This is a genomic window from Tenacibaculum gallaicum (assembly GCF_003387615.1).
In the GTDB taxonomy this organism is placed as follows: domain Bacteria; phylum Bacteroidota; class Bacteroidia; order Flavobacteriales; family Flavobacteriaceae; genus Polaribacter; species Polaribacter gallaicus.
In genome coordinates, this window is the sequence record NZ_QUNS01000001.1 from 173,014 (window position 1) to 230,684 (window position 57,671).

53 protein-coding genes and 2 tRNA genes (2 of these 55 only partly in view) are annotated in these 57,671 nt (G+C 32.0%); 30 read left to right on the forward strand and 25 right to left on the reverse strand.

Annotated features, from left to right (window positions below; all coding sequences use genetic code 11):
• The 6 genes in view from C7448_RS00850 to C7448_RS00875 are tightly spaced (at most 55 nt apart) and all read right to left on the reverse strand, a layout consistent with a single transcriptional unit that may run on beyond the window.
• On the reverse strand, window positions 1-786 hold the 5' portion of the coding sequence (locus C7448_RS00850; RefSeq protein ID WP_115899476.1) for a polyamine aminopropyltransferase. The gene continues 753 nt to the left of window position 1, outside the view; the window shows 786 of its 1,539 coding nt (coding positions 1-786); its start codon is at window positions 784-786; its stop codon lies beyond the left edge, outside the window.
• A gap of 5 nt (window positions 787-791) precedes the next feature.
• Window positions 792-1,550, reverse strand: coding sequence for a hypothetical protein (locus tag C7448_RS00855; protein WP_115899477.1), 759 nt, complete (start codon window positions 1,548-1,550; stop codon window positions 792-794).
• A 2-nt stretch (window positions 1,551-1,552) separates the two neighbouring features.
• Complete coding sequence (locus C7448_RS00860; RefSeq protein ID WP_115899478.1) at window positions 1,553-2,038, reverse strand: DUF4178 domain-containing protein; 486 nt, start codon at window positions 2,036-2,038, stop codon at window positions 1,553-1,555.
• Window position 2,039: 1 nt separating this feature from the next.
• A complete protein-coding gene (locus tag C7448_RS00865) occupies window positions 2,040-2,840 on the reverse strand; it encodes an ion transporter (RefSeq protein WP_245939404.1) in 801 nt (266 codons plus the stop codon).
• Window positions 2,840-3,202 (reverse strand): adenosylmethionine decarboxylase, encoded by a 363-nt coding sequence (gene speD / locus C7448_RS00870; protein WP_115899479.1) that lies wholly within the window; start codon window positions 3,200-3,202, stop codon window positions 2,840-2,842. The genes C7448_RS00865 and speD overlap by 1 nt, the downstream gene beginning before the upstream one ends.
• A gap of 55 nt (window positions 3,203-3,257) precedes the next feature.
• Window positions 3,258-4,469, reverse strand: coding sequence for an aminotransferase class V-fold PLP-dependent enzyme (locus C7448_RS00875; protein WP_115899480.1), 1,212 nt, complete (start codon window positions 4,467-4,469; stop codon window positions 3,258-3,260).
• 92 nt (window positions 4,470-4,561) lie between these two features.
• On the opposite strand from C7448_RS00875, the gene C7448_RS00880 reads away from it, so the two are divergent.
• The 3 genes from C7448_RS00880 (at window position 4,562) to C7448_RS00895 (ending at window position 10,160) form a co-directional block, all read left to right on the forward strand.
• Entirely contained in the window at window positions 4,562-5,887 is a 1,326-nt protein-coding gene (locus tag C7448_RS00880) for a serine hydrolase domain-containing protein (RefSeq protein WP_115899481.1), read from the forward strand.
• 3 nt (window positions 5,888-5,890) lie between these two features.
• Window positions 5,891-6,232, forward strand: a complete 342-nt coding sequence (locus C7448_RS00885) for an SdpI family protein (RefSeq protein WP_115899482.1) — start codon at window positions 5,891-5,893, stop codon at window positions 6,230-6,232.
• A 379-nt stretch (window positions 6,233-6,611) separates the two neighbouring features.
• Window positions 6,612-10,160: an amino acid adenylation domain-containing protein gene (locus C7448_RS00895; protein ID WP_115899484.1), complete on the forward strand. Its 3,549-nt coding sequence runs from the start codon at window positions 6,612-6,614 to the stop codon at window positions 10,158-10,160.
• Window positions 10,161-10,235: 75 nt separating this feature from the next.
• Here the strand turns inward: C7448_RS00895 and C7448_RS00900 are convergent, their stop codons facing one another.
• Window positions 10,236-10,913 (reverse strand): SCO family protein, encoded by a 678-nt coding sequence (locus C7448_RS00900; RefSeq protein WP_115899485.1) that lies wholly within the window; start codon window positions 10,911-10,913, stop codon window positions 10,236-10,238.
• Window positions 10,914-11,072: 159 nt separating this feature from the next.
• Between C7448_RS00900 and rseP the strand changes: the two genes are divergently transcribed.
• On the forward strand, window positions 11,073-12,419 hold the full coding sequence (rseP, locus tag C7448_RS00905; RefSeq protein WP_115899486.1) for an RIP metalloprotease RseP: 1,347 nt from the start codon (window positions 11,073-11,075) through the stop codon (window positions 12,417-12,419).
• A gap of 79 nt (window positions 12,420-12,498) precedes the next feature.
• On the opposite strand, the gene C7448_RS00910 is transcribed toward rseP, so the two are convergent.
• Genes C7448_RS00910 through C7448_RS00920 form a run of 3 tightly spaced genes read right to left on the reverse strand, consistent with a single transcriptional unit; the run spans window position 12,499 to window position 16,081 of the window.
• Complete coding sequence (locus C7448_RS00910; protein ID WP_115899487.1) at window positions 12,499-14,307, reverse strand: GNAT family N-acyltransferase; 1,809 nt, start codon at window positions 14,305-14,307, stop codon at window positions 12,499-12,501.
• Window positions 14,308-14,358: 51 nt separating this feature from the next.
• The gene (locus tag C7448_RS00915; RefSeq protein ID WP_115900104.1) at window positions 14,359-15,612 is read right to left on the reverse strand and encodes an aspartate kinase; all 1,254 of its coding nucleotides are present in this window, start codon (window positions 15,610-15,612) and stop codon (window positions 14,359-14,361) included.
• Window positions 15,599-16,081: a GNAT family N-acetyltransferase gene (locus C7448_RS00920; protein WP_115899488.1), complete on the reverse strand. Its 483-nt coding sequence runs from the start codon at window positions 16,079-16,081 to the stop codon at window positions 15,599-15,601. The genes C7448_RS00915 and C7448_RS00920 overlap by 14 nt, the downstream gene beginning before the upstream one ends.
• Before the next feature lie 145 nt (window positions 16,082-16,226).
• Between C7448_RS00920 and fbp the strand changes: the two genes are divergently transcribed.
• Both fbp and C7448_RS00930 read left to right on the forward strand, forming a co-directional pair.
• Window positions 16,227-17,261: a class 1 fructose-bisphosphatase gene (gene fbp / locus C7448_RS00925; RefSeq protein ID WP_115899489.1), complete on the forward strand. Its 1,035-nt coding sequence runs from the start codon at window positions 16,227-16,229 to the stop codon at window positions 17,259-17,261.
• Between the two features lie 124 nt (window positions 17,262-17,385).
• The gene (locus tag C7448_RS00930; RefSeq protein ID WP_115899490.1) at window positions 17,386-17,994 is read left to right on the forward strand and encodes a superoxide dismutase; all 609 of its coding nucleotides are present in this window, start codon (window positions 17,386-17,388) and stop codon (window positions 17,992-17,994) included.
• Window positions 17,995-18,047: 53 nt separating this feature from the next.
• Here C7448_RS00930 and C7448_RS00935 read toward each other — a convergent pair whose 3' ends face one another.
• Together C7448_RS00935 and C7448_RS00940 are read right to left on the reverse strand one after the other, a co-directional pair.
• Window positions 18,048-18,533: an acyl-CoA thioesterase gene (locus C7448_RS00935; protein WP_115899491.1), complete on the reverse strand. Its 486-nt coding sequence runs from the start codon at window positions 18,531-18,533 to the stop codon at window positions 18,048-18,050.
• 51 nt (window positions 18,534-18,584) lie between these two features.
• Window positions 18,585-19,178: a TetR/AcrR family transcriptional regulator gene (locus C7448_RS00940; RefSeq protein ID WP_115899492.1), complete on the reverse strand. Its 594-nt coding sequence runs from the start codon at window positions 19,176-19,178 to the stop codon at window positions 18,585-18,587.
• 570 nt (window positions 19,179-19,748) lie between these two features.
• On the opposite strand from C7448_RS00940, the gene C7448_RS00945 reads away from it, so the two are divergent.
• From C7448_RS00945 to C7448_RS00970, 6 genes are all read left to right on the forward strand, one after another.
• Entirely contained in the window at window positions 19,749-21,176 is a 1,428-nt protein-coding gene (locus C7448_RS00945; RefSeq protein ID WP_115899493.1) for a T9SS type A sorting domain-containing protein, read from the forward strand.
• Between the two features lie 19 nt (window positions 21,177-21,195).
• Window positions 21,196-23,625, forward strand: a complete 2,430-nt coding sequence (locus tag C7448_RS00950) for an AHH domain-containing protein (RefSeq protein ID WP_115899494.1) — start codon at window positions 21,196-21,198, stop codon at window positions 23,623-23,625.
• Between the two features lie 2 nt (window positions 23,626-23,627).
• Window positions 23,628-24,290, forward strand: a complete 663-nt coding sequence (locus C7448_RS00955; protein WP_115899495.1) for a hypothetical protein — start codon at window positions 23,628-23,630, stop codon at window positions 24,288-24,290.
• A 178-nt stretch (window positions 24,291-24,468) separates the two neighbouring features.
• Window positions 24,469-25,173, forward strand: coding sequence for a hypothetical protein (locus C7448_RS00960; protein WP_147300484.1), 705 nt, complete (start codon window positions 24,469-24,471; stop codon window positions 25,171-25,173).
• Between the two features lie 110 nt (window positions 25,174-25,283).
• Window positions 25,284-25,667, forward strand: coding sequence for a DMP19 family protein (locus C7448_RS00965; RefSeq protein ID WP_170136981.1), 384 nt, complete (start codon window positions 25,284-25,286; stop codon window positions 25,665-25,667).
• Window positions 25,664-26,422, forward strand: a complete 759-nt coding sequence (locus tag C7448_RS00970; protein WP_115899498.1) for a hypothetical protein — start codon at window positions 25,664-25,666, stop codon at window positions 26,420-26,422. The genes C7448_RS00965 and C7448_RS00970 overlap by 4 nt, the downstream gene beginning before the upstream one ends.
• A gap of 178 nt (window positions 26,423-26,600) precedes the next feature.
• Here C7448_RS00970 and C7448_RS00975 read toward each other — a convergent pair whose 3' ends face one another.
• On the reverse strand, window positions 26,601-27,749 hold the full coding sequence (locus tag C7448_RS00975) for a cystathionine gamma-synthase (RefSeq protein WP_115899499.1): 1,149 nt from the start codon (window positions 27,747-27,749) through the stop codon (window positions 26,601-26,603).
• A 50-nt stretch (window positions 27,750-27,799) separates the two neighbouring features.
• Window positions 27,800-28,255 carry a DinB family protein gene (locus C7448_RS00980; RefSeq protein ID WP_115899500.1) on the reverse strand — a complete coding sequence of 152 codons (456 nt, stop codon included), beginning with the start codon at window positions 28,253-28,255 and terminating at the stop codon, window positions 27,800-27,802.
• Window positions 28,256-28,392: 137 nt separating this feature from the next.
• Between C7448_RS00980 and C7448_RS00985 the strand changes: the two genes are divergently transcribed.
• Window positions 28,393-28,740 (forward strand): arsenate reductase family protein, encoded by a 348-nt coding sequence (locus C7448_RS00985; protein WP_115899501.1) that lies wholly within the window; start codon window positions 28,393-28,395, stop codon window positions 28,738-28,740.
• A gap of 90 nt (window positions 28,741-28,830) precedes the next feature.
• Here the strand turns inward: C7448_RS00985 and C7448_RS00990 are convergent, their stop codons facing one another.
• The 3 genes from C7448_RS00990 to C7448_RS01000 all read right to left on the reverse strand — a co-directional run bounded on the left by C7448_RS00990 (window position 28,831) and on the right by C7448_RS01000 (window position 29,633).
• Window positions 28,831-29,313, reverse strand: coding sequence for a DUF4252 domain-containing protein (locus C7448_RS00990; RefSeq protein WP_115899502.1), 483 nt, complete (start codon window positions 29,311-29,313; stop codon window positions 28,831-28,833).
• 83 nt (window positions 29,314-29,396) lie between these two features.
• A tRNA-Gln gene (locus C7448_RS00995) sits at window positions 29,397-29,467 on the reverse strand.
• A gap of 95 nt (window positions 29,468-29,562) precedes the next feature.
• Window positions 29,563-29,633: transfer RNA gene (locus C7448_RS01000), tRNA-Gln, on the reverse strand.
• Window positions 29,634-29,848: 215 nt separating this feature from the next.
• Between C7448_RS01000 and C7448_RS01005 the strand changes: the two genes are divergently transcribed.
• Together C7448_RS01005 and C7448_RS01010 are read left to right on the forward strand one after the other, a co-directional pair.
• Entirely contained in the window at window positions 29,849-32,962 is a 3,114-nt protein-coding gene (locus tag C7448_RS01005; protein ID WP_115899503.1) for a DUF2723 domain-containing protein, read from the forward strand.
• A 4-nt stretch (window positions 32,963-32,966) separates the two neighbouring features.
• Window positions 32,967-33,596, forward strand: a complete 630-nt coding sequence (locus C7448_RS01010) for a polysaccharide deacetylase family protein (RefSeq protein ID WP_115899504.1) — start codon at window positions 32,967-32,969, stop codon at window positions 33,594-33,596.
• On the opposite strand, the gene C7448_RS01015 is transcribed toward C7448_RS01010, so the two are convergent.
• The gene (locus tag C7448_RS01015) at window positions 33,593-33,886 is read right to left on the reverse strand and encodes a thioredoxin family protein (RefSeq protein WP_115899505.1); all 294 of its coding nucleotides are present in this window, start codon (window positions 33,884-33,886) and stop codon (window positions 33,593-33,595) included. The two genes, C7448_RS01010 and C7448_RS01015, sit on opposite strands and share 4 nt — an antisense overlap.
• A gap of 87 nt (window positions 33,887-33,973) precedes the next feature.
• The gene (locus C7448_RS01020) at window positions 33,974-35,197 is read right to left on the reverse strand and encodes a metallophosphoesterase (protein WP_115899506.1); all 1,224 of its coding nucleotides are present in this window, start codon (window positions 35,195-35,197) and stop codon (window positions 33,974-33,976) included.
• Between the two features lie 172 nt (window positions 35,198-35,369).
• On the opposite strand from C7448_RS01020, the gene polA reads away from it, so the two are divergent.
• Window positions 35,370-38,192, forward strand: a complete 2,823-nt coding sequence (polA, locus tag C7448_RS01025; RefSeq protein ID WP_115899507.1) for a DNA polymerase I — start codon at window positions 35,370-35,372, stop codon at window positions 38,190-38,192.
• Here polA and C7448_RS01030 read toward each other — a convergent pair.
• Window positions 38,189-39,145 carry a helix-turn-helix transcriptional regulator gene (locus tag C7448_RS01030; RefSeq protein ID WP_115899508.1) on the reverse strand — a complete coding sequence of 319 codons (957 nt, stop codon included), beginning with the start codon at window positions 39,143-39,145 and terminating at the stop codon, window positions 38,189-38,191. The genes polA and C7448_RS01030 overlap by 4 nt on opposite strands.
• A gap of 218 nt (window positions 39,146-39,363) precedes the next feature.
• On the opposite strand from C7448_RS01030, the gene C7448_RS01035 reads away from it, so the two are divergent.
• The gene (locus tag C7448_RS01035; protein WP_115899509.1) at window positions 39,364-39,855 is read left to right on the forward strand and encodes a DinB family protein; all 492 of its coding nucleotides are present in this window, start codon (window positions 39,364-39,366) and stop codon (window positions 39,853-39,855) included.
• Between the two features lie 16 nt (window positions 39,856-39,871).
• The gene (locus tag C7448_RS01040) at window positions 39,872-40,090 is read left to right on the forward strand and encodes a hypothetical protein (protein WP_115900105.1); all 219 of its coding nucleotides are present in this window, start codon (window positions 39,872-39,874) and stop codon (window positions 40,088-40,090) included.
• A gap of 110 nt (window positions 40,091-40,200) precedes the next feature.
• On the opposite strand, the gene C7448_RS01045 is transcribed toward C7448_RS01040, so the two are convergent.
• Window positions 40,201-41,796, reverse strand: coding sequence for an Ig-like domain-containing protein (locus C7448_RS01045; RefSeq protein WP_115899510.1), 1,596 nt, complete (start codon window positions 41,794-41,796; stop codon window positions 40,201-40,203).
• 54 nt (window positions 41,797-41,850) lie between these two features.
• The gene (locus C7448_RS01050; protein ID WP_245939405.1) at window positions 41,851-42,390 is read right to left on the reverse strand and encodes a ComF family protein; all 540 of its coding nucleotides are present in this window, start codon (window positions 42,388-42,390) and stop codon (window positions 41,851-41,853) included.
• Window positions 42,391-42,595: 205 nt separating this feature from the next.
• Here C7448_RS01050 and C7448_RS01055 point away from each other — a divergent pair, with 205 nt between their 5' ends.
• The 5 genes from C7448_RS01055 to C7448_RS01075 all read left to right on the forward strand — a co-directional run bounded on the left by C7448_RS01055 (window position 42,596) and on the right by C7448_RS01075 (window position 47,054).
• Window positions 42,596-43,156: a class I SAM-dependent methyltransferase gene (locus C7448_RS01055; protein ID WP_115899512.1), complete on the forward strand. Its 561-nt coding sequence runs from the start codon at window positions 42,596-42,598 to the stop codon at window positions 43,154-43,156.
• Window positions 43,157-43,201: 45 nt separating this feature from the next.
• Complete coding sequence (locus C7448_RS01060) at window positions 43,202-44,104, forward strand: hypothetical protein (protein ID WP_115899513.1); 903 nt, start codon at window positions 43,202-43,204, stop codon at window positions 44,102-44,104.
• 50 nt (window positions 44,105-44,154) lie between these two features.
• The gene (locus C7448_RS01065; RefSeq protein WP_115899514.1) at window positions 44,155-45,033 is read left to right on the forward strand and encodes a hypothetical protein; all 879 of its coding nucleotides are present in this window, start codon (window positions 44,155-44,157) and stop codon (window positions 45,031-45,033) included.
• 109 nt (window positions 45,034-45,142) lie between these two features.
• Window positions 45,143-46,690 carry a glycine--tRNA ligase gene (locus C7448_RS01070; RefSeq protein WP_115899515.1) on the forward strand — a complete coding sequence of 516 codons (1,548 nt, stop codon included), beginning with the start codon at window positions 45,143-45,145 and terminating at the stop codon, window positions 46,688-46,690.
• A 136-nt stretch (window positions 46,691-46,826) separates the two neighbouring features.
• Window positions 46,827-47,054, forward strand: a complete 228-nt coding sequence (locus tag C7448_RS01075) for a hypothetical protein (RefSeq protein WP_115899516.1) — start codon at window positions 46,827-46,829, stop codon at window positions 47,052-47,054.
• 32 nt (window positions 47,055-47,086) lie between these two features.
• Here the strand turns inward: C7448_RS01075 and C7448_RS01080 are convergent, their stop codons facing one another.
• Window positions 47,087-48,745, reverse strand: coding sequence for an SGNH/GDSL hydrolase family protein (locus C7448_RS01080; protein ID WP_115899517.1), 1,659 nt, complete (start codon window positions 48,743-48,745; stop codon window positions 47,087-47,089).
• 10 nt (window positions 48,746-48,755) lie between these two features.
• Window positions 48,756-51,446, reverse strand: coding sequence for a TonB-dependent receptor (locus C7448_RS01085; RefSeq protein ID WP_115899518.1), 2,691 nt, complete (start codon window positions 51,444-51,446; stop codon window positions 48,756-48,758).
• Between the two features lie 193 nt (window positions 51,447-51,639).
• On the opposite strand from C7448_RS01085, the gene C7448_RS01090 reads away from it, so the two are divergent.
• The 3 genes from C7448_RS01090 (at window position 51,640) to serS (ending at window position 54,303) form a co-directional block, all read left to right on the forward strand.
• Window positions 51,640-52,578: a bifunctional riboflavin kinase/FAD synthetase gene (locus C7448_RS01090; RefSeq protein WP_115899519.1), complete on the forward strand. Its 939-nt coding sequence runs from the start codon at window positions 51,640-51,642 to the stop codon at window positions 52,576-52,578.
• Between the two features lie 156 nt (window positions 52,579-52,734).
• The gene (locus C7448_RS01095) at window positions 52,735-52,962 is read left to right on the forward strand and encodes a helix-turn-helix domain-containing protein (RefSeq protein WP_170136982.1); all 228 of its coding nucleotides are present in this window, start codon (window positions 52,735-52,737) and stop codon (window positions 52,960-52,962) included.
• A 66-nt stretch (window positions 52,963-53,028) separates the two neighbouring features.
• Window positions 53,029-54,303, forward strand: a complete 1,275-nt coding sequence (gene serS, locus C7448_RS01100) for a serine--tRNA ligase (RefSeq protein ID WP_115899521.1) — start codon at window positions 53,029-53,031, stop codon at window positions 54,301-54,303.
• A 92-nt stretch (window positions 54,304-54,395) separates the two neighbouring features.
• On the opposite strand, the gene C7448_RS15745 is transcribed toward serS, so the two are convergent.
• Complete coding sequence (locus C7448_RS15745) at window positions 54,396-54,539, reverse strand: hypothetical protein (protein WP_164506679.1); 144 nt, start codon at window positions 54,537-54,539, stop codon at window positions 54,396-54,398.
• Window positions 54,540-54,717: 178 nt separating this feature from the next.
• Between C7448_RS15745 and C7448_RS01105 the strand changes: the two genes are divergently transcribed.
• The 4 genes in view from C7448_RS01105 to rsmA are tightly spaced (at most 58 nt apart) and all read left to right on the forward strand, a layout consistent with a single transcriptional unit that may run on beyond the window.
• The gene (locus C7448_RS01105; RefSeq protein ID WP_115899522.1) at window positions 54,718-56,493 is read left to right on the forward strand and encodes a tetratricopeptide repeat protein; all 1,776 of its coding nucleotides are present in this window, start codon (window positions 54,718-54,720) and stop codon (window positions 56,491-56,493) included.
• Between the two features lie 58 nt (window positions 56,494-56,551).
• On the forward strand, window positions 56,552-56,881 hold the full coding sequence (locus C7448_RS01110) for a DUF4286 family protein (protein ID WP_115899523.1): 330 nt from the start codon (window positions 56,552-56,554) through the stop codon (window positions 56,879-56,881).
• Between the two features lie 2 nt (window positions 56,882-56,883).
• Window positions 56,884-57,609 (forward strand): subclass B1 metallo-beta-lactamase, encoded by a 726-nt coding sequence (gene bla / locus C7448_RS01115; protein ID WP_115899524.1) that lies wholly within the window; start codon window positions 56,884-56,886, stop codon window positions 57,607-57,609.
• A gap of 5 nt (window positions 57,610-57,614) precedes the next feature.
• Window positions 57,615-57,671, forward strand: partial view of a 16S rRNA (adenine(1518)-N(6)/adenine(1519)-N(6))-dimethyltransferase RsmA gene (rsmA, locus tag C7448_RS01120; protein WP_115899525.1) — the 5' end (the start) only. The gene runs 747 nt beyond the window's last position; 57 of the gene's 804 nt are visible here — the first part of the coding sequence; it begins with the start codon at window positions 57,615-57,617; the stop codon falls past the right edge of the window.

The following is a 57,671-nucleotide window of genomic DNA, read 5'->3' on the forward strand; positions in this document are numbered from 1 at the left end:
TTGATTTCCGTTTATGTATAACGAATACCATTGTTTCCATTTGGTGACAACTATTTTTTGGTATTTTGTTTGTTTAGAGTATACTATTTTGTCTTTATATTTTACTTGTTCACCGTATTGAACTATTGGTTTTGAAAAATACAATCCTAAGAGAATAAGAACAGTTACCAAAACATACGTTATTTCAAGTCTTTTCCTTGCTTTCAAAGACACATGCTCTTTTAATACTCTAAATAAATAATAAGAAACTCCTAGATTTAAGAAGCCTAATAAAAAAGGAGTGTACGTTAGTCCTAAATAAGGTAATCCTACAAAAGCAAAAAACAAACCTCCTATTAAACTTCCGAAATAATCTTTTTCTAAAATATTCGAAATGTTTAGACGTAATTCTTCAAACTCATCATTAATTCTTGTAGCAAAAGGAATTTCTAAACCTATTAATAAACCTATTAAAATAGACAAGAAGTAAATTACCAACCATGAAACGTCAGTTACACCATAAACAACATAGGATACCAAGGCTGAAAATGATACTAGAATTGACAAAATCAATTCTGTTAAAATGAAATAAACAATTACTTGCTTAGTAAAAAACTTACTAAATCTACTACCTAAGCCCATAGCAAACAACATTATTGATACTATTAAAGTAAATTGTAAAATAGCATTTCCAATAAAGTAAGAAGCTAGGGTAGATAAAATATATTCCGCTACAATACCACTAATGCCAGTGGCAAATAGTGCTATTTTAAGCGCTAGGGATTTTTGTTTTTTTGTATATGCCAAATCTATTATTTTCCGTAGCCACCAGAACGAGACCTAGTTGAAGAACCATTTGAATACCTTGAAGAACTTCTTGATGATCTTCTATTTAAGCTACTCCATTTCTTTACATTTTGTGCTTTTCTTGAGAAAAATGAACTTCTATTGGTTCTTTCATAAGTACTTCTCGTTCCGTAAGTATAATTCCCTCTTGAGGATTGGTTACCATAATACGGGTTTCCATTATTATTATAAGTTCTATACCCATTATAATCACTTCTGTAAGTATTTCTTCTGGTTCCTAACCAATACCAAAAAAAAGGACTGGTACCATGTGTTCTCCATCTTCTTTGACTGTTATTTGTTTTTGTAGAATCTTTAGAGGTTCCTTCCCATTTCCCATGCTTTTTATCTCCAATTGCCCAACCAAACCCTACAGGTTGTGCAACTCGTGATAACCTTCCATTATGACTAGATACTATTTCCATACCTAAATCATTTTCATGCTTTTTAAAGTATTTCTTACTTACAGTTTGCCATGGAGTTTTTTTGGTATGTAACGAATCTTTTACTAATGTTAATATGTTATATTTCTGCTGATACACCATATAGTCGGGTTCTTCCTCTATTTTCATATCATCTAAAACCACAGAAAAATCTTTGTCTTTATTTTTTTTGATAATCGCTTCTGTAGGTTCTATTAAAACCGTTTTTGCTTGCTTGTAACTTTTAGAGCACCCTATTAGGAAAAAACTCCCTATTAGGAAATAATATAGTAATTTATTCATGCTTAGTTTTCTTTTATATTTTTAATTCTTTTAGCTTTTAATTCATTTCCTAAGAACACCTCATAGCTTCCATCTTCCCATTTTTCAATTGTTAACTGCTCTTCATCTTCTGCATAAAAAAGGGAACATTCAAGGTTTTCTCTAGAAGAATACGTTGTTAAATTCTTATAGTCACCTGTATACACTTCATCGAGTACATACATTTTATTTTGAAAAATTATTTCTTTAGTATGAATTGCATCAATTAAATAAGCCTCTTCTAAAGAAATAGCTTCACTATAAGTTAGTTCATAGTCTCCTTTATAGAGTTCAACCTCTAAAAAAGCTTCTTTATTTGAAGAAACAATAGTATACTCAATACTAGAGTTATCCATACGCCAATCGTACTGAGCTACTTCAGTTATTTTCCAGTTTGTTCCGTGGAGAGTAAAAGTATATCCTACTTTTAACTTATCTAAAAGGTATTTTTTCGAAGGTTTCCAAAACATATTATTCTATTTCTTTTCCACAATGTGGGCAATTACATTGTTCAGTTTTAACTCTTAATTTTCTCACTTCTTCAATATAAGCTGAACTTATGATTCCTGTAGGTAAGGCTACTATTCCTATACCTAAAAGAGCAATGAAAGCACTTAAAATTTTCCCTATTCCTGTTATAGGATAAATATCACCATACCCTACTGTCGTTAATGTAGCAACTGCCCACCACATAGCTTGACCTATATTTTGAAAAGCTTCTGGTTGTGCTGTTTTTTCGATATTATACATTAGTGTAGATGCTAAAACTAATAGTATAAAAACTAAAAATATAGTAACTAATATTTCATTTTTAGTCTTTACTAATACACTCTTAATAATACTCAAGGATTTAAAGTACCTTTTTAATTTTAATAAGCGTAGTAGCCTAAACAAACGAAGAGTTCTAAGAATTCTTAAATCAATTTTTACAATGTATGGTAAGAAAAATGGAAGGATAGAAATCAAGTCTACCAGCCCCATAAACGACGTAATGTATTTGAGTCTTGCTTTTGCAGGTTTTAAATTGGGGTGAATTATATCTGCAATCCAAACTCTTATAAAGTATTCTAGTGTAAAAATTATAATTGAAAAGACCTCAAGAATGTTGAAGTAATATGCATAAGCTGTATTAATTTCAGGATATGACTCTAACACAATGGCAACCATATTTATAATGATTAACCATGAAATAAAATACTCTACAAGTTTATCTCCTTTTAAATTACCTTTTTCATCGTCAAATAATAATGTTACTTTTTGTTTAATCATCATTATCTTATTTTATCTAAAAAACCTCTTTGACTAGAGTTTTTATCTATTTTCTTAGCTCTAAACTGTTTTTGAATCCAAAGAATCCCTTCATTAAGATCAAACGACTTGTTACAGGTAAAAAAGTCTAATGCAACATAATTATGCTCTGGCCAAGTGTGAATTGCAATATGACTTTCCTTTATTACAATTACCCCGCTTATACCAATAGGCGAAAACTCATGGATTGTAGTATTGACTACTGACAAGTCCATAATCGTTGCTGCTTTTTCTAAAATATGTTTTATGGAGGTTACTGAGTCTATAATTGTAGCATCACAATCATAAAAATCTACAGTAGTTTGATACCCTAAGCTCTTTTTCATTCCTCAAATATACATTTTGTATACTTATGTAAAAAACAAATTTAAAAATCCGCTTTTATGATAACATCATTTGTGCTTTCTTAACTGCGCTTACCAGTACATTAGTTTCTTCTTTGGTATTGTAAAAAGAGAAGGAAGCTCTCACTGTTCCTGGGATACGATAAAAATCCATAATAGGTTGCGCACAATGGTGTCCTGTACGAACAGCAACACCTAACTTATCTAAAATTGCTCCAACATCATACGGATGGATTCCTTCTAAATTAAAAGATATTACTGATGTTTTATTTGTTGTTCCGTAGATTTTTAATCCTTCTATTTTTTCTAACTCTTGCGTTGCGTACGATAACAATTCATTTTCTTGTTTTTCTATATTAGAAAAACCAACTGAATTCATATAATCAATAGCAACTCCGAAAGCAATACCTCCACAAATATTTGGTGTTCCTGCCTCAAACTTATGGGGCAACCCAGCATAGGTGGTCTTTTCAAAAGTTACGGTTTCAATCATCTCCCCTCCTCCTTGATATGGTGGTAATAACTGCAATAGTTCTTCTTTACCATACAACATTCCAACACCTGTTGGTCCGCACATTTTATGAGCTGAAGCAACATAAAAATCAGCATCTAACGCTTGTACATCAGGTTTTACATGTGGTACTGCTTGTGCTCCATCAATCAATACATAAGCGTCAAACTTATGCGCAGCATGAATAATTTCTTTTATAGGATTAATTGTTCCTAACGCATTAGACACATGGTTACAAAAAACTAACTTAGTTTTTGGGTTTAGTAATTCATGATACATATCCATTCGTAACGAACCATCTTCATCCATCGGAATTACCTTTAAAATAGCTCCTGTTTTTTCGCATAACATTTGCCAAGGCACAATGTTAGAATGGTGTTCTAAGGCAGATACAATTATCTCATCACCCTCTTGTAAGATAGATGCAAAACCAGATGCCACAATATTAACTCCATGTGTTGTACCTGAAGTTAAAATGATTTCATACGAATGTTTCGCGTTGAAATGTTTTTGAATCTTAATTCTTGCTTCTTCATACTTATCAGTCGCTTCCTGACTTAAAGTATGCACGCCTCTATGAATATTTGCATTGTAATTAGAGTAGTAATCTACAATTGCATCAATTACTACTTGTGGTGTTTGCGAAGTTGCTCCGTTATCTAAATACACTAATTTTTTCCCATGTACTTCTCTATTTAAAATAGGAAAATCAGCTCGAATTTTATCTATACTAAACATGTAAAATATCAAATTTAGCACAAAGGTAGGGCTTGCGTTTCAAATACAAACATCAAACAATTAAATTCTTACATTTGCTATAAACCTGTCACATGAAAATTTTAAAAAGAATCCTTCTTCTCGTTTTAATTGCCTTCGCAATTGCTATTTTTTACAACTATCCGAAGTTAAATATTTTGGCTGGATACTCTGCTAAAAACACCGCTTCATCTGTCTTTCTTGCGGAAAGAAGTTTAGCTTTTACTGATGCAAATGACAACAATTTTTCTCCTATAAATATTACTTCTGATAAAATTAACACGGAAGAAAAATCAGCTATAGGTTCAGTATATGGATTATTAAAAAGGAAAGCCGTATACAGAGAAGGATTGGGTGCTGTTTTAGTTACTGATGATTTTGATATCACCAAACCTCAACTCACTCCTAAACGTTCAAAACCTGATAATAGTACTCCTTTCCCTTACGGAAACGCAGATCACAAAGACACTATTTTCGCTAACATTGATTATACAAAACTAAATGAGACTATTGATACTATTTTTAATGATAGAAATCAAACACGTTCGGTAGTAGTGGTATATAAAAACAAAATTATTTTTGAAAAATATAATACTGGTTTTACCAAAGAATCGAAGCAATTAGGTTGGTCTATGACCAAAAGTATTACGGGTACTTTGTTCGGAATATTAAAATGCCAAGGAAAAATTGATATTCAACAAAACAACTTGTTTCCAGAATGGGAAAATGATGACCGTAAAAACATTACAATCCATAACTTATTGCAGATGAATTCTGGGCTAGAATGGAACGAAGATTACAACACTATTTCCGACGTTACTAAAATGTTGTTTTTAGAAAAAGACATGACCAAGGTACAAGTGAACAAACCTCTAATAGGAAAACCTAACGAAACTTGGAACTATTCTTCTGGAACTTCTAATTTGTTATCTGGTATTTTACGAACAAAATTCAACACACACCAAGAGTATCTTGATTTTTGGTACAGTGCTTTAATTGATAAAATTGGCATGAACTCTATGATTGTAGAAACAGATATGAGCAACCACTTTGTAGGCTCATCATACGCTTGGGCAACGGCGAGAGACTGGGCTAAATTAGGATTATTATACTTACATAATGGAGAATGGAACGGAGAACATTTGTTTGATAAAGACTGGGTAAACTATGCTACAACTCCTACTCCAACTTCTGATGGTTGGTATGGGGCACAAATTTGGTTAAATGCTGGTGGCAGATATCCTGATGTACCAAAAAATATGTTTTCTTTTAACGGGTATAAAGGTCAAAATGTATTTATTTTGCCTAGTCAAGATTTGGTTATAGTTCGTACGGGACTTACCAAAAATGCAGATGTAAACACCTTGTTAAAAGGAATTATAAATTCTATTAAACACTAAACCATGAATCCATTTTATTATGTGCTTTCTATAAACGGATTGCTTTTTTTATTCAGTATTATTTTTTACTTCTTTCCGCCTAAAAAAATCAATGCTATTTATGGGTATCGTACTAATAAAACTATGAAAAATGATACTATTTGGCAATTTGCCAATACTTTTTTCACCAAAGAGTTTATGAAGTATTCAGCAATTTCGTTGGTCGCAGCGTTGGTTTTGGCGTCTATATCAAAAGAATTAACATGGCAACCTATGGCAATTATGTTATTATCGTTGGCCGTATCTGTTGTTAAAACTGAACAAGAAATAAATAAGAACTTTGATGAGGATGGAAATAGTAACTAAAACTCATCAAGACGTTTTAACCAAAAGACCTTGACGTTTTTACAAAAACATCAAGGTCTTTTTTTAAACTCATACGTGTCTTTTTTATTGACCGTCTTAATTGATTATTTTGTATACTCTTCTTTGAGCAGTGTAATATCATCAATAATTTTTTGCCCTCTTTTCTTTTTAACAACAACTTACTAATAAAAGTTTTTTTTACAACTACCTCGAATAAACATAACAACTCCATCTTTATAAGTGAAATATTTCTACAAACTAAAAAGCAATCAAAAACATAGTATATTTACTACCGGATAAAAGTATTTGTTAACCTAGATATAACAACAAAATGAAGGCCCTGTAAAATTAATTCACAAAATTAAACCGATTAATTACAATGGCTTTACTCAACAACAATGATAGCTCTACAACAATTTGTGAGCTAATTAACAAACAAATGATAGCTCATCCAAAACGAAGAGCTATTGTAGATGGAACTACTTATATAGATTATGCTACTTTAGTTAAACGTAGTAATGAGGTAGCAGGAGAACTTAAAAATAAAGAAATAAAATCTGGGGCTTTAATTGGGGTTTGTATGAGTCGCTCGTGGGAATTAGTGGCAACCCTTATGGGTATTATGCAGGCAGGATGTGCATATGTACCTTTAGATCCTGCATACCCAAAAGACCGCATACAATATATGCTAGAACATTCTAGTACTTCTGCTGTTTTTGTTGACTCTGATATTAGTGCAAACCTGTGTGAAAAAGTTCAAGAATTAATTTGGATTGATAAAATAGGTAACCATACAGACACAAAAACTCATGCGTCACCAAATGAATTAGCATATGTGATTTACACATCAGGATCTACTGGTCGTCCAAAAGGAGTTGCTGTTGAACATAAAAGTATCGTTTCTTTAGTTAAATCTATGAGTGAGTTATTTACTGAAGACAATTTAAAAGGCATGGTTGCAGCCGCATCTGTTTGTTTTGACACCTCTGTTATGGAAATTATGGGCACATTATCGTTAGGAGGAACCATCATTCTGGCGAAAAATGCATTAGAACTCACCTCACTTCCTGCTATTGATCTTGTTACAATGTTCGTTATGGTTCCTTCAGCAGTACAAGCTATTATCTCTTCACAAAAATTACCTAAGAACTTACAATGCTTGGTATTTGGTGGTGAAGCTCTTAAACGCTCTTTGGTAGAACAAGTATACAAGCAAAAACCCAACCTAAAAGTATTAAACGCCTATGGTCCTACCGAAGATACTGTTTATTCTACCATAGCTAAAATAAATAAAGAAGATAAACTAATTACAATCGGTACATCAGTACCTGATTCACATGCCTACATTTTAGATGAACAACTACAACCTGTATCTAAAGGAAATGTAGGTGAACTATATCTTTCTGGTAGTAAGTTAGCTCGTGGTTATTTATTTGATGAAACCCTAACAAAAGAACGATTTATTAACGTAAAAATCAACAACCAAAACACAAGTGTTCGTTTGTATAAAACAGGTGACTTATGTCGCTGGATTGATAATAATAAAATTGATTTTATTGGTCGTGCCGATCAACAAGTTAAAATTAGAGGCCACCGAATAGAACTTGAAGAAATTGAAGCTACTATTGAAACAATGGAAAACATCGCTATGGCTGCTGCAGTAATTGCTGATGGAGACATAGGTCAAAAGATACTTATCGCCTATATCGTTGGTAGTGAAGGTAAAGAAATAAACGTTTCTGATGTAAAATATTTTGCTAAAAACTACTTACCAAAATATATGGTTCCACAAATTATTAAGCAAGTAGAAAAGCTACCACTACTTCCCAACGACAAACTAGACAGAAAAAAACTAGCCAACCTTTCTATCGAGCTATCTTCTGAACTGGTAACTGAGGATCCTCAACACTATCAAACCCTTCCAAAGCAACACCCTTCTTCAAATGATTACAAAGAACACCTATTGAGGACCATTCAAAATGAAGTAGCTAAACTTCTTACCATGAACAACTCAGCAAATGTATTGCCTGATGATTCATTTGACAACCTCGGAATAGATTCGTTAACCACACTAGAACTCAGTAGCAGGTTAAGTAACATATTACAGCTAGATATTAGTGCGTATGATATTTTTGAAAACCCCACACCAAAAGCGTTAATCAATCATATTATTAGCACAAAAGAAAACAATAACGAAAACAGTAGTTTAAAACTAAAAACAGATACTCTTACTAGCTTTCAAACCCATATTCAATCAAGTCACCCTACCTTTCAAGCCGCAAAAGTAACAGCTTGGTCGGTAACAGATAAAAGTAAACTTGTACAAGAAGTATTACAAATGGTTAATGATAACCGTAGAAACCCATATAGTAAAGTACTACTCACAGGAAGTGCTACCAAAGGATTAGTGGGAGATGCTTATAACGATGAAACACAAGAAGCGATTATTTGGACAACGAATCTATATCTGGGATTAAATCGTGACCCAGAAGTTATTAAACAAGCATCTACAGCATTAAATAAGTTTGGAACTGGTATGGGAACTTCAGCTGCTGCTTCAGGTATGACAAGTCAACATCTTGAGTTTGAAGAAGAATTTTCGGATTTAGTTGGAAAACCTAGTGCATGTTTATTCCCTACAGGTTATACTGCTAATGTAGGTGCTGTCGCTGGACTTTTAGGAAGAAACGACATGGTTCTTATAGATCAACTTTGTCATGCCTCTATTGTAGATGGAGCAAGGTTGTGTGGTTCTACTGTGAGAACTTTTAAACACAATGATGCTGAAGATCTAGAAGATATTTTACAGTCAGAAGCATCTCCGTACCGCACTATTTTAGTAGTACTAGAAGGTGTTTATAGTATGGGAGAAGGAGCAGCTCCTGTAGCAAAAATTGTTAAAACGGCTAAAAAATACAATGCCCTCACTTTAGTAGATGAGGCTCATTCTTTTGGTTTCTACGGTAAAGGAGGTGCAGGTATATGTGCAGCACAAGGAGTAACTAAAGATGTAGATTTTATAATGACAACCTTAAGTAAAGCTCTAGGAAGTCTTGGAGGTGTTGTTGCTGCCAGTAAAGAACATATTGATTTATTAAAATCATCTTCAAGAGCCTATATTTTTCAAGCTTCTATTAGTCCTGCCGATATGGCTGCAGCTTTAACAGCTTTGAGAAGACTTCGAAAAGATGATGCTTTACGCCAAAAATTATGGGACACTACCTACTATATGCGTCGAAAATTTGAAGAAGCAGGTTATGATTTAGGTACTGGTGATGGTCCTATTATTACACCTCATTTTGCAGATAAAAACAAACTTTATGCAATTGTGCAAAAACTTTACAAACTTGGAATTCAAACGTCTGCTGTTACCTATCCAATTGTAGAAAGCGGAAGAGGTCGTTTGCGATTAATTTGTTCTGCTGCTCATACACGTGAGGATGTTGATAAGACCCTAGCGGCTTTGATTCAAGCTGAAAGAGAAGTTGACATTTTACTTCAAGGGAAACAAAAAACAAAAAAGAACACAACTATTAGTCTCTCTAAGTTAAAAGATTGGGCTGAACAATTTTCAAATTACTTAAAGAACACAACAGATAAAAGCACTGAAAAAACTCCTGATTTAGCTATCGAATTAAGAAGTACAGAAAACTCTGATGCAATTGTAATTTTACTAAAAGGTGGAAACATAACACTTAATCACAATGCTACTTATGAACTTCACACTTGCTCTTTGTTGATTAATGAAGAATCTACTATCACAGCATTAGAGTCTTTTGATGTTCAAGGTTTATTGCATGCTATATCAAATGGATTTTGCATTTTAAAGGGTCAAATAGAGCCTTTCGTGTGGTTAATTGGACGAATTTCAGACCACAAGAGGCTTGTTCTAGAAGGTTCTAGACATATTTCAAAACAAGTTTATTAAAGCTTTTTAACTATAAAGCCCTTGATGTTTAGCTAAACATCAAGGGCTTTTTTCATTAAGTTATATTCTGCTAAATTACTTTGTATACTCTTCTTTTAACACTGTAATATCATCAATAATTTTTTGCATATTTTCTTTTTTGGTTCCATCATACGAACCTCTTATGCGTCCTTCTTTGTCTATCAATACAAAATTCTCTGTGTGAACCCAATCGCTTTCTCCGCCATCTCCTTCATCTAATACTGCAAAATAATGTTTACGTGCTAAGTTGTAAATATGTTTCTTTTCTCCTGTAGTTACATTCCATTTTCCATCAATCACACCTTTTTCAGTAGCATATTTTCGTAATTGTGGTACGCTATCCATTACTGGAGTTACAGAATGTGACAAAAACATAATATCGTCATCATTTTTATAATGCTCTTGCAACTCACTCATATTATACGCCATGGCAATACATATAGTTTGACAACGGGTAAAAAAGAAATCGGCTATATAAATCTTTCCTTTATAATCAGCATTCGTAATTGTATCTCCATTCTGGTTAATTAAGGAAAACTCACCTACTCTATGGTTTTTTGTTCTATTTCTTACAGAACTATCTACCAACTTAGGGTTAATATCAGCAGGGTTATAAATAGGTAATTTGTTATCAACTTTTACCAAATGATAAAAAACAGGAACTCCAATAGCACAAAAAACTAAAATAAAAATTAAGGTGCTTTTTGATTTTTTAAAGAATTTAATATCCACAGTACTAAAATTTTCTGCAAAAATACGACTAAAAACAGCGTTTATAAACCACTATCCTAAAAACTTTGTTAAAACCAAAGGCTAACTTACGTGCAAACTTTTACAACTGTTGTTAAAAACGTACATTTGTCAGATTTTAAATTTAGACGAACACCATTTATGGAGATTTTAATAAAAGCATCACAGTTTATTTTAAGCTTATCGCTCTTAATCGTTTTGCACGAATTAGGACACTTTATTCCCGCCAAATTATTCAAAACCCGAGTAGAAAAATTCTACCTGTTTTTCGATTATAAATTCTCTTTATTTAAAAAGAAAGTTGGAGAAACTGTTTACGGTATTGGTTGGATTCCGTTAGGAGGTTATGTGAAGATTGCTGGAATGATTGATGAGAGCATGGATACCGAACAAATGCAAAAACCTGCGCAACCGTGGGAATTTCGTTCTAAACCAGCATGGCAACGTTTAATTATTATGTTAGGTGGTGTTATTGTAAACTTTATACTTGGTATTTTAATTTACATCTGTTTAATGTGGGCTTATGGTGAAAAATACCTACCTAATGAAAGTTTAAAAGATGGTGTTTGGGTGCAAGATCAATTAGGGAAAGATCTAGGTTTAGAAACTGGAGATAAAGTTTTAACAATTGACGGACAAAAAATAGAGAAGTTTAGAGAGCTTCCTTTAGAGTTCATCAATGGTACTAATTACACAATAGAAAGAAACGGAACTGTTCTTGAAAAAGAAATTCCTACAGATTTTATCTCGAAATTAGTTGATAGAGGTAAAGATGCTGGAGCTTTTATAATGTACAGGCAACCTTTTGTAATTGGACAAGTTCCTGAAGACTCTCCAAATAGCAAAAGTGGGTTACAAAAGAAAGATGTGATAACCGCTATCAATGGGACTCCTGTTTCTTATTTTGACCAAGTTCAAGTAGCTTTAGAAAGTAAAAAAGGGCAAGAAATAAATGTTACTGTTAAACGAGATAACCAAAACATTACTATTCCTGCTAAAGTTTCTGATGAAGGAAAACTAGGAATTTATGCTACGAGCTTACCTTTAACAGATTTAGAAAAACTAGGGTATTACAACTTAGCTGAAAAAAGTTATTCTTTTGGAGAAGCTATTCCAGCAGGTACCAAAAAAGCTTGGACAACCTTAACCAACTATATTAAGCAAATGAAAAAGATTTTAAATCCTAGTACAGGTGCTTATAAAGGTTTAGGTGGATTTATTTCTATTGGGAGTATATTTCCTTCAGAATTTAGTTGGGAAACGTTCTGGAACATTACAGCATTCTTATCTATCATGTTAGGATTTATGAATTTACTACCAATTCCTGCTCTAGACGGTGGTCACGTGGTTTTTACTTTATGGGAAATGATTACAGGTAAAAAACCTGGTGATAAGTTCTTAGAATACGCTCAAATTACAGGATTTATCTTATTAATAGCACTATTACTATTTGCTAACGGAAACGATATATTTAGGTTATTCAAATAACCTAACAACAATACAAACTAAAAAAGCATCGTACTCGAGTACGATGCTTTTTTAGTTATGCTATATTTTAACTTGGCTTCTACTTATTTAAGTTCTCTGCTGCACGACGTTCTAACTCAGCTTGAAACTCTTCCATGACAGGTTTTACTGTACTTTCAGGTATATCTGCTACCTTTATATACATTAACCCATCAATTGCGTTGTTAAACTTCGGGTCTACATTAAACGCAACCAAACGTGCGTTTTGCTTCACATACTTTTTAATTAATACTGGAATACGTAATTCCCCTGGTTCAAGCTCGTCGATAATCTTATCAAACTTTTGCATATCAGCCTCAGTAGCATCAAATACAAAATCTTTATCAGCATCTTTTAATTTCACCTTGAATTCTTTCTTCGGACGAATGTATTGTGCCACATACGGATCGTAATAATGTGACTTCATAAACTCAATCATCAACGATTTTGAAAATTCAGAAAACTGATTACTAATACTTACCCCACCCATTAAGTATTTATATTCTGGGTGACGCAATGTAACATGCACAATTCCTTTCCATAATAAGAAAAGAGGCATTGGTTTTTGTTGATATTCTTTAATAATAAAAGCACGTCCCATTTCAATGGTTTGCTCCATCATTGGGTATAATTCTGGCTCTATTCTAAATAATGTTTGAATATAAAAACCATTTACTCCGTGTTTTTTATAAATATCTTTCCCTAATCCCATTCTATAGGCTCCTACCAATCTGTTTTGTTGGTCATCCCATAAAAATAAATGGTGGTAATATTTATCAAATCTGTCTAAATCAATAGTTTTATTCGTTCCTTCTCCTACTTCTCTAAACGTAATTTCACGTAATCTCCCTATTTCATGTAAAATATTTGGTATTTCTTTTGCGCTAGCAAAAAACACCTCATAGTTCTTGCTTTGTAGTAATCTACTTCCTTTTTCTCGTAAAGCATCTACTTCTTTTACAAATAAATCTGGCGACTTTTGAGAGGTGATTTTTTTAGCTCTCTTAGGAATCTTTAAATTATGTGTTGACAATATCTTTGGAGATGCTTTCTCATATGGGTTTGCCAACATATATGTTTTTCTACGTAAAAACTGGTAGAAATCTGGTATTTCAGGAAACGTATCTTGGTCTTTTACTGAAATTGGCTTTCCAATTCTTACTTTGATTATTCTATTTTTTTGAGATAATAACTCTGACGGAAGCTTTGCTGTTCTCAGCGTATCACTAATTTTAGATAGTGTGTAAAACAGTTGACTGTTTTTTGCGTGAAAATAAATAGGAATTACAGGTACTTTTGCTTTTTTTATCAAACGTACAGCTCCTTGCTCCCATTCTTTATCCACCATTAACTTCCCATCACGATACGTAGATACTTCTCCGGCAGGAAAAAGTCCTAAAGGCCTTCCTTCTTGTAAGTGTAATAAGGCATTTTTTATTCCTGCAACACTCGACTGTGCGTCCTTATGGTTTTCAAAAGGGTTTACTGGCATTACATAGGGCTTCAAAGGCTCTATTCTATGTAATAAAAAATTTGCTATAATCTTATAATCTGCCCTGTGCTCTAATAAGAGTTTTAATAATAAAATACCATCTATCCCTCCTAGCGGATGGTTAGAAATTGTTATAAACGGTCCTTCTTTAGGAATACGCTTTAAATCTTCTTCTGGAATTTCAAATTCAATCTGAAACTCATCAAGCAAACCATTTAAAAAAGGTAAATCTTTTTTATGCTTATGCTTATTATAAACTTCATTGGCGGTAGAAATTCGCAAAACTTTCATCAGCAACCAACCTGAAAACGTTCCGAAAACCCCGAACTTGTCGGTTCCTATTGCTTTTGCAACTTCTTTAGGTGTTACTAATCCCATACATAGTTATCAATTGACATAACTGCAAATATAATCGATTTTTTGCAAGCTTTACATGTTTTCTTGAATCACTAACTGCGCAGTTTCAGTATTTATTTGACGAATGATTGATTTTCCCCGTTTTCTTATCGTTTTTATTGCTTCATCATTAAAGTGACGAATTGTATACAAAGTAGCTCCTTTGTATGCTCTTATTTTATACGCTCCTTTTAAATCGTTATAAAAATCTTCAAAGTTATGGTACTTATCTTCTATACAAACAGAAAAACTAATCGCTGAATTCTGAATTAAGTTTACTTTTAAATTATAGTCGTGTAACTTCTTAAAAACATCACTAATGTTATTTTCAACCATAAAAGAAAAATCCTTTGCTGAAATCGCTACTAAAATTTGATTTTTCTTTACAATAAAGCATGGAACTTCTGGCGTTATTTTCTTTCCTCTACCCACACACGTTCCAGATTTTGTAACATCTTCAAACGAACGTACATACAACGGAATATTTTTTTGTTCTAACGGTTGAATTGTTTTTGGGTGAATTACAGATGCTCCATAAAATGCCATCTCAATAGCCTCTGTGTACGAAATCTCTTGTAGCAAAGCTGTTTCAGAAAATACTCTAGGGTCAGCGTTTAATACTCCTTGCACATCTTTCCAAATAGTAACACTATCGGCATCCAAACAATACGCAAAAATACCTGCCGTATAATCAGAACCTTCTCTTCCTAAGGTTGTTGTTTCTGTTCCAAACCCTCCTAAAAAACCTTGCGTAATATTTAGCTTAGATACATCTACTTTTTCTTGAATTTGCTGTTGGGTTAACTCCCAATCAATTTTTGCATCACGATAATCACCATCGGTTTTAATGTATTCTCTTACATCTAACCATTGATTCGCTACTTCTATTTCAATTAAATAAGCACTTACAATAGTAGTAGAAAGTAATTCTCCAAAACCAACCACTTGATCGTACACATAGTTATAATCTTTAGAAGTATTTCGAGCCATAAACCCGCTCAATTCACCAAATAAATGATTTACTTTATTATATATATTATGATTTGGGCTAAATAAATCATTCAACATATTTTGATGAAAGTCTTCTACAAATTTCAAAGAATCTTTAAGGTTTTCTTTTTTGTAGAAATAATCGTTTACCACTTGCTCAAAAGCATTGGTCATTTTTCCCATGGCAGAAATTACTACTAGCGTATTTTCTGTACCTTCATGTTGCAACACTTTTGCAACATTTTTTACTCCACTCGCATCTTTTACCGATGCCCCTCCAAACTTAAATATTCTCATTACAAAATTGTTGTAAGCTTTGTTCATTCATATGGCAAACTCTCCACTCATCGTATACAGTGGCTCCAGTACTTTTGTAAAAATCGACAGCTCCTGTATTCCAATCTAATACTTCCCAAGCTACTCTTTTACAATTATTTTTATGTGCGTGGTCCATAACAGCACTATACAAAGCTTTTCCTGCACCAATACCTCTTTTAGATTGAGTTACCATTAAATCTTCTAAATGAATTGCTTTCCCTTTCCATGTAGAGTAACGTTCATAAAACAACGCCATTCCTATAATCTTAGTATCTTCTTCAGCTACAAAGGTTTTAAATTTCGGCTTTTCAGAAAAACCATCTTTAACAATGTCTTCAACCGTAATTTTAACCGCATCGGGTTCTTTTTCAAAAACAGCCAATTCAACGATTAAATCTAATATAGCTTGAGCATCTTCTTGCTCTCCTGGTCTGATAATAAAACTCATTTCTTCATTTTTTTGGTAAAGATACTTTTCTTAAAACTTTCTGATAAAACAAATAAAAAATTAAAACACATCATATTTTTTTGTTGAAAATTTAAAATACTAAATAAAAGTTGGCATCTTTGTACGCACAACACAAAAATTTGACATGAGTAACAAGCATATGACGCTGGGTGAGTTTATCATCAGCAAACAAAAAGACTTTAAATATTCTTCTGGTGAATTATCTCGTTTAATAAATTCTATTCGTTTAGCTGCCAAAGTAGTAAACCACGAAATTAGAAAAGCTGGATTGGTTGATATTACTGGAGCTGCTGGTGATATTAATGTACAAGGTGAAGCACAACAAAAATTAGATGTTTTAGCGAACGATTTATTTAAACAAACATTAATTAATCGTGAAATTGTTTGTGGTATAGCTAGTGAAGAAGAAGATGATTTTGTAGTTGTTGAAGGTCAAAACAAAGCCAACGAAAACAAATATGTGTTGTTGATGGATCCTTTAGACGGATCGTCTAACATTGATGTAAACGTTTCTGTAGGAACTATTTTTTCTATTTACAGAAGAATTTCTCCTGTTGGAACTCCTGCTACCAAAGAAGATTTCTTACAAAAAGGTAGCGAGCAAGTAGCGGCGGGTTATGTTGCTTACGGCACCTCAACCATGTTAGTTTTTACTACAGGAAATGGTGTTAATGGATTTACGTTAAATCCAGCTATTGGTACTTTTTACTTATCGCATCCAAACATGCAATACCCTGAGATTGGTAGAATTTATTCCGTAAGTGAAGGATATTTTACGCATTTCCAAGAGGGAATGAAGCGTTTCTTAATTCACTGTAAAGAATTAAACGAAGCTGACAATCGTCCGTATACAGCGCGCTATATTGGATCGTTAGTTTCAGATTTCCATAGAAATATGATAAAGGGTGGAGTTTATATTTATCCTGCTACTGCCATAACTCCTAAAGGAAAACTACGTTTGCTATACGAATGTAACCCTATGGCGTTTATTTGTGAGCAAGCAGGTGGTAAAGCTTCTGATGGGTTTACTCGTATTTTAGATATTAAACCAACAGAATTACACCAACGTGTACCTTTTTACTGTGGAAGTAATCAACTCGTTGAAAAAGCCGAGGAGTTTATGACTGAATTTTCTACTGAGGAAAAGCCAACGTATTAAAGAATAGTTATTATTTATACTCAAATAAATTATCCATAAGGCAAACAGTTGTTTGCCTTATTTTTTTGAATTAAATTTACATTCGGAAAAACGAAAAAATTAATCTATTAAAAAACAAATAATTATGGCTTTTAACTTACCAGAATTAGGATACGCTTACGACGCTTTAGAACCAAATATAGATGCTAGAACTATGGAAATTCACCATGGCAAGCACCACAACGGATATACTACTAAATTAAATGCTGCAATTGAAGGTACTGATTTAGAAGGAAAATCTATCGAAGACATTTTAACGAATTTAGATATGAACAACGCTGGTGTTCGTAATAACGGTGGTGGTTTTTACAACCACTCTTTATTTTGGACAGTAATGAACCCAGAAGATAGAGGTTATTTATCTGGAGAATTAAAAGATGCTATTGAAGCTGAGTTTGGTTCAAAAGAAGCGTTTATTGATGCTTTTTCTAAGGCAGCTGCAACACAATTTGGTTCAGGATGGGCTTGGTTATGTGTACACAAAGGAGGTAAAGTAGAAGTTTGCTCTACTCCTAACCAAGACAACCCGTTAATGCCAGGTGTTACTTGTGGCGGGACTCCTATTTTAGGATTAGATGTTTGGGAACACGCTTATTACTTAAACTACCAAAACCGTCGTCCTGATTACATCGAAGCTTTCTTCAAAGTAATCAACTGGAACGAAGTAGAAAGAAGATATGCAGCAGCTAAATAATTAGTAGCTTCTGTAATAAATAAAAAAAGACCTGCAAAAATGCAGGTCTTTTTTTATACCGTTTTTTGTAATCGGAAGCTTTGTGCTCTTTCTTCAAAACTTGTTTGTTCTATGGGTAAAACAGCGTTTTTAAATAATTCCAATAGATCTTCTGAATGTTTTGCTGATGATAATTTTATCAAATCAAAATACACGAAAGAACTCCAAAGTATCGCTTTTAACGCTGTTTTATCTTCATTCCACATACGTATTTCAACTAACAAATTTCTATCACCATAATTAATTAATTGAGAATCTATCGTCACAGTTTCCATTAAGGTTGCTGGCTTTAAATAGGCTATTTGATGTGAACCTACCACCCAACTTTTTCCTCGTTCTTTTCCATGTTGGTAAATGTCTAAATTATAATTAGCAATCAACTGGTCTTCTCTAGCGTTGATAAGATAATTAAAATAAGATGCATTATTTAAATGATTGAATGGGTCGCAATCTTGAAATCTGATTTTTGTTTTACTCTCTAAAATTTTTGGTATTTCCATGGTATTAAATTTAAAATATACCGTTTGGTATATTTTTGATTAAAAAAATAGTTATTTCTGTAATTCTTGTTTTATAATTTGTTGTAATACTGTAGATACATCTTTTAAGTAGCTATCATCTCTCATAGTATGTGTCATATACACAGCGCCTTCAATCATGTAAAAAAAACGCTTTGCATACAACATACTATCTATTGATTTTTTTATTTCATTGGTGTCTTTTGCTTTTTCAATTAGCTGAGAAAACCGTTCTAAAATTCTATGATTATACGATTGAACTAATTGAGCTATTACTTTATTTTGATTGTTAGCGTCTACTCCAATATTTAAAATTGGGCATCCTCCAAATTGCTTATTATACTCATAATAGTCTTCATAAAAAACAGCAATATTTTTCAACATTGCTAAAGGTGTTTCACCTTTTTTTACCGTTTTATTTAAGTCTTTTAGCACTTTTCTTACTGAAAACTTAAACGATTCTACAGCTAATTCTTCTTTGTTTTCAAAATGTCCATAAATAGCACCTTTGGTTAAACCAGTAGCTTCTGTAATTTTAGATAAGCTCATGGCAGCATACCCATTCTTATTAAAAATAGGAGCTACTGTTTCTATTATAAAAGCCTTGGTTCTTTCTGATTTAGACATTTTTCAAACAAGTTTGAGATACAAATATATAAAAAATATACCAAATGGTATATTTTATGTTTGGTAGCATAAAAAGGAAAAATACTAATAATGAAACGATCGTTTTTGCTCCTGGTTTAACTATTGAAAAAATGGAAAAACTACGAGTAAAAAGAGTGTAAAAAACTCTTTTCTTTATTGCCCATAATTAAGCTTATTTAGATAGAAAACATTTAAAATATCTACAAGTTTACCGTCCTATATAATAATCTAATCTTACAGCTTTTTCACTCAAAAACACCTGTTTTTTATAGTATTTCGTACTAAAACCGTACAAATATTGCATAAATCCACAATTTAAATTGCGGAAAAACACAATAAATTAACTGTGAAAATATTTTTATAGAAAATGAATCTTATTTATTTTTGGTGACAGAAAATTAGAGAAGAATTAGATAAAAAAGCTATGAAGTTTAATATCCCCATTCTTCACAATTAAAATACTACTCCCCAAAGAAATCCTAACGATACCTTTTCGGTATGGGTGGAATATTATTGCTAAGAATTTTAACTTAATTATTAATACATAAAATGAAAATTACTAAAATTATTGCATTGATTGCCTTATGTACATCGGCACTCAATGCACAAGAAAAAGAAATTGATTGCGATTTCAACATTAACAGAGCTTATTACCATTTGGAAGGAAAAGAACTCTTTACAAAAGACAAACAAAAAGCTATTGAATATCTAACTCCTTGTGTAGAAACTGAAAATCCCGTAGCACAGCTAATGATGGGGCGTGTTTTACTAGAGGAAGCCACAGAAGAAAGTTACACAAAAGCTTTTAAGCTAATTAAAGCAGCTGCAAAACAAGACAATGCTATTGCTGCTACCGATTTAGGAATATTATATAAGTATGGTAGAGGGTGTAAACTCAACTACAACAAAGCTAGAAAATGGTTTGAAAAAGGATTTGAGTTAGGGAGTACTAAAGCTGCTTATTTGTTAGGGTATTTATACTTAAAAGGTTTTGGAAACATACAGCAAGACTATACCAAAGCGATTAGTTGGTTTGAAAAGAGCGATTACCCAATGGCGAAGTATTGGTTAGGGGTTTGTTACTATCACGGTTATGGCGTAGATAAAAATGTAGCAAAAGCAAATGAGTTATTAAAAACCAACTTCGATACAGTAAAAGATACTAACATAAGTGAAGCATCTAAAAACTCAGAAGTAATAAATGTAGAGGAAATTAAGCAAGTTATAAATAAAGAAGAGACAGCTACATCAGCAGAAGTTACCAAACAGCAACTTAATGGTGTGTGGGAAGGCGATTTATTGTTTTTTGATTGGTCAGCAACTCATATAGAAAACAAAATCCCTTTTAAAATTACAGCAAAGTATGACACAGAAAGTAATGTACTACACATCACTACTACTATTGCTGATAAAAAACAAAATGTAGACTTTACTAAACTAGACAACAGTCTTTACTTTAATGATTTTACTATTGAGTTACCACATAGTTCATTTAGTAAAAACATTCCTGCTGTTTTAGAACATCAATTACTTTCTTCTGATGTTTCTATCAAACAATTTAATTCAGAAATCTACTTAACAGGAAACTTAGAGACTTATGTGAGTGCATGGAAAGAGTCGGGAGTACCTATTCGTTTTGTCTTAAAAAAGAAAAAGAAATTAGAAAACTCAGAAGAAGAACTTTCAGAAGAAGCTTTAGCAGCACTTTCAAAGCAAGAAGATAGTTTTATAAAGCTATATCCAAATCCTTTTGAAAAAGATGTAATTGTATCGTATTCATTAGAACAGCCAACAAATACAAAGGTTACCATCACCAATATGAATGGATTACGAGAAAAAGTAATTAAACCATTCACTAGTCAGGAAACTGGTAACTACCAATATTATGTTGAGGGAACGGATTTACCTAAAGGTATGTATGTAGTAACCATACTAGTTGGAAAAGAAAGAAAAACAAGAATTATCATCAAAAAATAATTGCTAGAAAAACACACAAATGAAAAGAATATATATACAATTTTTACTACTACTCACTGTAGTATTTAGTATTAGCTTACAGGCACAGACTTTACCAACAGTAAATAATGATGAGTTTTTAATGAACTCAGGTGGAACTTATAGCGATTTACAACCCGCTTTAGCAGGAAGCTGTAGCGGTTGTGAACTACCTGATTTAGATATTAGAGACAATTCACCCAATTGGAGTAGCTCTTTTGATGCTGCTGTAGCTAATGAAAGCTTGATTAGAAGTGCTGCAAAGAAAAAAGCAAGAGAATGGTATGAGCGACAAAAAGGTGTTATAGAAAATTTTTTAGAAAACAAATATCACAAACAATTTTCATCTTTTAATGAGGCTAAAGACTATGCTTTTTCAGAATTTGAAGTGAAAAACAAGACGATTAATGTTGACCCAATTGTAAGTACTAAAAACTCAGACCGAATTAGAAGAGCCCTTAAAAAAAAGGTACATATTAAAGGCTTAAAAGCGTTAAAAATAAGAGAAGCAGAAATTAAGGCAGGTAACACCAACAAACCACTATATCCTGATTTTGAAGTAAACGGTACTCCTTTAAAAAATTTAAAAAGCACTGCCGCTGTAACAACAGCATATAATAATCTCTTAAATCAATTTGTAGACAATACATGGAAAGAGTTTGAAGGTCGTCATATCATGAAAATACTAGGGCTTCCTTTTAACAATAAGGTTTTAAAAACAAAGAATAACTACTATGGAAGTTTAGGTACTTGGGATAAGTTAGACTTTATGCAGTTTACAATTCATTATGAGTCGATTATCAACAGACCTGCGCCAATTCCTTGGAGTGAAAGAGAAATTAAACTTTTTAATAAGTATTTGGATAAAGCCAATACTGTTACTGCTACCTATGTGGAAAACTATATTAATGCGAATAAAGAGAGTGAAATGTCATTGTTCCACCCTAATTATTGGAAAATAATATGGAAAAGGGATTATAAGGGTAATCCTTTTTCTACTAAAGCAGCAAAAAATAAACATCAACAGTTAAAAAGGAAAGAACTTAGCAGGCTTATTAGTAGCACTACTATGAATGCTACATTTACAATAGATTACTTAGTGTCATTACTCAAAATAACAGATAAAGACCAATTACAATGGTTAAACGACCATCCAAGTAAAGGGGATGAATTTGTAAAAGAGATAAGTGAAGCTAAACAAAAGGATGCTGACATGCCTCCTCCGATACCCGGAGAGTTAAGCTTTCCACCAGACCATCACCAACAACTAGCCCAATGGGATATTAGAACTGAGTTAAAAAACGGTGCTATTATTGGAGGATTAGTGAGAGAGCTTAAACTTACTGACGCAAACCAAAAAAAATGGTTATATGAACACAAAACAGAAGCTAATAATTTTATTGGGTTTGCTAATAAGCATAGAATAAATGATAAAATAACAGACAAAGCCAAAGCTTATATCAATGGACAAGTAGAATTAGAGGCAGCAACTCAAAAAATACCTTGGAAATCTAGTACAGGAATACTTGAAAACAACCCTAATTTAAAATTTACACATGTATATCATGACTTTGGTAAAAGTATATCTTTCTATAAATTAACGGATGGTTCTGTAATAGCTTCCTCTAGTTATGAAAAAGTATTAACCAGTGCAGGTGACTTAATAGATAAAGACAGAAGCAACATAGGTGGATGTCAAAATTGTAGATTTTATTACATAAAACTTTCAGAAAATGATGCATGGGCAGAGATGCTTTTTAACCCTAATAATTTAGCAGATGAACTTAAAACTTTATTTGCTCTTGCAGGAAAAGAAATAGGTAAAAACTTAGGGCGTTATGTATTACCTGTTGAGGACATTAAAATCCTTATTGATGGTAAAGATTTTGATGGACAACAAGTAGCTCGTTGGAAAGGAGCAACCTTTTTGTTATTAACAGTAGTACCTGGTAGTAAAGGTCTAAAAATTGCAGGAAGAATAGCTGTAAATGCTGCAAGGTGGGGTAAAATTATAGTAGTTAATGGTAAAAGAATAAAATATTCTCATAAATTAGTAAATGGTATTGTTGATTTTGGAACATATCAAAGTAAAAAGTTTAGAAAAGTTTTAGGTATTGCTGATGATCTTACTAAACAAGCTCACCATGTTCTTTCAAGAAATTTAAGAACACATAGAGCAATACAAAAAGCGGCTAAAAGTAAAACAAATCCGTTTCATATTGATGAGTTTTTAAATGGCATACCAGTTGATAAATGGAGAAATCAACCAAATCATCATCTATATGATAGAAGAATAAGAGAGTTATTGGATGCAATACCTAGTGGGTTAAGCCCTGAAGATACATTTAGTAGATTAGAATTAATTATTAAAAACGTAAAAGAAGTAATTAAAAACAATCCTAATACTCATTTAAATGATTTAATTTTTTAAAAATGAAATATTATAGAATATCTGACACTGTAGATTTGAACGTTATAGGAAAGTATCCTCAAATAGAAGATGTAAAATGTGATTGCGACCCTATAGAAGATCCCTTATTTATTGATAATATAGGATATAAAAAAATAAACTTTACTCCTAAAACACCTATAGGTATTTTAAATAAAGGAGCTAAATTAACAGACGTTTTAACATCACCTTCAATAGGGTATACAAAAAAAATAATAGCAAGTGATGAGTTTAAAAATGTTTTATGTCAATTTGGAGATGAAAATTTTCAATTTTTTAAATCTGAAATAGAAATAACAAAAAATAAAAAAGCATATTATTGGATATTAAACCCAACAAATTTTAATTATAATGATATAGATTTTAAAAATTCTGAATTTTTTCTTATAAGAGACTTATTCATAAAAGAAGAAAAACTAAATGTTAATTCATTAGAGGATTTTTTGGCTGAAAAAAATAGAATTGAAAATTTAGGGTTTTTGTACCAATTTCATATTGAAAAGTTACTTATAGAACCAAAGTCTAAAAGAGATTTTATAATAGTAGATAATGTTAAAGCAGGTATAGGTTATTATGTGTCTGAAAACATAAAAGAAGAAATAACTAAAAGAAATTTAACTGGACTGGAATTCATCGAATTAAATTGATGTCAATTTTGACAGGGAAAGGTATGATATTTTAGATTATGCCTCTTTAGAGGAATTAGAAGGTATTTTAAAATAAATATTTTCATTTATGAAGACTTTAAAGAATTTATAAAACTGTATAAATAGAAGAAATAAACAGCCTGTACAAAAGCAGGCTGTTTAATTAGAATATTAAAGCATGAGACATAAATTAGTAATCTTTGCACTATTCATAGTTAGTTTAGTGCAAGCTCAAAAAGAAAATTTTTCAGACAAAAGTATTTCTTTTTTAATACATTCCAGAAGAGTTCAAAGTAAAGAAATAGCAGACAGCATAAGGCAAAAAGAAAAAGAGTCTTTTAATAAGTTTAAAAAAAACTTAGAGAAAACTGGGGATACAATAAATGTTAATACAGAAACAATTCCTTCCTATGCCTCCTTTGATGTTAGAAGTGTTAAATACTTTAGAATAAACCCAAAAGAATATATAGAATTTGAAATCAGAGATAAAAATGCTCCTATTTTACATAAAAATAACTTTACAAACATTGTAAAAATAACTAGAGATAGTTTAATAATGAGTTTTTTTTCAATAGATAATTTTAAGGTTTATGACTTTACTGTTGAAAAAGGATATAATGACTTTAGTAATTTTAAATTAACAAAAAAGGATTTGAATGATAGGAAAGTAATAGCAGAGTTTGATTGTTATAAAGTAATAATGGAAAGTGATTTAAAAATTTTAGAAATGTATGTATCTGAGCAAATAGACTTGAACTATCACCCTATAATAAATGATTTGAAAATTTTAAAACTATACTACCCATTATACATTAAGGTAATGAGTAAGAAACTACCTCAATACATTTTTTCTGAATACAACTTTGTAAGAGATAATTACTAAGTACATATGATTAAGTTTAATTAACATTATTTTGCGTCATTTACATGATACTTGTATTTTCAAACGCTAAGTTTTATAAAAATGAGAAAAAGAGAAGAACTTCAAGAACTATGGGAAAAATAGTAGATATAGGTGTAACAGATTACGATTCACTAAACAGTCATCAAAGAATTTGGTTTAACATTGAGCCTTTAGTTAACGGAGGTATAATTGAATATTACACAAATCATGGAGCTGAAAATAATTCTGACTTATTAGAGGATTTAAAAAAAATAAATTTAAATACTGTGATTAGTGTTTTTAACGAAGTTAATACCTTATTTATGAAAGGTAAACCTCCGAAAGATATTGACGAAAGAAATAATGAGATTAGTGAATGGGACACAAAAAAAATAGATATACTTGAGAGAAGCGAGAAAAATTTTTGGGAAAATTCTCAAGAAACGGAAATAGTTTTATATAAATATGTAAATGAAAATTTAAAAAAAAATTGAAATCTAAAAACTATAAAACCTGTGTAAAAGCAGGTTCTATTAATTTAAAAAAGGAAATGAGAAGTAAGTTATTGGTTTTAATATTGTTTGTAGTTAGTTTGGTACAAGCGCAGAAAAAAAGTAGTCAGCTACCAGAAAGTAATAGGTATTTTGTTTTCAAAAAATCAATAGAGATTTCTCAGGAAGGCTTATCTAATTTTAAACAAAAACAGGATTCTCTAATTGATAGTGAATACCAGCTAGAAGAGAAAGATTCGCTTATGAACAAAAAACTGAAATCGTTAAATCTTACCAAAATTTTTGAAAAAACTGGTGATGTAGAAATTCATGTAGAATATAGGAATGACTCTATTTGGCGATTTAAGAAGCAAAAGAACGAAATGATAGGAGGTTATTTTATGATATTAAAAGAAAAAGGAATTTTGCATTACTATGACAAGACAAAACAACATTTATATAATAAATACAATCTTTTCAATAAAAAATATGAGTATGAAGTAATCAGAGATTTAAAAAATAGAAGAAGAATACATGGATTAGATTGTTTTTTTATAAAACTTATAAGGAAAGATCCAGAAGGTAATTTAGGTAATACGATTTATGAAATGTATGTTACAAATGAAATAAAACTACCTTTACACTCAGTTTTAAATATTAATAAGTATATGGAGAATACTTTTCCTGTAGAAGTAAAAATATTTGAAAATAAACTTAGTGGGGTTGTAGAAACTATAAGATTAGTTCAAACCAATTAAAAATAAAAGGGAGACATTCTCCAATGTAATATTAACTTACTTTTAAAACATAATAGTATAATTTTCTGTATAATCATCAGGTAAAGAGGCTCCAATATCTCTTAAATAGTTTTCTAATCCACTTAATTATTTGTGTTTTTAACTTATAAATAGGTTTATAGTTGTTGTTCTTTATTAGCTATTTAGAAAGTGCTTGCTCTAAATCCGCTAATAAATCCTCAACATCTTCTACCCCAACACTCAAACGAATTAAAGAATCGGTAATTCCTATTTTCATACGTTCAGTTTCCGGAATAGATGCATGTGTCATGGTTACTGGATGACTTACCAAGCTTTCTACTCCTCCTAGCGATTCTGCTAACGTAAATAGTTGAGTATTTTCTAAAAAAGTTAAAGCAGCTTGTTTACTTTCATCTTTCAATCGAAAAGAAACCATGCCTCCAAAAGCACCCATCTGCTTTTTGGCGATTTCGTGATTTGGATGGTTTTTTAAACCTGGATACAATACTTCGCTTACTTTTGGATGTGCTGATAAATATTTAGCTACTGCTTTTCCATTTTCACAATGACGTTGCATACGTAAATGCAAGGTTTTTACTCCACGAAGTGCTAAAAACGAATCCATAGGTCCTGCGATAGCCCCCGCAGCAAACTGAATAAAGTGCAGTTGTTCTGCTAACTCAGCATTTTTAGTCATTAAAGCTCCCATGACCAAATCGGAATGCCCTCCTAAATACTTGGTTGCTGAATGCATTACGATATCTACACCCAAATCTAACGGGCGTTGTAAATACGGTGTTGCAAAAGTATTATCTACCGCTATAACAATAGCTGCGTTTTTCGTTTTAACTGCTTTTGTTATTTTCTCAATATCCGCAATCTTCATTAATGGATTGGTAGGTGTTTCAATCCAAATTAATTTTGTTTTTTCTGAAATTGCATTGGCTACATTCGCTACTTCATTCATATCAACATATCGAAATTTCAATCCATATTTTTCAAACATGTTGGTAAACATTCTGTAGGTTCCACCATAAATATCATCTCCTGCAATTACCTCATCACCCGGATTTAATGTACGTAACACACAATCAATAGCCGATAAACCAGAAGAAAAAGCAAATCCGTGTGTTCCATTTTCAAGAGCTGCAAATGCATTTTCTAAAGCAGTACGTGTGGGGTTTGCGGAACGTGAATACGCATAGCCTTTATTCACTCCCGGACTTGACTGTGCATAGGTTGACGTTTGAAAAATCGGAGGCATTACTGCTCCTGTAGCTTCTTCAGGTTGTTGACCTCCGTGAATTGTTTTTGTATTAAATTTCATCTGTTAACATTTATTGTCTTTTTCAGAATAAACATCAAGTTTTTAGAGATTTAAACCAATTTACTCAAGTTCATGATAATTCCTAAGTGCATTCCTTCATGTAGATTATTAAAAGCTACAGCACTTTCAAAAGAATCTATCACAAAACCTGTACTGGTTTCGTATTCTTGATGTTTTGTAAAAATCCCTGCTTCAAAATCTTCTTCTAAGGTTTCAGGTAAACCAATTAATAGTTCTTTTACCTCTTCAAACTCTTCTTCAGTAAAACCTTTCGTTGGAATAGTTCCTTTTTTATACCCTTCAATTAATTCATCAGGAGCTAAACAGTTTAATCCTGATAATTTATAATGTAATAATTGTTGTGTAACTACTAAATGGGCTACATTCCACGCGATATTATTGTTAAACCCTTCTGGAATTATATGTAACTGTTCGTGTGATAAGCCTTCTATTCTTTTTAAAACTAAGTCTCTTGATCTTTTTAAAACTTCAAACTGTTTGTTCATTTTTCTACTTATTTTAGCTACATCAAAGATACCTATTTAGCCATGAAAATATATTAATGGTATATTATATTTATGTGGTTAATACGAACATATAAAATTAAGGTATTGAATAACAAACATTATAAAACGTTACATAGATGAAAAAGGTTTATTTTTTACAAACTTGTGATACTTGCCGAAGAATTTTAAAAGAAGTGAATCTTGACGGATTTGAAAAACAAGAAATAAAATCCAACCCGATTACCGTTGCTCAATTAGAGGCAATTCGTGAGTTGACAGATAGCTACGAAAGCTTATTTAACAAACGCGCAAAACTATACAGAGAAATGGATTTAAAAAATCAGCATTTAACGGAAGCTGATTACAAACAATATATTTTAGATGAATACACGTTTTTAAAACGTCCTGTTTTTATTGTTGACAACCAAATTTTTATTGGAAACAGTAAAAAAGTGGTGGAAAGTTTAAAAACATCACTAAATTAATTGAAAAACTCCGACTTTTAAAGTCGGAGTTTTCTATAATGCTAATTTATATACTTCCCTTCGACTACGCTCAAGGAATATAGAAGTCTTTTAATTTGAAGCTATGCTTTTGTTGTTTGTAGAGGCTTCTACCATAGCGGATAATTCATCCATGGTAAGATTGGTTTTAATTCCTAGTAATACCATTTCATCACTTTTATCATGAACGTTTACAATAATTTCTTTGATACGGTCTTTTGTCTCTCTAAAATAAACCGTAACTTTTTCCTTACCATCTTTTACTTTTACTAAAGTTTTCAAGTTATTTCTTCTAACAAACTTTTTAAAATCTTGTTGTACTGAAGCCATATTATTATTGAATACCATAATTTTATAGTTTTTAGATTTCTTTAAGAAAACCCCAAACTCATCAGTATCTTCATCAGAGATAAACATATTAGCAAAAAAACTTGGTATGTTTAAAGACACCTCAGCCTTGTCTTTATTAGATTGATAAAACGTTTTAAAGTTTTGTTTTTGCGCAAAAGAACTTAGCACAAAAAGACAGAAAAAGATAGTTGCAATTCGTTTCATAATAGTGTTTTAAATGAAGACGACGCTAATAAGAATTTGTTACAAACAAAAAAGCCTTAACTTATTCAGTTAAGACTTTTTTGTTGGCCCACAAGGACTCGAACCTTGAATATTGGTACCAAAAACCAGTGTGTTACCATTACACCATGGGCCAGTGTTTACAATGCAAATATAAAAACAAAGTTTTATATTTAGAAATCATTAAACAACTTTTATAAAAAAATCCTTACGAAGTTCGTAAGGATTTTGTTGGCCTACAAGGACTCGAACCTTGAATATCGGTACCAAAAACCGGTGTGTTACCATTACACCATAGGCCAATTGCTTATTGCGGGTGCAAATATAAAACAAAGTTTTATATTTGCAAATTTTTTACACTTTTTTTCATTTACTCCTTTTTTAACCTTCAAAATTTCATTTAACAGAACTTTAAATAGGTGGTTATGCCACAGAATTCATCAAAATTATATTTTTGTTTTCAGTAAAAAATCATAAGTAATTAATACATTCGTACTTTATATCTAGATAAAAAACTATGACTGAGTTTAACTATAAAAAGTGGAACATCATTTTAGGGTGGGTTTCGTTTGCCGTAGCGTTAATTACCTATACCTTAACTCTTGAGCCTACAGTAAGTTCATGGGATTGTGGAGAATACATTGCTACTGCTGTAAATTTAGAGGTTGGACACCCACCAGGGGCTCCTTTATTTCAAATGTTAGGTGCTTTTTTCGCTATGTTTACTAGCGATCCTAGTCAGTTGGCAAAAATGGTCAACTTTATGTCAGGGCTTGCAAGTGCTTTCACCATTCTTTTCATGTTTTGGACGATTACCAATTTAGCCAGAAAAATGGCTGTAAAAAATGGAAAGCTAGGTAACAATGAAGCTATTGCTGTATTAGGAAGTGGATTAGTAGGTGCTTTAGCTTATACTTTTTCTGATAGTTTTTGGTTTAGTGCTGTAGAAGGAGAAGTATATGCCATGTCTTCTTTCTTAATGGCTGTTCTATTTTGGTTAGGATTACGCTGGGAAAGTGAATTAGACACCCCAAGAGGTAATAAATGGCTGGTATTAATCAGTTTTGTAGTTGGACTATCTTTTGGAGTTCACATACTATCTTTATTAGTAATTCCTTCTATCGTTTTGGTATATTTCTTTAAAACGTATAAAGACATCAACATAAAAACAACGGCAATTGCAACCCTAATTGCCATACTTGTTTTAGCTTTTGTGTTTAAATTTTTATTCCCTTTTACTTTAAAATTCTTTAGTGTTGCTGAGCTATTCTTTATTAACCAAGTAGGCTTGCCTTATAACTCAGGAACCATCATTGCTGGAATTGTTTTAATAGGGTTGTTCGTTTACGGGTTAAAGTACACGCGTAAAAAAAACTTGGTTATAGCTAATACCTTAGTGCTTTCTGTATTATTTATCATGGTTGGATTCTCGTCTTGGTTAATGTTACCAATTCGTGCAAATGCCGATACCATTATTAATGAGAATAACCCATCAAGTGCACGTGAATTATTAGCTTACTATAATCGTGAACAATACGGTGACTCTAATGTTTTTTATGACAACTACTATTCTTTTGCACACGATAGAGAACAAGATGTAGAAAAACCTTATAAAGACGATAAACCTAAATACGAAAAGAAAGACGGTAAATACGTTATTGTAAACAAATACAAAAACGTACTTCCTAATTTTTCTAGTAAACATAAAGGATTTATTCCTCGTATGGTAAATCCTGCTTCCGAACAACAATACAAAAGTATTGCTGGTATTCCTGCTCGAAGCAAAAGACGCCCAACATTTTTAGAGAACATAAAATTCATGGTTGACTTTCAATTTGGATATATGTACGGACGTTATTTTATGTGGAACTTTGTGGGACGTCAAAACGATATTCAAGGACATCTAGATGTTGAAAACGGAAATTGGTTAAGCGGTATTGATTTTATTGATGAAGCTCGATTAGGCTCTCAACAAAAGTTACCTGATGATGTTAAAAACAACAAAGGTCGTAACACCTACTTCTTTTTACCTTTTATTTTAGGCCTTATTGGTTTGTTATACCAACTCAATAGAGATAAGAAGAATTTTTATGTGTTAACACTGTTCTTTTTATTCACAGGATTAGCTATTATATTTTACACCAACCCTAAACCGTTTGAACCTCGTGAACGTGATTATGCTGTAGTTGGTTCGTTTTACGTGTTTGCTATTTGGATTGGTTTTGGTGTATTTGCTTTATACGATTACTTTAAAAAATATGCCAGTAAAAAAGTAGTTGCCATTGCTGTTTCAGTAGTTTCATTACTAGCTGTTCCTACTTTAATGGGCTTCCAAAACTGGGATGATCATGATAGATCTGACCGTTATTTGGCACAACTAAATGCACAAACGTATTTAGAAAGTTGTGATCCGAACGCTATTATATTTACTATTGGAGATAACGATACTTTTCCTCTTTGGTACATGCAACAAGTTGAAGGTGTACGTAGAGATATTAAAATTGTAAATACAAGTCTTTTTCAAACAGATTGGTATATCGATCAAATGAAAAAGAAAACGTATGCAGCCGATCCTATTCCGTCACAGTTAACACACGACCAATATAAGTACGGAACTTTAGATATGGCATACTACTACCCACTTCCACAGTTAAAGGATTCTTTACTTAACATAAAAGATTTTATGCGTTGGATAGCTAGTGATAACGATGCTACTTATTTAGACGCTGGTGATGGGGCTAAGGAAAAATTTTATCCAACTAACAAAATTCGTATTCCTGTTAACAAAGAAAATGCGTTAAAATCTGGTTTAGTAGCCCAAAAAGATGCTGATAAAATGGTAGATTATATTGACATTACTGTTGATGATAGAGGTTTATCAAAAGCAAGACTTTTAATGCTAGATATTTTAAATAATTTCGACTGGAAGCGACCTATTTATTTCACTGGTGGTGCAAATGCAGATGAAGAATACATTTGGTTAAAAGATTACCTACAGTTAGATGGAATGGCTTATAAACTAGTACCTATTAAAACATCTAATAAAGGACGAACAATTTTTGACATGGGACGTATCGACCCTGGAAAAATGTATGCTAATGTTAAAAAATGGGATTGGAAAACCATTAATAATGGTGAAATATACTTGGATGAGCAAAGTAAGCGTAATGCAATTTCATTACGCAATAACTTAATTCGTTTATCAGAAGAATTCTTACAAAAAGGAGATTCTGTAAAAGCGAAAGATGTATTAGATTTATCGTTACACAAAATGCCTATCAAAGATTTTGATCACTACAATTTCTCTTTAGGGTATCCAGAATTGTATTATCGTATTGGTGACATTAATAAAGCTAGAGAGACTGCTGAAACTTTGGCTGATATTTTTCAACAAAAACTCGTCTATTACGATACCTTTAAAACTGAGGATATTGGTTTAATTATTGATAATTTAGAAACAGCTTTATACATGTATCAAAACTTAGTTCAGCAAATTACTCGATACGATAAAGACGAAGACTTCGGTAAAAAGTTTTTTGAAGATTATCTAACTCATGCACGTTTATTTGAGCGTCTAATGCCTGAAGACGAACCTGAATTGCCTCTAGAACTCGATACTATTAAGCCTTAATTTAATGAGGTTCTATTTTATAAAAACACCACGTATACTTAAACGTTTATTCGCTAAGTATACGTGGTGTTTTTTTACCGATAAAAAGGAAATTTACCTCACTTTTGACGATGGACCCATTCCTGAGGTTACTGAATTTGTGCTAGACCAACTACATAATTTCAACGCAAAAGCTACCTTTTTTTGTATTGGTGATAATATCGGAAAACACCCCGCTGTTTTTTCAAGAATTATTAACGAAGGGCACTCGGTAGGGAATCATACTTTTAATCACTTAAACGGCTGGAAAAGTAGCAATAAAACCTATATTGAAAACACCAATAAATGTGAAAGCTTGTTACCACATCAAAAAATAAAACTATTTCGTCCTCCATACGGAAAGATAAAAAGAAAACAAGCCAAACAACTTCTTGCGAGTGGCTATAAAATTATTATGTGGGATGTTTTATCTGCAGATTTTGACTCGACTATTTCTAAAGAAAAATGCTTGCAAAATGTAGTAAATAACGTACAGAACGGGAGTATCATCGTTTTTCACGACAGTATAAAAGCTAGTGGCAAATTGTATTATGTATTACCTAAAGTTTTAAAAGAATTTTCGCAACAAGGTTACGAGTTTACAACAATTTCTTAAACAAACTGCTGAACTAACCCTATCAGCGTGTTAGCATCTTGCTCACCTGTTTGACGCCACTTCATCTCTCCATCCTTATAAATCATAAAAGTTGGATTCCCTTTAACACGCAAAGCATCGGCAAGAATTTCGTTCTTTTTAATGTCTATTTTAATTACTTTGGCTTTATCTCCTAACGCAGCAGCTACGTCACGAAGTGTATCTAAGCTAGGCTCAAGCTCACTCCAGTCTGCATAAAAATCAATCAATACAGGCTTATTAATACTTATTATTTCACCAAACTTTGTCATTTTTTGCATAAGTTTTATCAGTAAAGAGCCTAAAATTACTAATTTTTTGTTAGGTAATTATTATGAAAATCTTAAAAATACTGAAAATCAAGCTTTTTTTAACTCAATTACAGTAATTTCTGGCCAAATCCCTACTCTACCAGGAAAAGCATGGTAGCCAAATCCTCTATTTACATTAATGTATCTATCAAACTCTTTATACAATCCTGCCCATTGCTTATACACATATTTTGAAGGGCTCCATTTAATCCAGCCAGGAATTTCAATTCCAAACTGTAAACCATGTGTATGTCCACTTAAGGTAAGTTGATAATTAAAATCATCTTGCTTTACTTTATATTCCCAATGACTTGGGTCATGAGATAATAAAATTTTAAAATCCTCTTGTTGTACTCCTTTAGAAGCTAATTGTAAATCTCCTGCTTTATTAAATCCTTTACCCCAATTTTCTACACCTACTAAAGCAATTCTTTCTCCGTCTTTTTCTATATATCGATTTTCATTCAACAATAACTCAAATCCTATTTTTGGATGAATCTCTTTTACTGCCTGAAAATTTGCTATTTTATCTTCTGGTGTTTTCCAATCAGAATAATCACCATAATCATGGTTTCCTAATATCGAGTATTTCCCCATTGGGGCTTTTAATTCCGAAAACATTGACACCCAATCATTCATTTCATGAGCAAAATTATTAACGATGTCACCTGTAAATAAAATCATATCAGATTCCTGTTCATTAATTAAATCTACTCCATATTTAATCTTTTCTTTATTATCAAAACTCCCTGAATGAATATCGGTAATATGAGATATTGTAAAGCCATCAAAAGCCTCAGGCAAGTCTTTAAAACTTAACTGATACTTCAACACCTTGTAGTTATATTTCCCTTTAAAAATACCATATAGTAAACTTGCAAACGGTAATGCTGCCAACCCAAGAGCAAGTTTTGACAGAAAAGTTCTTCTACCTACTAAATCTTTAGTTTCTTCTTTAGATAAAAATGAGATTCCTTTTTGAAACCATCTTACAACATCTTCTCCAAACATTAATATGAAAATTACCACTTTAGGAACTAAAACAAGCAAAAGCATGCCCACCGCCCATTGAAATTCTCTTGTTTGACCATGACTTCTATCGTAAGTAAACATCACATAAAAAAAGTTCACATATGCCAACAACCCTATTAACAACCACCCATAACGAATAATTTTTATTTTAGTAAGTGTTTTTATTGCCTGAAAAGCATATGCTTCAAACACAATAATTATTGCTGATATTATAATAACTGTTACTAACCAACGAGACATCTGTTTCATTTTTAAGGAGAAACAAAGATACTGCGATTCTTAAAATTGATTTTTAACATCTTGTTAAAGTTTTGTAGCTTTACCTCCAGAGTTGATAGGAACATTTGTTTTCTGCTTTTTTATGTAAACAAATCGGCATCAACATTTTATTTCAATAGGCTTAAGAGACAACATGGCAAATCAAAAACGACTTTTTTTACTCGACGCATACGCTTTAATTTTTAGAGGATATTACGCTTTTATTAAAAATCCACGCATCAATTCTAAAGGATTAGATACCTCAGCAATTATGGGTTTTACGAACTCTTTACTGGATGTAATAAAACGTGAAAAGCCAGATTATTTAGCTGTGTGTTTTGACAAAGGCGGAAGTGTTGATCGTGTTGAAGCTTTTGAAAATTATAAAGCCAACCGACAAGAAACTCCTGAAGCTATTCGTTTAGCAGTACCTTATATTGAAAAAATATTAGGAGCCATGAACATTCCTGCCATTGTAAAAGAAGGATACGAAGCCGATGATATTATTGGTACGCTGGCTAAAAAAGCCGAGAAAGAGGGATTACACACCTATATGGTAACACCTGATAAAGATTTTGCCCAACTAGTTTCTGATCATATTTTTATGTATCGCCCACCTCGTATGGGAAATGGATATGAAAAATGGGGTGTTGAAGAAGTTAAAGCAAAATTTGGTGTTGAAGACCCATTGCAAGTAATTGACTTTTTAGGAATGATGGGAGATGCTGTTGATAATATTCCAGGTTTACCAGGTGTTGGTGAAAAAACAGCTAAAAAATTTCTTGCTGCATACGGAAGTATGGAAGGTTTGTTTGAAAACATTCATGAGCTAAAAGGAAAAATGAAAGAAAAGGTAGAAGCTAACCAAGAATTAGGGTTACTTTCTAAAAAACTAGCAACTATTATGCTAGATGTTCCTGTTGAATTAGAGCTAGATAAATTAATTTTTGAGCAACCTAACATTGATGCTACCAAAGAGATTTTTACCGAGTTAGAGTTCCGTCGTTTAACGGAGAACTTCTTAAAAACATTTACCCCTTCGGAAGAAAGCACTACTACAGCAGAAAAACCAAAAACAACAAAGGCTAGTACAGCTGGTCAGTTTGATTTATTTGCTGCTCCTGGTGGTGGAAATACTTCAGAAGAAAACAATATCAACGGCTTTAAAACCATTGAAAACACTAATCATTTCTATCAATTAGTAGATACACCTCTTTCAAGAAAATTGTTATTAGAAAAACTAATGCAACAAAATTCAGTATGTTTTGATACGGAAACTACTGGATTAAAAGCTTTAGAGGTTGAATTGATTGGAATTGCTTTTTCTTGGGAAACAGGTAAAGGATATTATGTTTCATTTCCAGAAAATCAAGAGGAAACCACAACTATTTTAGAAGAATTTCGTCCATTTTTTGAAGCCGAAACCATTGAAAAAATCGGTCATAATTTAAAATACGATATTAAAGTACTTTCAAACTATAACATGCCTGTAAAGGGAAAATTGTTTGACACCATGATTGCGCATTACCTTATCAATCCAGATATGCGTCATAACATGGATATACTTGCTGAAACCTATCTAAACTATCAACCTGTTTCTATTACAGAGCTCATAGGTAAAAAAGGCAAAAATCAACTTTCTATGCGACAAGTTGAGTTACCCAAACAAACCGAGTATGCCGTTGAGGATGCTGATATTACTTATCAGTTAAAAGAGCACTTTTCTAAAGAGCTTGAAAATGGTAACGTTACCAAACTATTCAACGAAGTAGAAACGCCACTAGTTTCTGTATTAACAGCCATGGAGATTGAAGGTATTAATTTAGATGTCGACTTCTTAAAAATTCTTTCAGGAGCATTGTTTAAAGACATTTCACAACTTGAGCAAAACATATACGAGCAAGCTGGTGAAGAGTTTAACATTGCATCACCAAAACAATTAGGCCCTATTTTATTTGACAAGTTGAAACTGGTTGACAAACCTAAGAAGACTAAAACAGGTCAATATTCTACAGCAGAAGATGTGCTTTCGTATTTAGCAAAAGATCATCAAATTGTGGCAGATATTTTAGAATATCGTCAGTATAAAAAACTACAAAGCACCTACGTTGATGCGCTTCCGAATGAAGTTAACCCAAAAACAGGAAGAGTGCATACCGTGTATGCACAAGCAGTTGCTGCTACAGGGCGTTTGAGTTCTAACAATCCGAACTTACAAAACATTCCTATTCGTACAAAACGTGGACAGGAAGTACGTAAAGCATTTATTCCAAGGGACGAAAACTATGTATTGTTAGCAGCGGATTACAGTCAGATTGAACTACGAATTATTGCTGCATTAAGCGAAGAAGAAACGATGATTAAAGCTTTTAAAGATGGTGAAGATATTCATGCTTCTACCGCTGCAAAAGTATTCAACGTTCCCATTGAAGAGGTAACTCGTGAGCAACGTGGCAATGCTAAAACGGTAAACTTTGGAATTATTTATGGGGTTTCTGCTTTCGGATTAAGTAACCAAACCGATTTGTCTCGAAAAGAAGCCAAAGAATTAATTGACACCTACTATAAAACCTATCCGAAACTAAGAAATTATATGTCTAAGCAGGTAGATTTTGCTCGTGAACATGGATATGTAGAAACTGTTTTAAGTCGTCGCCGTTATTTAAAAGACATCAATTCTCGTAATGCTATTGTTCGCGGCGCTGCGGAAAGAAATGCTGTAAACGCACCTATTCAGGGTTCTGCTGCTGATATAATCAAGCTTGCCATGATTAACATTTATAAGCGATTTGAACAAGAAAATTTTAAGTCGAAAATGTTACTACAGGTACATGATGAATTAGTTTTTGATGCTCATAAAGATGAACTAGACATTATTAAACCTATCATTAAGCAAGAAATGGAAAATGCTTTTAAAATGATTGTTCCGTTAGATGTTGAGGTTGATACGGGAGTTAATTGGTTAGAAGCGCATTAAAGTTTCATGATTGCCTTTTCTAAAATCTCTTTTACCTGAAGTTTTAAACTTTCGGGTTCAATTATTTTGGCGTAATCTGAAAATACAATGTACCATCTTGAGAAACCGTGTTCAAGATACGATGTCATAAATGTCATTTCTACTTGGTTTCCTATCACTTTTTCAGATACAAAACCGTGTTGCATTTTACTATTGTTTATATATCGTACCACACTTTTATCAACAGAAATAACAACTTTTGTTTTTGGTGTGTTTTGATATTGGTTTCGGTATTCATCTAACGTACTATGCTCTCTAGTAAAATTATGGTGAGTTGATTTTATAGCCAGCATTCTATCGGTTCTAAATTGTCTATAATCGCTTCTTAAATGACAAAAAGCCAATACATACCAAAATCCTGATTCGTGATAAATACCTACAGGTTCTACAAAACGCTCAGAGGGTGTTTCTCTATTTAACGCTTGATATTTTAAAAATACCTGTCTTTTTTCAGCAATGCTTTCAAACAATGTTTCAAGTGCATTTGGTAAACTATCGTTGAATAATTTATTTGTAGGATCAACCAATATTTGCGATTCTAAAGCAGAAATCCAATCTTTTTCACGACCGCGCAACACTGACTTTAATTTCATCATAGCAGATTCGTAGTAGTTCCCTAACGATTTATCTACAAACTTTTGCATCAGTTTTTCGGCAGCCACAAAACTTCCTACTTCTTCTCTCGTAAACATAACAGGAGGCAAACGGTACCCTTCCATAATAGAATAACCTACCCCCGCTTCACTTATAATAGGCACACCCGATGCTTCAAGCGTTCGTATATCACGATAAACAGTACGTAAACTTACTTGAAACCTATCAGCTAACTCTTGTGCTTTCACAATACGCTTAGACTGTAACTGAATTAGGATGGCTACAATTCTATCAAAACGTTTTACCGTATCTAAACTCATAATGCTATAACATATTTCCCAAAGATAGGATTTCAGGCTGAAGTATTTTTTAAATTTTAGCTTCAACATAATGATTCTACTTCTTAGTATATACAAATAAACATACATCAAGTGACAACCGCTTGTCAATAGACACTTTTAAAATTTATTTTTTCCTACTGACATAAAGCTGTCACTACCCCATATTAATTTTGGTTCAAATAATAAATTTTACAATTATGGAAACCACAACAAACACTGTATTAGAACAAGTAATTACACCTTCTGAATTATTAACACATTGGCAAGGACACCGAGGTTTGACTCGTAGAGCTATTGAAGCTTTTCCTGAAGAAGCCTTTTTTAACTATTCTATAGGTGGCATGCGCACTTTTGCCGATATGGTTATGGAACTTTTAGGTATAGCAGGTCCAGGTATTAAAGAAATTGCTACTGGGAAAATCCAAGAGTTAATTGAAGAAGTAGATCACGGTAACAAAAAAGCAAAAATTCTTGAACTTTGGGATGAAGCTACCGATGAAATAAATACCTATTGGGCACAGGTAAAACCTAATCAATTTCAACAAAACATTAAAATATTTGGTCAATATGAGGGCACAATTTGGTCTTCAATATTCTATTTTATTGATAATGAAATCCACCACCGAGGACAAGGGTATGTTTATTTACGCGCTTTAGGTATTGAACCCCCATTTTTTTATGAGCGTTAATCAAAATTCATTTAAAATGAAAACAGTTTTAGTATTTAAAACATCAATCACAAAAAACAAGGAGATTAAAATTGTTCAACCCACATTAAACCGTTTGATTGCTAAAAACGATCGCTGGAATTTTGACCTAGAGGATTGCGATAATATTCTTCGAATCGAAACTCAAATCGTTAAAGCAAATGCTGTCTTAAAAGCATTACAACATCATGGCTTTTATTGTGAAGAACTTTTATAAATAATCGCTAGTCTCTTTTCAAAAAAGCTAGGTCTGTATAATGATAAAAACCTAATAAAGAAACCAGTTGTTCTTTATTAGGTTTATTACCTTTTTTAAAATAATATTATTTATTCAATTACAAACGTTTCGTTTTGTATCCAGTTAGCTCTTAGCTTAAACTCTTTATCTAAATAAATGATTTGCTCTGGCTGTTTTCTTAATAAGAAATCTCCAGTATCCCACATACGGTTATTATTTTCATCAACTATTGCTCTAACACTATATTCTTTAGGTTCTAATAGGGTAAATTCTATTTTTTTAGAAGAAGTGATGTATCGTTTTTCTACAATCTTATCTTGACTTAATAGCTCAATAATAACTGGAGATTCTGTTTCGTTTTTAACCTCTAATACAATACTTCCATAGTCTTCTACTGTTCGTGTTGTAAATTTATAATCTAACGTATCGTTTGTAGTTTCAAAAACATCCGTTATTCCTTGTGGCAACCCTTTAAAAATATACCCGTATTTAGGCTTCTTTTCAAACAATACTGCTAATTTGTTAATCGACTGTTTTTTTAACTCAAAAGGTACATCAACAGTATCTTTATCAATCAATGAAAACTTTGATTTATCAAAATAAACAATTGGATTGTTGGTTTGAATAAACATCGTGTCTTTTAGGTTCAAGACTCCACTCACACTTGATGACACAGATAAAGAATCTATCTTCTTTTTTCGTAAACGCACCATTATAGTATCTTTAAAATTCTGATTGTTTACTATAAAATTCAATGAATCTCTTTCTATAGGTGTATGCCAATAATTAAGTGTGTCTTTATCTTTTTCAAACTGAGTAAATGATTTGAAGTCTTCTGGAACTTCAGATAACAGTTCAATATTCATATCTTCCTGCCTCCCTTCAAATCCAAATTGGATTCTTCCTTTTGTTACCTCTTTTCCTCTCTTAAATTCATACGGTTGAACTTCTTTAAAAAAGCGAATAGGTTTGTTAATTATAGTATCTTGAGGCAACGTAATTGTATCTACTACAAAACCTATTTTATCTGTTCTACTGTTAAAAATATAATCGTTCGAAGGTTCTTTTAAAGCTAGCATTAAATATTTCCCTTCACGCAAATTACTAAACTCAAAATTTGTGGAATCTAACGTACTTGTTACATAATTTGGTTTTTGTTTAAAAATAATAGTGTCGTTGTATGTACTATCTAGTTTATACAGTAAAACACTAACTTCTTTCACCTCTTTTTTATCAAAAGCATCAGCTACTTTCCCTTTAATTTTTAAAGAATCAATATAATCTCCTGTTGAAAACACATATTTAAAACTCTCTAATTTGTTGTTTTCATTATTGTCTTGTACTGCATTTCCGAAATTGAAAGTATAAGTTGTGTTTGGTTGTAGTGTGTCTAATATCTTAATATTAATATACTTACTTGGTGTTCCTTGCGGTGTAATTAATGGTGGATTTTTCATTGGTGGAGAAACTACCAACTGCTTTTGTAAGTCTTTTAAAACAATATATTCATCAAAATAAATACGAATGTTATCATCATCAAAATGAATAGTTTCATAAGGAGGAGTTGCAGTAACCATTATTGGTGCGGTTTCATCCTTTGGACCTCCTTCTGGTCGTCCTTTGCGCGCACAACTACTTATTACAAAAGCAAAAAGAGTTACTAAAATAAAGTGTTTATTTCTCACAAATTGATGGTTTTAAATCCATTTTCAAAAGTAGTAAATTAAGATGGAATCGTATTAGTCTTTTTGTGTATACGCTATTGTAGCAACACTTATTGTGATGTTTTTTGTTTTTAAGAGTTCATTTGCACAAGCTTCTAATGTTGCCCCTGTGGTAATGACATCATCAATAAGTAAAACATGTTTGTTTTCAAAAAATGTGGTATCAAGAATTTTAAATTTTGTTTTACCATTAGAAAACCGTTCAAATCGTTGTTTTAACGTTTGTGTTTTAGTTATGGAGGTTCTGATAAGAATATTCGGCTTATACTGAACACACAAAATATCACTTAATCTTTCGCCAAATTCCGTTACTTGATTGTAGCCTCTTTTTTTTAGTTTTTTTGAATGTAATGGCACTGGAATTATATAATCCACATCAACAAAAGTAGTTGATGATTTTAACTGCTCACCAAACCAATCAGCTATGAAAATTCCTAGTTCTGGTTGATTTTTATATTTTAATTGATGAATAAGCTTTTGGGTAATTCCTTTTTTTTTATAAAAAAGAAAAGAACGTATCGCCCGTACTGGTACTTTTCCATAAAAATTTGACATTAATGTAACATTTGTGTGCTTATTATCGTCTATAATTGGTAAGTCGTTTTTACAAATAGTGCACAAGAATTTCTCATTTTGTAACAACGTTATTTCACAATTTACACATAAATTGGGATAAAATAAATAGAATATCTCTTTTAAAAATCGCATCTTTACAGGCCTTTTTTAACAGAAAGATACAAAAAACAACAGAAGTCATATTTTGAGTAAAAAGTTTAATTTTTTCAAAGAAGCCGTAAAAAACTATAAAACATCAGGTACAGTTGTGCCAAGTTCTAGATACTTGGCAAATAAGATGCTAAAAGAAATTGATTTTAAAACAGCAGAAGTTATTGTTGAGCTAGGTCCTGGAAATGGAGCTATAACACAATATATTTTAAAAAAACTTCAGCCCAACACTGTGTTAATCTGTTTTGAAATAAATGAGGCTTTTTATAATGAATTGAAAAAAATAAAGCATCAACAATTAATTGTTCTAAAAGCTTCTGCCGAAGATATTAAATTTGAAATAGAAAAGTTAGGATATTCAAAAGCAGACTATATAGTTTCTAGCTTACCTTTAACTATTATCCCAAAAGAAATATCACATTCTATCTTGACAAAAAGCCATAGTTTTTTAACTACCGCTGGACTGTTTATTCAATATCAATACAGCTTAACTTACTACAAAAAACTAAAAGAAGTTTTTGGTAATGCTATCTACTTGAGCTTCGAACCTTTAAACTTCCCTCCTGCTTTTATTTATAAATGTGTTAAAAAATAAATAGTATATTAGCACGGAGCACAATCGTTCATTATAACTCTTAAAATGATGCCTGCCTCAAAAACAAAAAACAATAGCTTCATTGCTTTTTTAATTTTACTAATACTTGTTATTGGATTTTTATCTTATGAAAACGCTAAAGACTACTCTGAACTTAAAGCTGTTTTTGAGCTAGAAAAAAAAGAGCTAGAAAGTGAGCTAACAAACATAATTGAAGATTATGAAGAGGCTAGTTATAAAAAAAGTAAGTATTCTTTAAGGTTAAAAGATGAGCTACATAAAGTAATTCAACTTAGAGATTCTGTTAAAAACTTAAAAGAAGTAGACTATAAGTTTATCAGATATTATAGAAAAAGAACAGGAATACTTATTGAAGAAAACGAAAAACTTTTCACTCAAATAAATCGTCTTAATACAATTAACAATGAATTAATTTCAAAAAATGATAGTGTTAAAGAAGCTTTATTAGTAAAGGAAAAACAAAATGCAAAACTTGCTAACTTAAATCGTTTCTTAAGCAAGGAAAAACACGACCTAAAGAAAAAAATAGCTACTGCTGAAATAATTGAAATCTCTACTATAAAGGCAGAAGCTATGAAAAAGAAAAGAAATGGAAAATTCACCTCAACAACTAGATCTAATAGAGTAAGTGCCTTTAAAATAGAATTTGATTTACTAGAAAACAAAGTAGTATCCTCTGGCTCTAAAGAAGTTTATATTCAAGTAATGGATACTAACAAAAAGGTCATTGCTCCTTATAAAAAAGTAAGTTTGCAAAACAATAAAAAGATATGGTGTAGTGATGTTTTAATTGCTGAGTATAACAATGAACAACTATCTATGATTTCTTTTGTGAATATAAATAGTAAAATTAACGCAGGAATATACCATATAAATACATTTGTTAACGGTATTCAAGCTGGTAATAAATCCCTAGCATTAAAGTAAAACACCCCTTAAAATTAATAAATAACTTAATACAATCAATCCCCTTAACTATGAATCAACAAAAAACCAAAAATGTTTTAATTTTAGTACTAATTATCTTATCTCTTTTCCTGTTTTATTACTCGTTTCAAAAATCAAATGAAAATAAAAATCTTCAAAATATTTTCTTAGAAGAAAAAGCCGAATTACAGCAAGATCTCGATGAAATGATTAAAGACTATACTGATGTTGTTGTTGGTAAAAAACGTTTAGCTGACAGGTTAGAAGTAGAGTTAATAAAAATGAAAAGTTTGAGAGACTCAATAAAAGACTTAAAATCTGACAACTTTGGACTTATAAGAAAATACCGAAGTAGAATTGCAAGTTTAGAGCGTGAAAACAAAAAGCTTTTCATACAAATAGACTCTTTAAATAGTGCTAATGATGCTTTAACCCAAGAAAATGTTATAGCTAACGAAATTTTGCAGCAAAAAGATAGTGTAAATGAGACTTTGACAGAAAAAAACAAAGAGTTAGAAGCTAAAGTAGCTATTGGCGGAGTTATTAAAACAAGTCCTGTAAAAGCAGTTGCGATGAAAGAACGTAGTAGTGGAAAGCTAACATCTACAAGTAGGTCTAGCAGAACTGATGCGTTTAGAATTAATTTCGACTTGTTAGAAAACCCAATAACTACAGCTGGTGAAAAACGCGTATATATTCAAATTGCTGATGAAAATAAAAATGTAGTTGCCCCTAAAGGAAAAACTGACTTAAAAAACGGGCAAAAAGTTCAATATACAGACTCTCTCGAGGTTAGCTATAGTAACAACCGTTTAAGTCTTGTATCTTTAGTGTTGGTAAATAGAGATAATATTAAAAAAGGAAAGTATGTAATTAGTGCTTTTGTTGATGGTGTTTACTCTGGAAATGCCACTATAAAACTGAGATAAACAACACTAATAGATATTAAATGTGAATAAAAAGTGAAGAGTTTAATTAATTCTTCACTTTTTTCTTTTTCCATAGCCATAGTTTAAATCCTTATTTTATTTTTGCAACATGGCAAAACAAGAAGATCAATTTAAAAAAGTATTATCGCACGCAAAAGAATATGGTTATGTATTCCAATCATCTGAAATTTATGATGGTTTAAGCGCGGTGTATGATTATGCTCAAAACGGAGTAGAATTAAAGAAAAATATTCGTGATTATTGGTGGAAAGCAATGGTGCAAATGCACGAAAACATTGTAGGTATTGATGCATCAATACTAATGCACCCAACTACTTGGAAAGCCTCAGGCCACGTTGATGCTTTCAACGATCCTTTAATTGACAACAAAGACTCTAAAAAGCGTTACAGAGCTGATGTTTTAGTTGAAGATTACAGAGAAAAAATCAATGAAAAAATTCAAAAAGATATAACCAAAGCAAAAAAGCGTTTTGGTGAAGCTTTTAATGAAGATGAATTTAGAAGCACAAATCCAAACGTTTTAAGACGTCAAAAACAAATTGATGAAATAACAGCTGAACTTACAAGAGTTCAAGAAGAAAACGATTTAGAAGGATTTAGGAATTTAATTATAGACTTAGGTATTACATGTCCTGTTTCTGGTTCTAAAAACTGGACAGAGGTTAAGCAATTTAACTTAATGTTTGGAACCCAATTGGGAGCTTCAGCCGACAGTTCAACACAAGTATATTTACGTCCTGAAACAGCACAAGGTATTTTTGTAAACTTTTTAAACGTACAAAAAACTGGGCGTATGAAAATTCCTTTCGGAATTGCACAAACTGGTAAAGCTTTTCGTAATGAGATAGTTGCGCGCCAATTTATATTTAGACAACGAGAGTTTGAGCAAATGGAAATGCAATTTTTTGTAAAACCAGGCACTCAAAAAGAATGGTACGAAAAGTGGAAAGAAACCCGTTTAAAATGGCATATGTCTTTAGGAATAGGAAAAGAAAACTACCGTTTCCATGATCATGATAAATTAGCTCACTATGCTGATGCAGCTGCCGATATTGAATTTAAGTTTCCTTTTGGGTTTAAAGAATTGGAAGGAATTCATTCTCGTACTGATTTCGATTTAAGTCAGCATGAAAAGTTTTCTGGTAAAAAACTACAATACTTCGATCACGAAGATAACACCAGCTATGTACCTTATGTAATTGAAACATCAATTGGTTTAGACAGAATGTTCTTAGCCGTTTTTTCTAACTCTTTACAAGAAGAAGAGCTAGAAAATGGTTCAACAAGGACTGTTTTAAAATTACCTGCCGTTTTAGCACCAACGAAAGCCGCTATTTTACCATTAGTTAAAAAAGATGGTTTACCAGAAATCGCTCGTAAAATTGTTGACGATTTAAAATGGGACTTTAATGTTGTGTATGATGAAAAAGATGCTGTTGGAAGAAGATATCGTCGTCAAGATGCTGTTGGTACACCTTTCTGTATTACAGTAGATCATGATACTTTAGAAGACAATACTGTTACCATTCGTCATAGAGACACTATGGAACAAAAACGTGTTAAAATAAAAGAATTAAGCAACATTATTAAACAAGAGGTAGATGTACGTTCTTGGTTACAAAAAATGGAAGCATAAATCTTAAAACGACAAAATAAAGCAAGAATCCTAAACGTAACTGTTTAGGATTTTTATTTTTGCAATAGTAAATAACTTTACATACAAATCTTAATATCAAGTAAGAGTTTTAACTAACCGATAAAACAGAAAACAGATGAAAACTGTACTTAAAATATTATTCATCATCTTTTTACTTTGGATGATAGCAGGAGCTTACCTTTTAAACACAGAGCACCCTAAAGCACAAGTAGTAATGGGCCTAGGTGTTTTATACATGTCATTTATATTAATGCCTTTATTTATTTACTATAGATATAAAGATGGTAAGTATAAAAAGTATGTTATGAACTCTGATAAAGACCAAAAAAAAGCTGAAGATTAATCTTCAGCTTTTTAACTTTTATATACAGCCTACTACTGTAAAGTAGGTGAATAGTTTGTTGGATAATCGTCTGGTTTTGCTAAACCATTTTTACCTTCTGTAAAATTAGAACCATAAGTTACATCAATCGCTCCTAACATTTTGTTTGCCATTAATGCATATCCTCTTGATGTTAAATGAATTCCATCTAAACCAATTAAACCACCAGTAATTAAGCTTGTATTCATATTGTACCTTCCAAACTCTAAACCACTCGTAGAAGCTTCTTGTAAAATTGCGTTAAAATCTACAAAAGCGTATCCTTTCGCCTCAGCAACTGTTTTAATAGTCTCATTATACGCGTCAGTCGCAGTTTTAATTTCTACTTGTTCTTCCGGAGTTAATACCCACTTATCTTCTAAAGGTAATGTTACTCCTTCAGCTGAAAACTGACCTGCTAAAGTAGCTGGTAACAACCCGCCACTTTGAGCTATTAAATCTGCTGCCGCTGCATTGTTAACTTTTCCTATGACAGCACTACTTGGCAATACTAATAAGTCATTTTCTGTTGCCGATCTAGCTTTCCCATATTGCTTTCCTAATAATTGAGCTACCAATGGAGCTGCTGCTGCTGGTAACCCTAGAGATTCAACAAAAGGAACAAAAGTTGGACTCGCACTTAAATTGGTTGTTATTGCATTTGTTAAATCAGTTGCTTTTTCGTCTTCTACCACTACTGGACTAGCCCCTGTTTCAGAAAAAACAATCGCTCTCTCAGGTTCACCAGCACCTACATAAATTTGGTTAATTGCTCCATACACTGTATTTAACAAAGGTATTTGAGCCCCAAACTCTGCATTAGATGGATCTAATGGTGCATATGGTACAGTAGTAAAATGTGGTAAGCTTGTAATGTAAGGTAAGTTTGCTACTACTCCTTTAGCTCCTGTAGCTTCTAAAGCACTAATTATACCGTTAAAAACATTATTAAAAACTAATGGATTTGTTATATCATTTGCTCCATAAGTACTTGGATCTAAATTTCCTGTAGGATTAGTGTCTGTAGGAGATTGATTAACACCTGTACCTCCTGATACAGCATAACCTAACACATCATTCCCTCCAATTTCAGACAACGTAAAAAACGTAGGTGCTTTTGCAACTGCATCTCCTATAACAGTTGCTGCTGCTGGATTTGTTGTCATTCTTCCAAAATACGGATTTAGCATCCCGTATCCTGCAAATGTTAAGTGAAAGCTTTTAGCTCCTGGTAATCCTATATTATTAAAACCAGTTGCAGTTGCAATAGATGTAGCTGCATTTGTTGTTGGTGTTTCATCTAAACGTGCTGGTCCTGAGCCATTAAAATAAAACCTTGGCTCTTGTATTATATTTCCTCCTAATACTAGTCCTCCTATATTATCATTCATTAATGGTTGTACAAATTCTCCTCCTCCAACTAAAGCAAATTTACTTGCTAAAGTATTCGGAAAAGAGTACTGCTGCCCTGCTTTAAACAAAGCTCCGTCAGTAAAACCGGCAGTAAAAGATGCTCCTATTGAAACATAATTAGAAAAGTCTGCACTTCCAGCCTGAAGTGCTACACTATTTTCTGCTTCGCTTTTAATTTCTGTTAGTGTATTGTCTACATCACAGGCAGTAAAACCTAAAAATAATGCAGACAAAAAAGTATATTTAATTGTATTTTTCATTGTTTCTTTTTTAGTTGTTGATAGTCCAAGAAATATAGTACTGAGAACCTACAGCTCCCACTCCAGGTGCACTTAAATATTCTTTTCCTGTTAAATTAGACCCTCCTACTTTAAACACTGATTTAATTGAAGGTACTGAATAATTAACTTGAGCATCAAGAACAGTTCTTTCTTCTACAGTTCCTTCTAAGAAGGTAGACTGCCAGTAAAACTCATCTTGCCAACGAGCACTAATATTGAACCCAAAGTTTTCAAACAAATTAGGGTGTCCAAACTGCATTTTAACTTTGTGCTCGGGTGTATTAAACCCAGCTTCAAAATCAGGATCAGCAGCTTGATCAAAATCAAATTTAGACCATGTATAATTTAGTCCAACATCAAATCCATTAAATATCTTTGTGTTTAACCCTAAACCTAGCCCATAAGAATCTACATCAACTGTTGAATTCGTTTTTACACTAAATGTTCTTACTAAGTCTCTATTGGTTAAGTTATTCACAGTTACTGGTATATTTGGATCTACCAATACAACCACATCTTTGTTAGAAATAAAGTCAGAGTACATGTTATAATACGTGCTAAAATCAATAGATAGTTTATTTTCTCCTAACGGAACTGCTGCACGATACCCAACTTCAAAAGATTTTACTTTTTCTGGTTCTACAAGGTCTGTTGTTGCTAACGTAGGGTTTCCATTTGCTATAGAACTAGCAGAATACCCTCTATCAAACACATCTTGACCTGTTAAAACAAAGCTTCCTGTTGTTGTCTCTGCATTAGCTGAAAAACGTCCAATATTATCTGGAGCTGTTCCTAAAATGAATCCTGCACCAGTAGCTAATCCGATGTATTGATCTTGCGTAGTTGGATTACGGAAACCAGTTTGAAAAGATGCTCTAAAGTTATGATTCTTGTTCTCTCCTGCTGCATAGGCTAGTGAAATTCTTGGTGTAACGTTTCCGTCAAAATTATCTGATTTGTCATAACGTAAAGATCCAGTAAACTTTAAACGATCATCCATCATTTTCTTTTGAATCTGAGTGTACATTCCATACTCTCCATATTTAATAGGCCCATCACTATCGGTATAAATAGTTCCAAAAGAATTAAGCTTGTACTGTCTGTAAGAACCTCCTACTTGAACTTCTGCCCAATCAATATAATCACGTAAATTCAAGTTTGCATCAGCATGGTAATAACTTGTATTATCTCTAAATTTAGACCCTGTCATCAAGTCTGGATCAGCTGTTACCTCATTAAATAATCTTGTAAACTCTGCTGAACCTGGTTCTGGTCTTCCTATATCAGCTACTTGTCTAGCGATTGCATGAGAACCATGCATTAAGTAAGCTCCTGCATATTCCTGAAACCAAACACTGTTAGGTTTCCATTTACCATTCATATTTATTGCAGCAAAACGAGTATCGTAAGAGTCTCCTGCATCTTCACCTGCATAATATCCTCTAACAAAGAAGTTTTTACCTCTTACTTCTAATTTATGTTGTTCCATAAAGAAGTTCGCTAAATTATAACGGTTTTGTCCTTGATAAATCGTGTTACCAGTACCGTATTTAGAGTTCCAAATAATTTCAACACGATCATTTCCTAATGGGCGATAATGTATAGCTCCATTAAATTTTACACTTTTAGCTTCGTTAGACATTAAGTCTACTTCTCTATACCCTGTTCTACTTACCTTTCCTACAGCTCCACCTAAATCAACCGATACTTCATCTCCATATACATTAGCTCCATCATAATTTGGGTCATCAGCATGACTCATACCTGGAATATAGCTTCCACCAATACCTGTTGTATTTCTATAATCAGTTGCATGCCACTCTTCACCTTTTAAATATGAAAAACTAGCTTTAACAGCAAAATAATCATCAAAAGCATGTGCCATTTTAATCGTAGCATCATAATAACCATTATCTCCTGCTGCTTCTTGGCTTGTTAAGCCTGCTTTTAAACCAACACTAATACCCTGCTCATTAAATGGGTTCTCACTACGCATTAACATAATACCATTAAATGCATTGGCTCCATATAAAGCAGAAGCTGCTCCTGGTAAAATCTCAACACTTTTCACATCTACTTCAGAAATACCTAAAAGGTTTCCAATTGCGAAGTTTAATGCAGGTGAAGCATTATCCATCCCATCCACTAACTGAACAAAACGCTCATTCCCAAAAGTCGCAAAACCACGTGTATTAACTGTTTTAAAAGTTAACCCCCCTGAGTTTACATCAACTCCTTTTAAGTTTTCTAACCCATCATAATATGAAGCTGAAGCTGTATTTTTAATCGCTCTAGAGTCAAAACGTTCAATTGTTACTGGTGATTCCATAACACGTTCTGGAGTTCTTGAAGCTGATACAACTACTTCATCTAAAGATGTTGCGTTTTCCGTTAAGCTAACCTCAACGACTTGGTTGTTTTTTGTTATTTCAACTTTTTTTGTTTGATACCCTAAAGAAGAAATTTCAATGGTAAACGGTGGGATATCTGTTACCGTCATTGTAAACTTACCATCAAAATCAGTAGATGTTCCTACTGCTTTTCTCGAAACTTTAATGTTTGCTCCTGGTAATGGTCCTCCAAGGGAAGCATCATTAACCGTACCTGTAAAGGTAGTTTGAGCAACCATCATTGCTGTACCAAATAGCACAAATGCAACAAGTAATAGTTTTTTCATCATAATGTAAAATAATTTGTTAACTGTAGTGCAAAATACAATTTTTTTTCATTTGCGAAATATTTACCCTGTTTTTTTGTAATTATACCAATTATAAAGAGAAAAACTTACCAAAAACTAATTTTAGCTTTTATTTATTAATTTATTATTTATCATCTTATACAAATTGTATTTTTGCCTAAATTTATTAGTAGCCTTGGAAATTATACATTCTATTTTTGACCTTACTCCTTCTCAAAAAACAATGGTAACCATTGGTACGTTTGATGGAGTACATATTGGGCATCAAAAAATTATAGAGAAACTGGTTAGTGAAGCAAGGGCTAGCAATAAAAAATCCGTCTTGCTAACATTTTTTCCTCACCCAAGAATGGTGCTACAAAAAGATGTTTCCATAAAACTAATAAATACTATAAATGAAAGAGCGCAACACCTTGAAAAATTAGGATTAGATTATTTAATCATTCATCCTTTTAGTAGAGAGTTTTCAAGACTAACCGCTTTAGATTTTGTCCGTGACATTTTAGTAAATCAACTAAACATTTCTAAACTTATTATTGGCTACGATCATCATTTTGGAAAAAATAGAGAAGGTAATATTGAGCAATTAACAGAGTATTCTCACTTATATGATTTTATAGTTGAAGAAATTCCTGCTCAAGATATTGATGAAGTATCCGTTAGCTCTACAAAAATTAGAAAAGCACTTGCTAATGGACATTTAAAAACTGCTAATAATTATTTAGGATATAACTTTTCTCTTACTGGAAAAGTTGTAAACGGAAAACAGTTAGGCGGAAAAATAGGGTTTCCTACAGCAAACATTGACATACGTGAAGATTACAAATTAATTCCTAAAACAGGTGTTTATATAGTAAAATCTATTATTGATAATACTGCTGTTTATGGAATGATGAATATTGGTAATCGACCAACCGTTGATGGTAAACACCAAACAATTGAAGTACATTATTTCAATTTTAACCAAAACCTGTATGGTAAAGAGTTAACTATTGAACTAATTTACTACTTAAGAGATGAACAAAAGTTCGATTCTGTTTCTGGCTTAATTTCTCAATTAAAAAAAGACCAGCAAAATTCAATGCTTTTTTTAAAAAGTTACGCCAAACTCTAACCTTAAAATCATACTCAAAGCCCCCCGGTTTCAAATAGCTTTAGAATTAGTATTATTGACGTAACTACATACAAAGTTAATTTTTTTAAAACCTACATAATGACGTACTTGTCATTATGTATTTCATATGTTTTTAAGATTTTGTATCGAAAAAGAATGATGCTGTCAAAAAATGAGGTAACCTTAAAAAAGGTAGCCCTTTGTGTAAAAACTTTAAGAGAAGAGTATCATATTACTTCAAATGAGTTTTATATTGATACTGGAATACATTTGGCAAGAATAGAACAAGGAAAAACAAATGTCACTATTACTACTCTTCAGAAAATATGTGATTATTTCAACATTACTTTATCAGACTTCTTTATGATGCTTGAAGAAATTTAGTATACAAAACACATTGCTTAAGTCTATAGCTTCTTTTATCTTTGCTTTTCTTAAAAAATTAAAAAGATGTTACAGGTTCAGTTTATTAGAGAAAACAAACAAACTGTTTTAGACGGATTGGCAAAACGTAATTTTGCTAATGCAGAAACAATTATTGAAGAAGTATTAACTGCTGATGAAACGCGTAGAACTACACAAGTTTCTTTAGATACTATTTTAGCTGAATCGAACAAAATATCCAAAGAAATTGGAGGTCTTTTTAAGTCTGGAAAAGCTGAAGAAGCAAACCAACTTAAAGCAAAAACAGGTGAGTTAAAAGAGCAATCTAAACAATTAACAGAAGAGTTAAATTCTGCTTCAGACAAATTGAACGAGTTATTGTATCAAATACCTAATGTTCCTCATCCTTCAGTAAAAAAAGGAAAAAATGAAGAAGATAATGAAGAGGTTTTTAAAGAAGGGGTTGTTCCTGAGTTAGGAAAAAATGCACTACCTCACTGGGAGTTAGCGAAGAAATACGATATTATTGATTTTGATTTAGGAGCAAAAATTTCGGGTGCTGGTTTTCCTGTATACAAAGGTAAAGGAGCTCGTTTACAACGTGCTTTAATCAACTATTTTTTAGACAAAAACACCGCTGCTGGATATAACGAAGTACAGGTTCCTCATTTAGTAAATGAAGCTTCTGGTTTTGGTACTGGACAATTACCTGACAAAGAAGGACAAATGTACCATGTAACTGGTGATGATTTATATTTAATTCCAACAGCTGAAGTTCCTATAACCAATATGTTTAGAGGTAATTTGGTAAAAGAAGCTGATTTACCAATTACTGTAACGGGGTATACACCTTGCTTTCGTCGTGAAGCGGGTAGTTACGGAGCACATGTTCGTGGATTAAATCGTTTACACCAATTTGATAAGGTTGAAATTGTTCGTGTTGAACATCCTGATAATTCATACAATGCTTTAAACGGAATGGTAGACCACATCAAAGAAATTTTACGTGAATTAAAATTACCGTATCGTATTTTACGTTTGTGTGGTGGAGACACTGGTTTTACTTCTGCCTTAACATTCGATTTTGAATTGTATTCTACAGCGCAAGAACGTTGGCTAGAAATTAGTTCTGCTTCAAATTTTGAAACGTTTCAGGCAAACCGCTTAAAGTTACGTTTTAAGAATAAAGAAGGTAAAAGTCAATTAGTACATACACTAAATGGAAGTTCATTAGCCTTACCTCGTGTATTAGCTGGTATTTTAGAAAACTACCAAACTGAGAATGGAATTAAAATTCCTGAAGTATTAGTTCCTTACTGTGGTTTTGATATGATTGATTAATCAACCTTCAATATAAAAAATGAAAAAACCCCAAGCCTCAATTACGACGCTTGGGATTTTTAATTAATCAATCCCCATTGAAAAAAATATGTTTAGTTGGCAACTACTGCTACCATTAATCTCTTGTATTTATTCATTTCTAACAAAGCTTCAAAATATTGAGGTATTTGACCTTTTCTCATAAACTCATTTGCATTCTGCTTTGCTATTTCATATTGTGTCGTAAAATTCCTCATAGTTTACACTGTTTAGTTGTTTTAGTAATAAGACAAAGTTCGTGCCAAAATGTTACACTACTATTTAAAAAAGCACCTCTTTTAATAGTATTTTAACAATTTTGTTCTGTATTTTTGGTAGATGAAACCGCTATTAGCGGAATTAAGTATAAAGTAAAACGCTTAAACTTATCCAAAAATGAAGAAAATCATTATTCTATTTAATTTACTGGTTTTAAGCTTGTTTTGTCACGCACAACAAAACGAATTTATTATTGCTGAAAATTATTTTAGAAATAATGAATATGAAAAAGCAATTCAATTATACAAAAGGTTATACGATCAAAGCCCGTATAACACAAACTATTTAAAAAAACTAATTACTTGCTATCAAGAAACAGAACAATTTACTGCTGCTGAAAATTTACTCACTCAAAAACTAAAAGAAAAACCTAACTTATCTTATCTATATGTAATTCTTGGTCATAATTTTGAACGCCAAGAAAAAATTGAAGAAGCTAATAGCTACTACCAAAAAGCAATTGAATCCATCAACAAGAAAGCAAATTACGGTTCTTTAATAGCTGGATTATTTAAAAACTATAGCAAATTAGATTTGGCCATTGAGGCTTTTAATAAAATAATGGAAGTTAATCCAAAAGCTAACTATGGATTTCAATTAGCACAGATTTATGGTGAAAAAGGAGATTTTGAACAAATGTTCAAATCCTATATTGATTTGGTTGATAAAAACGAAGGCTACCTCAACAATGTTAAACGCTATGCAGGTAAATATTTAACGGATGATAGCGAAGATCAAAACAATATTTTATTTAGAAAAGCACTATTACGAAAGTCTATCAGTAATCCCAAAGATATTTGGAACGACTTACTTTCTTGGTTATTTATCAGGCAAAAACAATACAACAAAGCACTTATTCAAAACAAAGCGCTACTTGCTAGAGATCCTGATAATTTAGGTAAAATTAATGATTTAGGTAAAATAGCTCTTGAAAACAAAGATTATGAAACTGCTAAAGAGTGTTTTGATCTTATTATTGAAAAAACTAATTATCCTAGAGACAAGTTTAAAGCAATAAACAACAACTTAAAAATAGCGATTGACACAAAACAACCTGATGTAGATGAACGTTTTAATTCCATCTTCAAAGAGTATGGAATTAATTCTAAAACTCTTTTCACACAGGTAGAATATGCCAATTACTTAACTTTTACAAAGAACAATCCAAAAGAAGCATCTGTTATTTTAAAAAATGCATTAAACTTTACCAATTCAAAGTTTATAAAAGCTACTATAAAACTTAAACTTGGTGATATTTTTGTTTATATGGGTAAATTTAACAAGGGATTAATTTACTTTTCTCAAGTTCAAACACTGTTCAAAAATCATTATATAGGTCAAGAAGCCCGCTTTAAAGTAGCACAAGCTTCCTACTTTAAATATGATTTTACTTGGGCAAAGGCTCAATTAAAAATTTTAAAAGGATCAGCAACACAACTCATTGCTAACGATGCTGCTGATTTGTTCTTAACAATTTCAGATAACCAACCTAAAGACAGTATTGGTACTGGTTTAAAAGAATATGCCAAGGCTGATTTATTAGCTTATCAAAATAAAAATGATGAAGCAATTGCTATTTTAAACGATATAATTGCTAATTATAGGGGACAGTCTATTGAAGATGAAGCGTTATTTAAACAAGCTCAATTATTTATTGAAAAGAAACAATATGACGAAGCTATTGTAAACTATAGTAAAATAATAGCCTTAGATAAGAAAGGAATTTATATTGACGATGTATATTATAATATGGCTGAATTATACAACAGTGAATTAAATAATCTAGAAAAGGCTAAAGAATACTATCAAAAGATTATTTTTGACCACCCATCGAGTATCTATTTAGTAGACGCTCGAAAAAAGTTTAGAAAATTAAGAGGAGACGATATTTAATAAGTCAATTTGAAAGTTTGAAGATGTTTTTATTACTTCATTTTTAAAATTAAAAACTATGTACATATACAACATAACAATAAATATAGACGAAAGTATACATGCCGAATGGTTAGCTTGGATTGAGAATCATATCCCAGAAGTATTAGCAACAGGGCACTTTTTAAGCGCTAAAATGACACAAGTGTTGGTTGAAGAAGAAATGGGAGGAATTACCTACTCTATTCAATATACAGCAAAAACACGTGAAGATTTAGACAATTACTATAAACATAGTGCAGAAAAACTCCGTAGTGATGGGCAAAAAAAGTTTGCTGATAAAATGCTTGCTTTCCGTACTGAATTAAAAATAGTAAATGAATTTTTCCCTGTAGTAAACAGCAATTAACAATGAAAAAAATACTTGTTTTATCATTTTTATCTTTAATTCTTTTCAATTGTAAACACAAGGCAAAAAAAGAGAATTTGACAACTATTAAAATTGTAAAAGTGTCTCCTAATGCCTACAAACATATTTCATATTTAAAAACAGAAGAGTTCGGAAATGTTCCTTGTAATGGAATGATTGTGGTTAACAAGGGGGAAGCTATCATTTTTGATACACCAACGACGGCGAAAGCATCTGAAGAGCTCATTAAGTGGGTAAAAGACTCCTTAAAATGCAATATCAAAGCAATTATTCCTACTCATTTTCATGTAGATTGTATTGGTGGTTTACCTGAGTTTCACAAAAAAGATATTGCCTCATATGCTAACTCACTAACGACTGAGTTAATTGATAAAACCAACCATAGTTTACCACAAAATTCCTTTGATAAAGAGAAAGATTTTTTTGTAGGTGATAAAAAGGTGATTGTACGTTTTTTTGGAGAGGGACATACTAAAGACAATATTGTTGCTTACTTCCCTAATGACAATGTTCTTTTTGGTGGGTGCTTAATCAAAACCCTGAATGCTTCAAAAGGAAACTTAAATGATGCTAATACCAACGATTGGTCATCAACTGTAAGAAAAATTAAACAAAGTTATCCCGATATAAAAACCGTTATCCCTGGGCATGGAAATAGTGGTGGCATAAAACTTTTAGACTACACTATTAATTTGTTTGAAAATTAAATAACATGACCGTAAGAGCAAAAAAACATTTAGGGCAGCATTTTTTAAACGATGAAAACATC

What these genes read in the sequence shown, in the direction of transcription:
- C7448_RS00855 (WP_115899477.1), bottom strand. Translation starts at nt 1,550, where the DNA reads ATGAATAAATTACTATATTATTTCCTAATAGGGAGTTTTTTCCTAATA.
- C7448_RS00860 (WP_115899478.1), bottom strand. Translation starts at nt 2,038, where the DNA reads ATGTTTTGGAAACCTTCGAAAAAATACCTTTTAGATAAGTTAAAAGTA.
- C7448_RS00865 (WP_245939404.1), bottom strand. Translation starts at nt 2,840, where the DNA reads ATGATGATTAAACAAAAAGTAACATTATTATTTGACGATGAAAAAGGT.
- speD (WP_115899479.1), bottom strand. Translation starts at nt 3,202, where the DNA reads ATGAAAAAGAGCTTAGGGTATCAAACTACTGTAGATTTTTATGATTGT.
- C7448_RS00875 (WP_115899480.1), bottom strand. Translation starts at nt 4,469, where the DNA reads ATGTTTAGTATAGATAAAATTCGAGCTGATTTTCCTATTTTAAATAGA.
- C7448_RS00880 (WP_115899481.1), top strand. Translation starts at nt 4,562, where the DNA reads ATGAAAATTTTAAAAAGAATCCTTCTTCTCGTTTTAATTGCCTTCGCA.
- C7448_RS00885 (WP_115899482.1), top strand. Translation starts at nt 5,891, where the DNA reads ATGAATCCATTTTATTATGTGCTTTCTATAAACGGATTGCTTTTTTTA.
- C7448_RS00895 (WP_115899484.1), top strand. Translation starts at nt 6,612, where the DNA reads ATGGCTTTACTCAACAACAATGATAGCTCTACAACAATTTGTGAGCTA.
- rseP (WP_115899486.1), top strand. Translation starts at nt 11,073, where the DNA reads ATGGAGATTTTAATAAAAGCATCACAGTTTATTTTAAGCTTATCGCTC.
- C7448_RS00910 (WP_115899487.1), bottom strand. Translation starts at nt 14,307, where the DNA reads ATGGGATTAGTAACACCTAAAGAAGTTGCAAAAGCAATAGGAACCGAC.
- C7448_RS00915 (WP_115900104.1), bottom strand. Translation starts at nt 15,612, where the DNA reads ATGAGAATATTTAAGTTTGGAGGGGCATCGGTAAAAGATGCGAGTGGA.
- C7448_RS00920 (WP_115899488.1), bottom strand. Translation starts at nt 16,081, where the DNA reads ATGAGTTTTATTATCAGACCAGGAGAGCAAGAAGATGCTCAAGCTATA.
- fbp (WP_115899489.1), top strand. Translation starts at nt 16,227, where the DNA reads ATGAGTAACAAGCATATGACGCTGGGTGAGTTTATCATCAGCAAACAA.
- C7448_RS00930 (WP_115899490.1), top strand. Translation starts at nt 17,386, where the DNA reads ATGGCTTTTAACTTACCAGAATTAGGATACGCTTACGACGCTTTAGAA.
- C7448_RS00935 (WP_115899491.1), bottom strand. Translation starts at nt 18,533, where the DNA reads ATGGAAATACCAAAAATTTTAGAGAGTAAAACAAAAATCAGATTTCAA.
- C7448_RS00940 (WP_115899492.1), bottom strand. Translation starts at nt 19,178, where the DNA reads ATGTCTAAATCAGAAAGAACCAAGGCTTTTATAATAGAAACAGTAGCT.
- C7448_RS00945 (WP_115899493.1), top strand. Translation starts at nt 19,749, where the DNA reads ATGAAAATTACTAAAATTATTGCATTGATTGCCTTATGTACATCGGCA.
- C7448_RS00950 (WP_115899494.1), top strand. Translation starts at nt 21,196, where the DNA reads ATGAAAAGAATATATATACAATTTTTACTACTACTCACTGTAGTATTT.
- C7448_RS00955 (WP_115899495.1), top strand. Translation starts at nt 23,628, where the DNA reads ATGAAATATTATAGAATATCTGACACTGTAGATTTGAACGTTATAGGA.
- C7448_RS00960 (WP_147300484.1), top strand. Translation starts at nt 24,469, where the DNA reads ATGAGACATAAATTAGTAATCTTTGCACTATTCATAGTTAGTTTAGTG.
- C7448_RS00965 (WP_170136981.1), top strand. Translation starts at nt 25,284, where the DNA reads ATGGGAAAAATAGTAGATATAGGTGTAACAGATTACGATTCACTAAAC.
- C7448_RS00975 (WP_115899499.1), bottom strand. Translation starts at nt 27,749, where the DNA reads ATGAAATTTAATACAAAAACAATTCACGGAGGTCAACAACCTGAAGAA.
- C7448_RS00980 (WP_115899500.1), bottom strand. Translation starts at nt 28,255, where the DNA reads ATGAACAAACAGTTTGAAGTTTTAAAAAGATCAAGAGACTTAGTTTTA.
- C7448_RS00985 (WP_115899501.1), top strand. Translation starts at nt 28,393, where the DNA reads ATGAAAAAGGTTTATTTTTTACAAACTTGTGATACTTGCCGAAGAATT.
- C7448_RS00990 (WP_115899502.1), bottom strand. Translation starts at nt 29,313, where the DNA reads ATGAAACGAATTGCAACTATCTTTTTCTGTCTTTTTGTGCTAAGTTCT.
- C7448_RS01005 (WP_115899503.1), top strand. Translation starts at nt 29,849, where the DNA reads ATGACTGAGTTTAACTATAAAAAGTGGAACATCATTTTAGGGTGGGTT.
- C7448_RS01010 (WP_115899504.1), top strand. Translation starts at nt 32,967, where the DNA reads ATGAGGTTCTATTTTATAAAAACACCACGTATACTTAAACGTTTATTC.
- C7448_RS01015 (WP_115899505.1), bottom strand. Translation starts at nt 33,886, where the DNA reads ATGACAAAGTTTGGTGAAATAATAAGTATTAATAAGCCTGTATTGATT.
- C7448_RS01020 (WP_115899506.1), bottom strand. Translation starts at nt 35,197, where the DNA reads ATGTCTCGTTGGTTAGTAACAGTTATTATAATATCAGCAATAATTATT.
- polA (WP_115899507.1), top strand. Translation starts at nt 35,370, where the DNA reads ATGGCAAATCAAAAACGACTTTTTTTACTCGACGCATACGCTTTAATT.
- C7448_RS01030 (WP_115899508.1), bottom strand. Translation starts at nt 39,145, where the DNA reads ATGAGTTTAGATACGGTAAAACGTTTTGATAGAATTGTAGCCATCCTA.
- C7448_RS01035 (WP_115899509.1), top strand. Translation starts at nt 39,364, where the DNA reads ATGGAAACCACAACAAACACTGTATTAGAACAAGTAATTACACCTTCT.
- C7448_RS01040 (WP_115900105.1), top strand. Translation starts at nt 39,872, where the DNA reads ATGAAAACAGTTTTAGTATTTAAAACATCAATCACAAAAAACAAGGAG.
- C7448_RS01050 (WP_245939405.1), bottom strand. Translation starts at nt 42,390, where the DNA reads ATGTCAAATTTTTATGGAAAAGTACCAGTACGGGCGATACGTTCTTTT.
- C7448_RS01060 (WP_115899513.1), top strand. Translation starts at nt 43,202, where the DNA reads ATGATGCCTGCCTCAAAAACAAAAAACAATAGCTTCATTGCTTTTTTA.
- C7448_RS01065 (WP_115899514.1), top strand. Translation starts at nt 44,155, where the DNA reads ATGAATCAACAAAAAACCAAAAATGTTTTAATTTTAGTACTAATTATC.
- C7448_RS01070 (WP_115899515.1), top strand. Translation starts at nt 45,143, where the DNA reads ATGGCAAAACAAGAAGATCAATTTAAAAAAGTATTATCGCACGCAAAA.
- C7448_RS01075 (WP_115899516.1), top strand. Translation starts at nt 46,827, where the DNA reads ATGAAAACTGTACTTAAAATATTATTCATCATCTTTTTACTTTGGATG.
- C7448_RS01080 (WP_115899517.1), bottom strand. Translation starts at nt 48,745, where the DNA reads ATGAAAAATACAATTAAATATACTTTTTTGTCTGCATTATTTTTAGGT.
- C7448_RS01085 (WP_115899518.1), bottom strand. Translation starts at nt 51,446, where the DNA reads ATGATGAAAAAACTATTACTTGTTGCATTTGTGCTATTTGGTACAGCA.
- C7448_RS01095 (WP_170136982.1), top strand. Translation starts at nt 52,735, where the DNA reads ATGATGCTGTCAAAAAATGAGGTAACCTTAAAAAAGGTAGCCCTTTGT.
- serS (WP_115899521.1), top strand. Translation starts at nt 53,029, where the DNA reads ATGTTACAGGTTCAGTTTATTAGAGAAAACAAACAAACTGTTTTAGAC.
- C7448_RS15745 (WP_164506679.1), bottom strand. Translation starts at nt 54,539, where the DNA reads ATGAGGAATTTTACGACACAATATGAAATAGCAAAGCAGAATGCAAAT.
- C7448_RS01105 (WP_115899522.1), top strand. Translation starts at nt 54,718, where the DNA reads ATGAAGAAAATCATTATTCTATTTAATTTACTGGTTTTAAGCTTGTTT.
- C7448_RS01110 (WP_115899523.1), top strand. Translation starts at nt 56,552, where the DNA reads ATGTACATATACAACATAACAATAAATATAGACGAAAGTATACATGCC.
- bla (WP_115899524.1), top strand. Translation starts at nt 56,884, where the DNA reads ATGAAAAAAATACTTGTTTTATCATTTTTATCTTTAATTCTTTTCAAT.